Source organism: Fulverythrobacter ferritrahens (assembly GCF_020539485.1).
GTDB lineage: Bacteria > Pseudomonadota > Alphaproteobacteria > Sphingomonadales > Sphingomonadaceae > Andeanibacterium > Andeanibacterium ferritrahens.
Genome location: NZ_JACDXU010000003.1, coordinates 339169 through 395138, shown reverse-complemented (window position 1 = coordinate 395138; position 55970 = coordinate 339169). Strand labels below are relative to the sequence as shown.

The 55970-nt window shown below is 63.4% G+C and carries 60 protein-coding genes and 1 tRNA gene (2 of these 61 only partly in view); 30 read left to right on the top strand and 31 right to left on the bottom strand.

All coding sequences use genetic code 11. The annotated features are described in order from the left end of the window. Positions 1-1116 carry the 5' portion of a hypothetical protein gene (locus H0274_RS14060; RefSeq protein WP_226796117.1) on the bottom strand. 1032 nt of this gene lie to the left of the window's left edge, so only the first 1116 of its 2148 coding nucleotides appear in the window; its start codon is at positions 1114-1116; its stop codon lies beyond the left edge, outside the window. Positions 1117-1313: 197 nt separating this feature from the next. Here H0274_RS14060 and H0274_RS14055 point away from each other — a divergent pair, with 197 nt between their 5' ends. Both H0274_RS14055 and H0274_RS14050 read left to right on the top strand, forming a co-directional pair. Then, positions 1314-2552, top strand: coding sequence for a BtaA family protein (locus tag H0274_RS14055; protein ID WP_226796116.1), 1239 nt, complete (start codon positions 1314-1316; stop codon positions 2550-2552). Continuing rightward, a complete protein-coding gene (locus H0274_RS14050) occupies positions 2536-3210 on the top strand; it encodes a class I SAM-dependent methyltransferase (RefSeq protein ID WP_226796115.1) in 675 nt (224 codons plus the stop codon). Before H0274_RS14055 ends, H0274_RS14050 begins: the two co-directional genes overlap by 17 nt. 203 nt (positions 3211-3413) lie before the next feature. Here H0274_RS14050 and pnp read toward each other — a convergent pair whose 3' ends face one another. From pnp to rimP, 14 genes are all read right to left on the bottom strand, one after another. Continuing rightward, positions 3414-5726, bottom strand: coding sequence for a polyribonucleotide nucleotidyltransferase (gene pnp / locus H0274_RS14045; RefSeq protein ID WP_226796114.1), 2313 nt, complete (start codon positions 5724-5726; stop codon positions 3414-3416). 206 nt (positions 5727-5932) lie between these two features. After that, complete coding sequence (rpsO, locus tag H0274_RS14040) at positions 5933-6202, bottom strand: 30S ribosomal protein S15 (RefSeq protein ID WP_054532360.1); 270 nt, start codon at positions 6200-6202, stop codon at positions 5933-5935. A 21-nt stretch (positions 6203-6223) separates the two neighbouring features. Then, entirely contained in the window at positions 6224-7240 is a 1017-nt protein-coding gene (truB, locus tag H0274_RS14035; RefSeq protein ID WP_226796113.1) for a tRNA pseudouridine(55) synthase TruB, read from the bottom strand. Continuing rightward, complete coding sequence (locus tag H0274_RS14030) at positions 7237-7743, bottom strand: DUF2239 family protein (RefSeq protein WP_226796112.1); 507 nt, start codon at positions 7741-7743, stop codon at positions 7237-7239. The genes truB and H0274_RS14030 overlap by 4 nt, the downstream gene beginning before the upstream one ends. Positions 7744-7812: 69 nt before the next feature. Beyond that, positions 7813-8235, bottom strand: a complete 423-nt coding sequence (locus tag H0274_RS14025; RefSeq protein WP_226796111.1) for a hypothetical protein — start codon at positions 8233-8235, stop codon at positions 7813-7815. Positions 8236-8329: 94 nt separating this feature from the next. After that, entirely contained in the window at positions 8330-9016 is a 687-nt protein-coding gene (locus H0274_RS14020) for a site-2 protease family protein (protein ID WP_226796110.1), read from the bottom strand. A gap of 36 nt (positions 9017-9052) precedes the next feature. After that, on the bottom strand, positions 9053-9604 hold the full coding sequence (locus H0274_RS14015) for a GNAT family N-acetyltransferase (protein ID WP_226796109.1): 552 nt from the start codon (positions 9602-9604) through the stop codon (positions 9053-9055). Then, positions 9601-10179: a thymidine kinase gene (locus H0274_RS14010; RefSeq protein ID WP_226796108.1), complete on the bottom strand. Its 579-nt coding sequence runs from the start codon at positions 10177-10179 to the stop codon at positions 9601-9603. The genes H0274_RS14015 and H0274_RS14010 overlap by 4 nt, the downstream gene beginning before the upstream one ends. 69 nt (positions 10180-10248) lie before the next feature. Continuing rightward, positions 10249-10644: a 30S ribosome-binding factor RbfA gene (rbfA, locus tag H0274_RS14005; RefSeq protein WP_226796107.1), complete on the bottom strand. Its 396-nt coding sequence runs from the start codon at positions 10642-10644 to the stop codon at positions 10249-10251. Further along, a complete protein-coding gene (locus H0274_RS14000) occupies positions 10644-11183 on the bottom strand; it encodes a DUF1697 domain-containing protein (protein ID WP_226796106.1) in 540 nt (179 codons plus the stop codon). Before H0274_RS14000 ends, rbfA begins: the two co-directional genes overlap by 1 nt. Positions 11184-11310: 127 nt before the next feature. Continuing rightward, on the bottom strand, positions 11311-14016 hold the full coding sequence (gene infB, locus H0274_RS13995) for a translation initiation factor IF-2 (protein WP_226796105.1): 2706 nt from the start codon (positions 14014-14016) through the stop codon (positions 11311-11313). A 48-nt stretch (positions 14017-14064) separates the two neighbouring features. Continuing rightward, positions 14065-14826, bottom strand: coding sequence for a DUF448 domain-containing protein (locus tag H0274_RS13990; RefSeq protein ID WP_226796104.1), 762 nt, complete (start codon positions 14824-14826; stop codon positions 14065-14067). After that, positions 14807-16456: a transcription termination factor NusA gene (gene nusA / locus H0274_RS13985; RefSeq protein WP_226796103.1), complete on the bottom strand. Its 1650-nt coding sequence runs from the start codon at positions 16454-16456 to the stop codon at positions 14807-14809. The genes H0274_RS13990 and nusA overlap by 20 nt, the downstream gene beginning before the upstream one ends. A gap of 5 nt (positions 16457-16461) precedes the next feature. Next, positions 16462-17052, bottom strand: a complete 591-nt coding sequence (gene rimP, locus H0274_RS13980; RefSeq protein ID WP_226796102.1) for a ribosome maturation protein RimP — start codon at positions 17050-17052, stop codon at positions 16462-16464. A 263-nt stretch (positions 17053-17315) separates the two neighbouring features. Here rimP and H0274_RS13975 point away from each other — a divergent pair, with 263 nt between their 5' ends. Both H0274_RS13975 and rnk read left to right on the top strand, forming a co-directional pair. Further along, complete coding sequence (locus H0274_RS13975; RefSeq protein WP_226796101.1) at positions 17316-17969, top strand: FABP family protein; 654 nt, start codon at positions 17316-17318, stop codon at positions 17967-17969. A 367-nt stretch (positions 17970-18336) separates the two neighbouring features. Next, positions 18337-18756, top strand: coding sequence for a nucleoside diphosphate kinase regulator (gene rnk / locus H0274_RS13970; RefSeq protein ID WP_226796100.1), 420 nt, complete (start codon positions 18337-18339; stop codon positions 18754-18756). Between the two features lie 2 nt (positions 18757-18758). Here the strand turns inward: rnk and pspF are convergent, their stop codons facing one another. Further along, the gene (pspF, locus tag H0274_RS13965; RefSeq protein WP_226796099.1) at positions 18759-19778 is read right to left on the bottom strand and encodes a phage shock protein operon transcriptional activator; all 1020 of its coding nucleotides are present in this window, start codon (positions 19776-19778) and stop codon (positions 18759-18761) included. Between the two features lie 140 nt (positions 19779-19918). On the opposite strand from pspF, the gene H0274_RS13960 reads away from it, so the two are divergent. Genes H0274_RS13960 through H0274_RS13915 form a run of 10 tightly spaced genes read left to right on the top strand, consistent with a single transcriptional unit; the run spans position 19919 to position 23781 of the window. After that, positions 19919-20098, top strand: a complete 180-nt coding sequence (locus H0274_RS13960; protein ID WP_226796098.1) for a hypothetical protein — start codon at positions 19919-19921, stop codon at positions 20096-20098. A 56-nt stretch (positions 20099-20154) separates the two neighbouring features. Beyond that, a complete protein-coding gene (pspA, locus tag H0274_RS13955) occupies positions 20155-20991 on the top strand; it encodes a phage shock protein PspA (protein ID WP_413463483.1) in 837 nt (278 codons plus the stop codon). Between the two features lie 3 nt (positions 20992-20994). Further along, the gene (gene pspB / locus H0274_RS13950) at positions 20995-21288 is read left to right on the top strand and encodes an envelope stress response membrane protein PspB (protein WP_226796096.1); all 294 of its coding nucleotides are present in this window, start codon (positions 20995-20997) and stop codon (positions 21286-21288) included. Further along, a complete protein-coding gene (gene pspC / locus H0274_RS13945) occupies positions 21285-21665 on the top strand; it encodes an envelope stress response membrane protein PspC (protein WP_226796095.1) in 381 nt (126 codons plus the stop codon). The genes pspB and pspC overlap by 4 nt, the downstream gene beginning before the upstream one ends. A gap of 27 nt (positions 21666-21692) precedes the next feature. Beyond that, positions 21693-21992 (top strand): hypothetical protein, encoded by a 300-nt coding sequence (locus H0274_RS13940; RefSeq protein ID WP_226796094.1) that lies wholly within the window; start codon positions 21693-21695, stop codon positions 21990-21992. Between the two features lie 2 nt (positions 21993-21994). Continuing rightward, positions 21995-22342 (top strand): hypothetical protein, encoded by a 348-nt coding sequence (locus H0274_RS13935; protein WP_226796093.1) that lies wholly within the window; start codon positions 21995-21997, stop codon positions 22340-22342. A gap of 50 nt (positions 22343-22392) precedes the next feature. Beyond that, positions 22393-22746, top strand: coding sequence for a hypothetical protein (locus H0274_RS13930; protein ID WP_226796092.1), 354 nt, complete (start codon positions 22393-22395; stop codon positions 22744-22746). Further along, positions 22743-22994: a hypothetical protein gene (locus H0274_RS13925; RefSeq protein ID WP_226796091.1), complete on the top strand. Its 252-nt coding sequence runs from the start codon at positions 22743-22745 to the stop codon at positions 22992-22994. Before H0274_RS13930 ends, H0274_RS13925 begins: the two co-directional genes overlap by 4 nt. Before the next feature lie 24 nt (positions 22995-23018). Further along, positions 23019-23426 carry a SufE family protein gene (locus tag H0274_RS13920; protein WP_226796090.1) on the top strand — a complete coding sequence of 136 codons (408 nt, stop codon included), beginning with the start codon at positions 23019-23021 and terminating at the stop codon, positions 23424-23426. Between the two features lie 43 nt (positions 23427-23469). After that, positions 23470-23781 carry a DUF6481 family protein gene (locus H0274_RS13915; protein WP_226796089.1) on the top strand — a complete coding sequence of 104 codons (312 nt, stop codon included), beginning with the start codon at positions 23470-23472 and terminating at the stop codon, positions 23779-23781. Here H0274_RS13915 and H0274_RS13910 read toward each other — a convergent pair whose 3' ends face one another. Beyond that, entirely contained in the window at positions 23782-24300 is a 519-nt protein-coding gene (locus H0274_RS13910) for a sterol desaturase family protein (protein ID WP_226796088.1), read from the bottom strand. It abuts the gene before it with no gap. Positions 24301-24316: 16 nt separating this feature from the next. After that, entirely contained in the window at positions 24317-24718 is a 402-nt protein-coding gene (locus tag H0274_RS13905; RefSeq protein WP_226796087.1) for an acyl-CoA thioesterase, read from the bottom strand. Between the two features lie 186 nt (positions 24719-24904). Here H0274_RS13905 and H0274_RS13900 point away from each other — a divergent pair, with 186 nt between their 5' ends. The 7 genes from H0274_RS13900 to grxD all read left to right on the top strand — a co-directional run bounded on the left by H0274_RS13900 (position 24905) and on the right by grxD (position 28635). Further along, on the top strand, positions 24905-25270 hold the full coding sequence (locus H0274_RS13900; protein WP_226796086.1) for a hypothetical protein: 366 nt from the start codon (positions 24905-24907) through the stop codon (positions 25268-25270). Positions 25271-25368: 98 nt separating this feature from the next. Then, positions 25369-26802 carry a 3-isopropylmalate dehydratase large subunit gene (gene leuC, locus H0274_RS13895; RefSeq protein WP_226796085.1) on the top strand — a complete coding sequence of 478 codons (1434 nt, stop codon included), beginning with the start codon at positions 25369-25371 and terminating at the stop codon, positions 26800-26802. 31 nt (positions 26803-26833) lie between these two features. Beyond that, on the top strand, positions 26834-27055 hold the full coding sequence (locus tag H0274_RS13890; protein WP_319018278.1) for a hypothetical protein: 222 nt from the start codon (positions 26834-26836) through the stop codon (positions 27053-27055). Next, complete coding sequence (leuD, locus tag H0274_RS13885; RefSeq protein WP_226796084.1) at positions 27055-27657, top strand: 3-isopropylmalate dehydratase small subunit; 603 nt, start codon at positions 27055-27057, stop codon at positions 27655-27657. The genes H0274_RS13890 and leuD overlap by 1 nt, the downstream gene beginning before the upstream one ends. Before the next feature lie 49 nt (positions 27658-27706). Continuing rightward, positions 27707-28030, top strand: a complete 324-nt coding sequence (locus tag H0274_RS13880) for a DUF1476 domain-containing protein (protein ID WP_226796083.1) — start codon at positions 27707-27709, stop codon at positions 28028-28030. A 4-nt stretch (positions 28031-28034) separates the two neighbouring features. Next, positions 28035-28268 carry a BolA/IbaG family iron-sulfur metabolism protein gene (locus H0274_RS13875; protein ID WP_226796082.1) on the top strand — a complete coding sequence of 78 codons (234 nt, stop codon included), beginning with the start codon at positions 28035-28037 and terminating at the stop codon, positions 28266-28268. Positions 28269-28305: 37 nt separating this feature from the next. Further along, positions 28306-28635, top strand: coding sequence for a Grx4 family monothiol glutaredoxin (gene grxD / locus H0274_RS13870; protein ID WP_226796081.1), 330 nt, complete (start codon positions 28306-28308; stop codon positions 28633-28635). 41 nt (positions 28636-28676) lie between these two features. Here grxD and H0274_RS13865 read toward each other — a convergent pair whose 3' ends face one another. The 6 genes from H0274_RS13865 to H0274_RS13840 form a co-directional block, all read right to left on the bottom strand. Continuing rightward, entirely contained in the window at positions 28677-29048 is a 372-nt protein-coding gene (locus H0274_RS13865) for a TraR/DksA family transcriptional regulator (RefSeq protein WP_226796080.1), read from the bottom strand. A gap of 404 nt (positions 29049-29452) precedes the next feature. After that, positions 29453-30526: a choice-of-anchor A family protein gene (locus tag H0274_RS13860; protein ID WP_226796079.1), complete on the bottom strand. Its 1074-nt coding sequence runs from the start codon at positions 30524-30526 to the stop codon at positions 29453-29455. Positions 30527-30699: 173 nt separating this feature from the next. Next, entirely contained in the window at positions 30700-34056 is a 3357-nt protein-coding gene (locus H0274_RS13855; RefSeq protein WP_226796078.1) for an error-prone DNA polymerase, read from the bottom strand. Then, a complete protein-coding gene (locus H0274_RS13850) occupies positions 34053-35681 on the bottom strand; it encodes a Y-family DNA polymerase (RefSeq protein ID WP_226796077.1) in 1629 nt (542 codons plus the stop codon). The genes H0274_RS13855 and H0274_RS13850 overlap by 4 nt, the downstream gene beginning before the upstream one ends. Further along, positions 35581-36372: an ImuA family protein gene (locus tag H0274_RS13845; protein ID WP_226796076.1), complete on the bottom strand. Its 792-nt coding sequence runs from the start codon at positions 36370-36372 to the stop codon at positions 35581-35583. The genes H0274_RS13850 and H0274_RS13845 overlap by 101 nt, the downstream gene beginning before the upstream one ends. Positions 36373-36649: 277 nt before the next feature. Beyond that, positions 36650-36726 (bottom strand) — tRNA-Arg (locus H0274_RS13840). Between the two features lie 89 nt (positions 36727-36815). On the opposite strand from H0274_RS13840, the gene H0274_RS13835 reads away from it, so the two are divergent. Next, complete coding sequence (locus tag H0274_RS13835; RefSeq protein WP_226796075.1) at positions 36816-37553, top strand: queuosine precursor transporter; 738 nt, start codon at positions 36816-36818, stop codon at positions 37551-37553. A gap of 33 nt (positions 37554-37586) precedes the next feature. Here the strand turns inward: H0274_RS13835 and H0274_RS13830 are convergent, their stop codons facing one another. After that, complete coding sequence (locus tag H0274_RS13830) at positions 37587-37796, bottom strand: PspC domain-containing protein (RefSeq protein ID WP_226796074.1); 210 nt, start codon at positions 37794-37796, stop codon at positions 37587-37589. 364 nt (positions 37797-38160) lie between these two features. Here H0274_RS13830 and recF point away from each other — a divergent pair, with 364 nt between their 5' ends. Together recF and H0274_RS13820 are read left to right on the top strand one after the other, a co-directional pair. Further along, positions 38161-39246, top strand: a complete 1086-nt coding sequence (gene recF, locus H0274_RS13825; protein ID WP_226796073.1) for a DNA replication/repair protein RecF — start codon at positions 38161-38163, stop codon at positions 39244-39246. A 122-nt stretch (positions 39247-39368) separates the two neighbouring features. Further along, positions 39369-41231: an ABC-F family ATP-binding cassette domain-containing protein gene (locus H0274_RS13820; RefSeq protein ID WP_226796072.1), complete on the top strand. Its 1863-nt coding sequence runs from the start codon at positions 39369-39371 to the stop codon at positions 41229-41231. Positions 41232-41324: 93 nt separating this feature from the next. Here H0274_RS13820 and H0274_RS13815 read toward each other — a convergent pair whose 3' ends face one another. Both H0274_RS13815 and H0274_RS13810 read right to left on the bottom strand, forming a co-directional pair. Continuing rightward, positions 41325-42125, bottom strand: coding sequence for a hypothetical protein (locus H0274_RS13815; protein WP_226796071.1), 801 nt, complete (start codon positions 42123-42125; stop codon positions 41325-41327). A 131-nt stretch (positions 42126-42256) separates the two neighbouring features. Continuing rightward, positions 42257-42967, bottom strand: coding sequence for an arylesterase (locus tag H0274_RS13810; protein ID WP_226796070.1), 711 nt, complete (start codon positions 42965-42967; stop codon positions 42257-42259). 59 nt (positions 42968-43026) lie between these two features. Here H0274_RS13810 and H0274_RS13805 point away from each other — a divergent pair, with 59 nt between their 5' ends. Then, positions 43027-43728 (top strand): ABC transporter ATP-binding protein, encoded by a 702-nt coding sequence (locus tag H0274_RS13805; protein ID WP_226796069.1) that lies wholly within the window; start codon positions 43027-43029, stop codon positions 43726-43728. Continuing rightward, complete coding sequence (locus tag H0274_RS13800; RefSeq protein WP_226796068.1) at positions 43725-46259, top strand: ABC transporter permease; 2535 nt, start codon at positions 43725-43727, stop codon at positions 46257-46259. Before H0274_RS13805 ends, H0274_RS13800 begins: the two co-directional genes overlap by 4 nt. Here H0274_RS13800 and H0274_RS13795 read toward each other — a convergent pair. Both H0274_RS13795 and H0274_RS13790 read right to left on the bottom strand, forming a co-directional pair. Then, complete coding sequence (locus H0274_RS13795) at positions 46256-46663, bottom strand: DUF805 domain-containing protein (protein ID WP_319018286.1); 408 nt, start codon at positions 46661-46663, stop codon at positions 46256-46258. The two genes, H0274_RS13800 and H0274_RS13795, sit on opposite strands and share 4 nt — an antisense overlap. 129 nt (positions 46664-46792) lie before the next feature. Further along, complete coding sequence (locus H0274_RS13790) at positions 46793-49474, bottom strand: TonB-dependent receptor (protein WP_226796066.1); 2682 nt, start codon at positions 49472-49474, stop codon at positions 46793-46795. Positions 49475-49841: 367 nt separating this feature from the next. Here H0274_RS13790 and typA point away from each other — a divergent pair, with 367 nt between their 5' ends. Continuing rightward, complete coding sequence (typA, locus tag H0274_RS13785) at positions 49842-51671, top strand: translational GTPase TypA (RefSeq protein ID WP_226796065.1); 1830 nt, start codon at positions 49842-49844, stop codon at positions 51669-51671. A gap of 131 nt (positions 51672-51802) precedes the next feature. Next, complete coding sequence (locus H0274_RS13780; protein WP_226796064.1) at positions 51803-52957, top strand: glycosyltransferase family 4 protein; 1155 nt, start codon at positions 51803-51805, stop codon at positions 52955-52957. A 183-nt stretch (positions 52958-53140) separates the two neighbouring features. Here H0274_RS13780 and H0274_RS13775 read toward each other — a convergent pair whose 3' ends face one another. After that, positions 53141-53476 carry a DUF2218 domain-containing protein gene (locus H0274_RS13775; protein WP_226796063.1) on the bottom strand — a complete coding sequence of 112 codons (336 nt, stop codon included), beginning with the start codon at positions 53474-53476 and terminating at the stop codon, positions 53141-53143. 62 nt (positions 53477-53538) lie between these two features. Continuing rightward, positions 53539-54216, bottom strand: coding sequence for a PadR family transcriptional regulator (locus H0274_RS13770; RefSeq protein ID WP_226796062.1), 678 nt, complete (start codon positions 54214-54216; stop codon positions 53539-53541). Between the two features lie 105 nt (positions 54217-54321). Between H0274_RS13770 and H0274_RS13765 the strand changes: the two genes are divergently transcribed. Further along, entirely contained in the window at positions 54322-55641 is a 1320-nt protein-coding gene (locus tag H0274_RS13765) for a replication-associated recombination protein A (RefSeq protein WP_226796061.1), read from the top strand. Between the two features lie 8 nt (positions 55642-55649). After that, on the top strand, positions 55650-55970 hold the 5' end (the start) of the coding sequence (locus H0274_RS13760; RefSeq protein ID WP_264295652.1) for a hypothetical protein. The gene runs 543 nt beyond the window's last position; only the first 321 of its 864 coding nucleotides appear in the window; the start codon lies at positions 55650-55652; its stop codon lies off the right edge, out of view.

Genomic DNA, 55970 nt, shown 5'->3' with positions numbered 1-55970 from the left:
GTCGATAGGCTTCGCGCCATAGTCGAAGGCGACCTCCCCTTCGTCGCCCGAACTGCGCATCCGCATCAGATCATAGGTGGCAAGCAGCAGCGGCGTATCGATGGCGCTTTCCGCACCCGTGGCGAGGAGGAGCTTGTTGTCCACTTCCTCGATCAGCAACGCCTCGGCCGGACTGCCCGGCAGGGTTGCGCCGAGCAGCGCCTCATAGGCGTCTGACAGCCCCGCCAGATCGCCGCCCAGCCACAGCACACGGCGCTGCAACCCCTTGGCCGAAGCGGCATAGGCGCCCTTGGGATAGGCCTTGAGATAATCGACCAGCGCCTGCCCCGCGCGGCGGGCGGCATCCTGATCGGTCTTTTCCGTCCCGCCGAAGAAGCCCCATTCGTCAAAGGCCCGGGCCTGGGCTGCATTAAGCTCCACCCGCGCCTGCATATAGCGCGCCGTTTCCCGCACCCACGGGTCGCCTGCCTTGGCCAGCCCCGCAAAGCCACTGCGCGCCGCGTTCCAGTCCTCGCCATAGAATGCCGCCGAGGCCGCGAGATAAGCGGCGAAATCCATGCCCGGCTTGCTGGCCACATTCACCGGCCAGGCGGGCGTGGGCGCGCTGCGTTCCTTCCCGTCGCTCAACCAATAGGATGCGCCGAAGGCCATGCAGATGGGCGCCAGCTGAGCCCGCGCGGCCAGCAGGGCCTCCCGCTCCGCGCCGGGCAGTTTCGCATTGGCGGCAAGGGCTGCGGCAAAAGCGGTATCGCCGCCCTTCAGGCTGATGCAGCGCGACCCGTAATAATCATCGGCGTCCTGCTCCGGCCGTGCAGGATAGGATGCCTGGCTGAACAGATGCCAATCGAAGTAATTGCGCCCGAAGCCATAATCCCATTCCATCACGGGATAATTGCCCGGCCTGCTGGCCAGCCCGGCCCGGTCACGCAGCAACAGCGCCAGGTTCACCCGCGTATCGTTGCCGGGCCCCATCGCGGCCGAACTGCTGCAATCGAACCCGTTCCGGTCCAGCGTCCAGCCGGGCGAACAGCCGAAATCGCTGCTCGCCCCGGCGGGCCCGGCAGCCCATGCACCCAGCGCAAGGCCCAGCGCCCCAGCCAGCCGCCCCATCCGCATCACATCCATCCTTTATGCAAGCCTGCCAGCCTTCTCCCGCGCCCGCCTGAGTCTTGCAAGCCCGAAGCCCTGCCCGTGGCCTGTGGAAATCCGCGAAACTGTAACGCATCCGTCGCGGCGGCGTCATTCAACGCTCATATGGGCGTCATCCGAACCCCGGAAGCCGCACAGGGCTTCCGCAGGCAGGACATGACATCATGACTACCCAAGCCTCTCTCGATGCCCCGGCCGGCGGCAAGCTGATCCACGGGGCCGCCGTCAGCACCAAGGGGATCAATGGCACGGCTCTGCTGGAACGGGCCTTTGCCTTCGCCTTTCGCGGCCTCGTCTATCCGCAGATCTGGGAAGATCCCGTGGCGGATATGGCCGGGCTGGAACTGCGCGAGGGGCAGCGGATTGTCACCATCTCCAGCGGCGGCTGCAACGCGCTGAGCTATCTCACGGCCGATCCGGCGCAAGTGACGGCCGTCGATCTCAATTCCGCCCATGTCGCGCTGGGCAATCTCAAGCGTGCGGCGGCCACGCACCTGCCCGATTATGCCCATTTCCGACGCTTCTTTGGCGATGCCGATGCGAAGGACAATGTGGCGGCCTATCGCCAGTATATCGCGCCCCACCTCGACAAGCGCTCGCGCGCCTATTGGGAAGGGCGCGATCTGCTGGGCCGCAGGCGCATCTCCATCTTCGCGCGCGGCGCCTATCGCTATGGCCTGCTGGGCAATTTCATCGGCCTTGCCCACTTCCTCGCCCGGCTGCACGGCATGAACCCGCGCGACATATTGCAGGCGGGCGGCGTGGAGGCTCAGCGCGCCCATTTCGAGGCGCAGATGGTGCCCCTCTTCGACAAGCCGCTGATCAAGCTGCTGACCAACCACCCGGCCTCGCTTTTCGGCCTCGGCATTCCACCCGCGCAATATGACAAGCTGGCCGCCGGACGCAGCATGGCCGATGTCCTGCGCGAAAGGCTGGAAAAGCTCGCCTGCGACTTCCCCTTCGCGGAAAATTACTTCGCCTGGCAGGCCTTTGGCCGCGGCTATGAGAAATCGCCCGAGGCCAGCCTGCCACCCTATCTGCAGGAGAGGCATTACAACGCCTTGCGCGAGAGGATCGGGCGGCTGGAGGTGATTCAGGCAAACATGACCGATTATCTCCAGCAGCAGGAAGCACAGAGCGTGGACCGTTTCCTGCTGCTCGACGCGCAGGACTGGATGACCGACCGCCAGCTCAACGATCTGTGGAGCCAGATCAGCCGCACTGCCGCCCCCGGCGCACGGGTGCTGTTCCGCACGGCGGACGAGCCCTCCCTGCTACCCGGCAGGCTGGCGCAGAGCCTGCTCGACATGTGGGACTATCGCCAGGAACGCTCGGCCCAGCTGACCGCACAGGATCGCTCCAGCATCTATGGCGGGACGCATCTCTATGTCCGCCGCGACTGAGGCCGCCTCCTCCGCCCACCCCCATGCGGCGCGGATGGACGCAATCTATGCTTTCCAGCGGCACATCTACGATCTGACTCGCAAATATTACCTGCTGGGGCGGGATCGGTTGATCGCGGGGCTGGACGTGCCGAAGGGCGGACTGGTGCTGGAAGTGGGCTGCGGCACGGCGCGCAACATGGCGCTGGCCGCCCGGCGCTATCCCGAGGCGCGCTTTTACGGGATCGATATTTCGGCCGAGATGCTGAAATCGGCGGAGAAAACGCTGGCTCGCCGCCATTTGTCGGGCCGCTGCACTCTCGCGCAGGGCGATGCGGCGCATTTCGATGCCCTTGCCCTGCTGGCCCAGGCGCAGTTTGACCGCATCGTCTTTTCCTACACGCTCTCGATGATCCCGCCCTGGCAGGAAGCCTTGGCCCATGCCTGCACCCTGCTGGCGCCGGGCGGGCAGATCCATGTGGTCGATTTCGGCCAGCAGGAGGCGCTCCCACGCTGGTTCGCCCGCCTGCTCAAGGCCTGGCTTGCGCGCTTCCATGTGAGCCCGCGCGCAGATCTGTTCGGCTATTGCGAGAGGCTGGCGGCCGAGCATGGCCTGGCCTGCGAGACGAGTTCGCTCTATCGCGACTATGCCCGTGCCTTGGTGCTGAGCCGCAGCTGAGGGGCTCAGCAGCAGTTTCGCCTTACACCACTTTCGTCATTCCCGCGCAGGCGGGAACCCAGAAGCGACCGTCGATCTGGATTCCCGCCTGCGCGGGAATGACGAAGGTAAGGTGTTGCACCCACCAAAGAAAAAGGGCCGCGAGGTTGCCCCCGCGGCCCTGAATCTCATACCTCAAGCGAACTTGAGCTAAGGTATAGACCTTAGTCGTCCTTGAGGAAAGCCGGCATGTGGTCGGGGTTACCGCCACCTTCGCCGTCACGCTCGCGGCGCGGGCCACGGTCGCGGTCACGGCCGCCCCGTTCGCCGCCACGGCCACCATCGCGGCCACCGTCGCGGCGCGGGCCACGGCGGTCACCGCCACGATCGCCCCGGTCGCCACGCGGCTCGCGGGGTTCGCGCGGAGGACGGGTGTCTTCCAGTTCCGCGCCGGTTTCCTGATCGACGACGCGCATCGACAGGCGAACCTTGCCGCGCGGATCGATCTCGAGAACCTTGACGTAGACTTCCTGGCCTTCCGAAACGACGTCGGTCGGCTTTTCCACGCGCTCGTTCTTCATTTCGCTGACGTGGACGAGGCCGTCCTTGCCACCCATGAAGTTCACGAAGGCGCCGAAGTCGACGATGTTGACGACCTTGCCCTTGTAGATCTTGCCGACTTCCGCTTCCTCGACGATGCCGAGAATCCACTTCTTGGCGGCTTCGATCTGGTTGAGGTCCGAAGACGAGATCTTGATCAGGCCTTCATCGTCAATGTCCACCTTGGCGCCGGTTTCGGCCACGATCTCGCGGATCACCTTGCCGCCGGTGCCGATGACTTCGCGGATCTTCGACTTGTCGATCTGCATGGTCTCGATGCGCGGGGCATGGGCTGAAAGCTCGGTGCGGGCCGAACCAAGCGCACGGGTCATTTCACCCAGGATATGCGCGCGGCCTTCCTTCGCCTGAGCGAGGGCCTGCTTCATGATCTCTTCGGTGATGCCCGCGATCTTGATGTCCATCTGGAGCGAGGTGATGCCCGCTTCAGTGCCGGCCACCTTGAAGTCCATGTCGCCCAGGTGATCTTCGTCACCCAGGATGTCGGACAGCACGGCGAATTCGTCACCTTCCAGGATCAGGCCCATGGCGATGCCGGAAACCGGACGTTCGATGGGAACGCCGGCATCCATCATCGACAGACAGCCACCGCAGACAGTCGCCATGGAGGACGAACCGTTGGACTCGGTGATGTCCGACAGGACGCGGATCGTGTAGGGAAAGTCTTCCTTGGAAGGCAGCACGGGGTGCAGCGCACGCCATGCCAGCTTGCCATGGCCCACTTCGCGGCGGCCCGGCGCGCCGAAGCGGCCCACTTCACCGACCGAATAGGGCGGGAAGTTATAGTGCAGCATGAAGCTTTCGTAGGACAGGCCGCCAAGCCCGTCGATCATCTGCTCGCTGTCCTTGGTGCCCAGCGTGGTGGTGCAGATGGCCTGCGTTTCACCGCGCGTGAACAGCGCCGAACCATGGGTGCGCGGCAGGAAGCCTACCATGCTCTCGATCGGGCGGACCTGCGTGGTGGTGCGCCCGTCGATGCGCTGGCCATCCTTGAGGATGGCGGTACGCACGATTTCGGCTTCCAGCTTCTTCATGGTCTTGTTGGCGACCATCTGGGTCTGCGGGGTTTCATCCGCAAACGCAGCCTTCGCCTTGGCGCGGGCTTCGTTCAGGGCGTTGGAACGGGCAGACTTGTCGGTCAGCTTGTAGGCTGCGGCGATATCGGCGCCGATCAGATCCTTGAGCTTCGCCTTCATTTCGGAAGTATTGTCCGAAAGATCGACTTCCCAGGGTTCCTTCGCGGCCTTTTCGGCCAGGTCGATGATCGCCTTGATGACCTTCTGCGATTCGGCGTGGGCAAACATCACTGCGCCCAGCATTTCGTCTTCGGTCAATTCCTTGGCTTCGGATTCGACCATCATCACCGCGTCCTGCGTGCCGGCGACGACGAGATCGAGGCGACCTTCGGCAGCTTCCGACAGGGACGGGTTGAGCTGATACTCGCCATCCTTGAAACCGACGCGAGCCGCGCCGATCGGGCCCATGAAGGGCACGCCGGAGATCGTCAGGGCGGCAGAAGCGGCGATCATCGCAACGATGTCGGGCTCGCTTTCGCCGTCATAGGACATGACCTGGCAGATCACGTTGATTTCGTTGTAGAAACCTTCAGGGAACAGCGGACGCACGGGGCGGTCGATCAGGCGGGAAACCAGCGTTTCCTTTTCCGTCGCGCCACGTTCACGCTTGAAGAAGCCGCCCGGGATACGGCCGGCGGAAGAGAACTTTTCCTGATAGTGAACGGTAAGGGGGAAGAAGTCCTGCCCTTCCTTCACGCTCTTGGCGGCGGTCACGGCGCACAGCACCACGGTTTCGCCATAGGTGGCCAGAACGGCGCCATTGGCCTGGCGCGCAATGCGGCCGGTTTCCAGAGTGAGGGTCTTTCCGCCCCACTCCAGCGATACGGTTTTCACGTCGAACATGTATTTTCCTTATGTCCCGCGCGGCCCTATTGCGGCGCGGGGCCTCTGCTACCGGGTAAGCCGTCCCGGTCCGGTATGGGGCCTTTTCACTGCCCCAGGCCCCTTCGCCGAATTGCGAAGGAAACCTCATCCCTTGATGGGCCCCGCAAGGGCAGAACCCATATAAAGCGAAAGGGCGGCCCCGAGGAGCCGCCCTTGAGAAACTCTTACTTACGCAGACCCAGCTTCTGGATCAGCGAGTTATACCGCTCGACATCCTTCTTCTTGAGATAGGCGAGCAGGCTGCGGCGCTTGTTGACCATCATCAGCAGGCCGCGGCGCGAGTGGTTGTCCTTGTGGTGCGCCTTGAAGTGCTCGGTCAGGTTGCGGATACGCTCGGTGAGGATCGCGACCTGCACTTCGGGGGAACCGGTGTCGCCCTCGACGCGGGCATTGCCCTGGATGATCTCAGTCTTCTTTTCGGCAGTTACCGACATAACATTTGCTCCGCGACATCTCTAAAGGTTGAAACCCCTGACGACCTTCGCCGTCCCGGCTTCGAGTTCGACCAGAGCGACGGGACTTTCTCCCGCCCTTGCCCAGTACAACCCGTCACCTTGGGGCATTCCGGTGAGGACACGGCCCTGTCGGACCGCCACTGCCGCCTCCGGAGAGAGATCGAGGGCCGGGATGTCGTCCAGCCCCGCCTCAAGCGGCAGGATTACGTCTTCAAGGCGCGCGCCCTTGCCGATTTCGTTCAGTTTGTCCAGCGAAATCGCCTGATCTAACGTGAACGGCCCGGCCTTGACCCGGCGCAGCATGGTGACATGGCCGACCGTGCCGAGCGCCAATGATATATCACGCGCGAGGCTGCGAATATAGGTGCCCTTGGAGACATGGGCGGTCAGGGTGATTTCGGCCAGATCCTCCCCGGCACGGGGAGGGGGACCGTCCGAAGGACGGTGGAGGGGCACCTGCGACGGGGCTGAACCGGACAGCGAAGCACCATCCGGCACCTGCCCCTCCACCATGCTCTGCATGGTCCCCCTCCCCGTTTCGGGGAGGATCGAGAGGGCATAAACCGTCACCGCCCGCACCTTCAGTTCCACCTCTTCCCCCGCCCGGGCGAGGTCATATGCGCGCTTGCCGTCCACTTTTAGCGCCGAATAGGCCGGCGGCACCTGCTCGATCGGGCCAGTGAAGCGGGGCAACACCGCCTCCAGCTGGGCCAGGACGGGCCGCGCATCGCTCGTGGCGATCACTTGCCCTTCCGCATCCAGCGTGTCCGTCTGTTCCCCGAAGCGGATCGTGAAATCGTAGATCTTGCTGGCGTCCAGCATCCGCCCGCACAGCTTGGTCGCCTCGCCCAGCGCGATGGGCAGCACGCCTTCGGCCAGCGGATCGAGCGTGCCGCCATGGCCCACCTTCACCTTGCCATAGCCAGCCTCGCGCAGATTGCGCTTCACGGCCCCCACTGCCTGGGTCGAGCCAAGCCCGACCGGCTTGTCGAGAATGATCCAGCCATGGACGCTCATTGCGCGGCGCCTTCCTGGAAGGCCAGCGTGCGGCCATGGGCGCGGATTCCCTCAGGCCAACCATGCGTGAAATGATCGTATCCCACCGGATTGCCCGCATAGATCTCGCGCACGGCATCCTCGAATTTCGGCAGATCGCCCGCCATGGCGCTGAGGAAGCGATAGGCGGCATCGTGGCACTGCTCCGGCGTCTTGGCCTGGGCCCGCGCCGCGTCCACCAGCCGCCGCAAGGTAGCAGAGGCACCGCCGCGCTGGGCGCTCAGCCAATCCCAATGGCGCGGCAGCAGCGTGACTTCCCGCGCCTTCACCCCCAGCGAGGGGCGGCCGCGCGGGCGCTGGTCCGCCGAACGCAGATCGAGATCGATCTGGCGCCCGGTTTCATCGTCGAACGCCAGAAGGTCATTCGCCCGCTCCAGCGGTTCGATGCCCTTGAGGCGTTCAGCCATGTCTTCGGCAGGGCCACGGGCGATGGGCTCGCCCTTGAGAAAAACGGTCACGTCCATGCGGCGACTCCTATCGCCGCCACCTTTATTTACCCGGATTAAATTGTCAATATATTATCCGGGTAAATATCAATCGACCGCCGCCTTAGCCTCGGCTTCGGGCTTCTTGCCCTTCTTTGCCTTCTTGGGAGGCTGCCCGTCGATCTTGACGAAGGACTTCAACGGATAACGCTGTCCGGAGATATAAAGGTTGCTCCAGCGATCGAGCCTGTCCATCCCGCCAGTGTCGAGCCCGATGAAAAACGTATAGGGCAGTTCAGGAGAGGGGGCGAAAAGCTCGGCCTTGTACCATTGGCGATGGGCATCCTGAAAATAGACCACGTCGCGGCCATCGGCGCGCCAATCGCGCACCCCGCCATGATTGGCGAAGGCAATATAGGCCTCGGCAGGCTTTTCCGTGGATTGGGCTGCGCCGGGATTATCCTGAGCCAGCGCGGGCGAGGACGCCACGGCAAGCGCGGCAAGGGCCGGAAACACGAACGAAAGCTTCATCTCGACTTCCTTTCAATCTCCCTCTCGCCCTCAATGTCGGGAGCGCGACGAACGGTGTCAAGGATGCGAGGAATATGGCCTCATTCCTGCCCGGTCAGCCCCCCGCCGCCCAGGCGGCAATGCTGTAATAGAAATCCTGCGCGCGCATCACCACGGGAGTAAGGAAGCGCCCGATAAGGTCGAAACCCGGGATCAGGCTGGGCAGCACCAGCAACAGCAGGAATACCAGCGGCAGGCCCAGCGGGCGCAATTTGGCATAGGCCCGCGCAGCATCGCGCGGCAGCAGCCCCTCCACAATATGCGATCCGTCAAAGGGCGGGATCGGCAGCAGGTTGAACAGGGCCAGGAAGATGTTGATCAGGATGAAATAGTTGAGCCCCATCATCGCCAGAGCCAGCGCCCCTTCGGGCTGGGCCTGCAACCCGCGCCCGAGCAGGCCGAGCCCCACAGCGGCAATTGCGGCCAGCACCAGATTGCTGGCAGGCCCGGCCGCCGCCACGGCCATCATGCCATAGCGCGGATTGCGCAGCCGCCGGGCGTTCACCGGAACCGGCTTGGCCCAGCCGAATACCGGCGCACCCAGCAATGCCAGTGCGCCCGGCAGAATGACTGTGCCGAGGGGATCGACATGACGGATGGGATTGAGGCTGAGCCGGCGCATGTCCCGCGCGGTAGTGTCGCCCAGAGCGAGCGCGCTCCAGCCATGGGAGACTTCGTGAAAAACGATGGCGAAGATCAGCGCCGGGATCAGCACCAGCGCGGAAAGGAGAGTATCACTCATGCCGGGGAGATAGGGGGCCGCCGGGCAAAGGCCAAGCTATTGCCGGGAGCTTTCCGCCCATTCCTGCGCAAGGATCGAAAATACCGCCGTATCGCGCACATGGCCGGTCCAGGTGACCCGCTCCGCCCGCAACACGCCTTCCCTCTGCGCGCCCAGCTTGAGCACGGCCGCCTGCGAGCGGGCATTGCGAACGTCCACGCGAAATTCCACCCGACCGAGCCCTTGGGCAAAAGCGTGGCCCAGCATCAGCCGCTTGATGCTTGTATTGAGCCCCGTGCCGCGCAGCGCGGGCGCGATGAAGCTGTTGCCAATCTCCACCGCCCAGCCCGGCGCGCCCCGTTCGATCCATCCGGTCATCCCCGCGACCTGCCCGGCGACCGTGATCGCATAGACCCGGCGCTGCGGCGGCGCGGCCAGCAGGATGTCGAACTGCCGGTCGAATGCCTCGCCCGCATAATTGGTGGGGTAGATCGCCCAGATCTCGCTATCGGCCTGGGTCGCCGCGCGCAGCCCCTCGCGATGATGCTCTGCCAGCGGCTCAAGCCGCAAATCGCCTTCGCTCAGTGGAACGTAAAGCCCGTCGCTCATGACTGGATCGCCTCGGAGAAATGGCGGCGGCACAAGGCGACATAACGCTCGTTCCCGCCGATCTCGGTCTGTGCGCCGTCCGTCACCGCCCCGCCCGCTTCATCCACGCGCAGATTCATCGTCGCCTTGCGGCCACAGTGGCAGACGGCTTTCAGCTCGATCAGTGCATCGGCAATGCCCAGCAGCGCGGCAGAACCGGGAAACAGCTCGCCCCGGAAATCGGTGCGCAGGCCATAGCAAAGCACGGGAATATTTGCCTCATCAGCCAGCCGGGCGCATTGCCAGACCTGCTCTTTCGTCAGGAACTGCGCCTCGTCGATCAACACGCAGGCCAGATCGCGCGCCTCGGGCACGGCACTCACCTGCGTCCACAGATCGGTTTCCGCGTCGAACAGATGGGCAGCCGCTTCCAGCCCGATGCGGCTGGCGATCGGCTTGCCCTGCGGCCGCGTATCCAGTGCAGCGGTCCACAGCATGGTGGCCATGCCCCGCTCGCGATAATTGAATTCCGCCTGCAGCAGGGTGGAGGACTTCCCCGCATTCATGCTGGCGTAGTAGAAATAGAGCTTGGCCATGCCCGGCAGATAACCGCTCTGCCCCAGCCTGTCGAAGCCCTGACCGTCACTTCAGGTTGAAAACCGCGCTCAATCCTCGTCGAGATCGCGCGCCACGCGCGGATCGTTCAGCAGGCGCTCGATCCGGTCCGCCTCGTCAAAGCTCTCATCCCCGCGAAACTGCAGCTTCGCGGCGAATTTCAGGCCGAGGCGCTTGGCCACTTCGCGCTGGAAGAAGGCAGTGTTCTGGCGCAAGGCCTTGATCACTGCATCCTCATCCTCGCCCAGCAGCGGCTTCACATAGACCGTGGCGTTGCGCAGATCCGGCGTCATCCGCACTTCGGTGACCGAAACGGAATGGGCCGAAAGCGTATCGTCATGCACTTCCTGCCGGGTAAGCAGTTCCGACAGGATATGGCGCACGCGTTCGCCCACTTTCAGCAGGCGAACGGACTTCTCTTCACCGGTTGCAGCATTGCGGGCCATCAGCGTTCCATAATCTCGATTATCCGCCGGATCGAGCGGATGTTGCGCGCGGTGTGGCGGCAGCCGAGACGCCGGGCAATGAAATCCCCGCTCAGCTTCGTGACGCCCGCGCCATTGACGTAATCTACATGCAACGCCCGGTGGCCCGCAGCAATGCGTTCCGGCCCGCGCGTCGCATAGTCGGCGATCAGCCTGGCGACAGCTTCCGGCTCCGGTTGACGTTCGAGGAAATGGACATGAACCTGCTTGTCCTCACCCGTTTCCGCAAAGGGATTTTCCGCCAGCGTGGCCGCCAGTTCCGCCCGGTTCATCACCACGGCGAAAGTATCGATCTGGAAAGCATCGCGCACGACATAGGCCAGCTTTTCCGCCAGCCCTGCCGACGGGCGTTCCTCATGCGAAAACAGCACATTGCCGCTGGCAACCACCGTTTCCACATCCTCGAAATCTTCCCACTCCAGCGCCTTGCGCAGGTCTTCCATCGTCAGCCGGTCACCACCGACATGGATGTTCCCAAGCAAGGCGACGTAGCGGTTCATCAATTTCCAGCCACGATAAAAGAAACACCGGGACGTTCGGCAAAGCGCCGGAAGTGAGAGCCAGGCATGGACCGCACATCTCTATGCGTCTTGCCTGGCTCTTAGCTCACTTCCTGAACGCCGCGCGTCACAATACCCGTTCGCGTTCCTCGATTTCGAACACTTCGAGCATGTCGCCCGCCTTGATGTCGTTCGTGTCCTGCAACACCACACCGCATTCCAGGCCTGCGCGGACTTCGTCCACGTCTTCCTTGAAGCGCCGCAGCGAGGCGATGACCGTCTTGGAAACGATGACATCGTTGCGGGTAAGACGCGCGTGGAAGCCCTTGCGGATGATGCCTTCGAGCACGAGGAGGCCGGCGGCCTTGTCCTTCTTGCCCGCGGGGAACACCTGCTTGACCTCGGCGCGGCCCATGACGTTTTCGATCCGCAGCGGCCCCAGTTCGCCCGCCATCTCCTTCGCGATTTCCTCGGTCAGGTGATAGATGACGTCGTAATACATCATCCGGGTCTTGTTGCGGTCGATCAGTTCGCGCGCCTTGGCGTTCGGGCGGACGTTGAAGCCGATGATCGGCGCGCCGGAGGCCGAAGCCAGCGTCACGTCGCTCTCGGTGATCGCGCCCACGCCCGAATGCAGGATGCGGACCTTGATCTCGTCATTCGACAGATTGTGGAGCGCGTTGTTGATCGCTTCCACGCTGCCCTGCACGTCGGCCTTCACCACCAGCGGGAACTCGATCACATTCTCCTTGTCCTTCAGGGCGGAGAACATGGTGTCGAGGCTGGCAGGCGCGATGGCAGTGCGCTTCTCGGTCGCCTTTTCCTTGCGGTAGTTGGAAACTTCGCGGGCGCGCTGTTCGTTTTCGACCACGGTGAGCTTGTCGCCCGCCATCGGCACGCCAGCGAGGCCGAGGACCTCCACCGGCAGCGAAGGCGGCGCTTCCTTGATCTGGCGGCCCTTGTCGTCGATCATCGCGCGGACACGGCCGCTTTCGGTGCCGACCACGAAGACATCGCCGGTCTTCAGCGTGCCGCGATTGATCAGCACGGTGGCCACCGGGCCACGGCCCTTGTCCAGCTTGGCTTCGATCACGGTGGCTTCCGCTTCGCGATCCGGATTGGCCTTCAGTTCAAGCAGTTCAGCCTGGAGCATGATCTTCTCGATCAGATCGTCGAGGCCCATCTTGCTCTTGGCCGAAACTTCCACGTCCTGCACGTCGCCGCTCATCTCTTCCACGACGACTTCGTGTTCGAGCAGGCGTTCGCGGATGCGCTGCGGATTGGCTTCCGGCTTGTCGCACTTGTTGATCGCCACGATCATCGGCACGCCGGCGGCCTTGGTGTGATTGATGGCCTCGATCGTCTGCGGCATGATGCCGTCATCGGCGGCCACCACCAGCACCACAATATCGGTGACATTCGCACCGCGCGCGCGCATTTCCGTGAAGGCGGAGTGGCCCGGCGTATCGAGGAAGGTGATCTTGTCGCCTCCCTTGGTGGTGATCTGATAGGCGCCGATATGCTGGGTGATGCCACCGGCCTCGCCCCGCACCACATCGGTACCGCGCAGCGCATCGAGCAGGCTGGTCTTGCCGTGATCGACGTGGCCCATGATCGTGACCACCGGCGGACGCGGCTTCAGCGTGCCTTCGGCATCCACGTCTTCCGACGTATCGATATCGACATCGCTTTCCGAAACGCGCTGCAAATTGTGGCCGAATTCAGTGACGAGCAGTTCCGCCGTATCCTGGTCGATCGTCTGGTTGACGGTCACCATCATGCCCATCTTGAACAGGGCCTTCACCAGATCCGCACCCTTTTCGGCCATGCGGTTGGCGAGTTCCTGCACCGTGATGGCTTCCGGCACCACCACATCGCGGACCTGCTTGTCACGCTGCTGGGACTGGCCGGAGAAGTGGGCACGGCGTTCCTTCTCACGCGCACGCTTGAGCGCGGCGAGCGAGCGGGCGCGCGCGCCTTCATCCTCATTGAGTGCGCGATTGACGGTCAGCTTGCCGCCACGGCGCCGGTCGATCGCATTGGCGCCGCCACCACCGCTGCCGCCGCCACGATCGTCACGACCGCCGCCACGAGCGACGGGCTTCTTACTGTCCTCGCGCTTCTTCTCGGGCTTGTTGTCGGACTTCTCGGCGGGCTTTGCCTCGGTCTTGGGCGCGGCCGCGGGCTTTTCGGGGCGCTTGGGTTCAGGCCGGACAACCGGCGTAAACATGCGCGGAGCAGGTGCGGGCGCTGCCGTGCGGACAGCAGGAGCAGCCGGCGCGGCAGGAGCCTCGGCCGCAGGCGCAGCAGCCGGTGCTTCGGGCGCGGCGGGAGCTTCCTCCACCACGGGCTCGGATGCCTGGGGCGCGGGTTCCGGCGTCGGCGCCGGCTCTTCGGCGGCGCGGGCGGCTTCTTCCTCGGCCTTGCGGTTTTCCTCGGCGCGGCGCTTTTCTTCCTCGATCGCGCGCAAGCGTTCTTCCTGTTCGCGGCGATTGGCCTCTTCCAGCGCGGCCAGACGAGCTTCCTCGGCCTCGCGCAGCAGGCGTTCCTGCTGTTCCAGGCGAGTCTCGGTCGAGACGGCGGGGCGGGGCGGGGCGGGCGGCGGGGCCGCCTGGGCAACCGGCGCCGGTGCCGCTTCAGGCGCAGGAGCGGGCGCCGGGGCCGCAGCCTCCGGTGCCTGGCCGGGCTTCACGATCTTGCGACGCTTCACTTCCACGACCACCTTGTTGGTGCGGCCGTGGCTGAAGGTCTGCTTGACCTCGCCCGCTTCGACCGAACGCTTCAGCCCCAGCGGCTTACGGCCCAGCGTCGGTTTGTTGTCGGTATCGCTCATACGCCTCAATCTATCCTTCGTATTCTCTGTTCGTCGCCCGCGCAGGGCCTAGCCGACTGTAACGGCATCATGCGCGGCGCCGTCCGTCGCCCCTTCCGGGGAAATGTTCTCAGCCGCTGGATATGCCCCTGTGAAGCGCATCAGGCGCCGCAAGGGAATTGCGACCCTTTCGGCCGACCCATGGTCAGCCAGCGCCAGATGGACGACATTCTCGCGGCCCAATGCCACAGACAGAGCCGCGCGGTCCAGTGGCAAGCGTTCGCCAACCAGGCCCGACCCTTCCGCATCCATGCCTACACGGAAAGCCTGATCCAGCTTCCGGCAGCCATCATCGCTGGCATCGGCCGCATGGCCAAGCCAGGCGACAGCACCGCTCCGCGCCTGCTGCGCGATGCGGTCTGACCCCAATATAAGTTTTCCGGCCCGCATTTCGAGGCCGAGGCGCTGAAGAAATGCGCGTGTCAGCGCATCCTGCGCCAGCGCGCCGAGATTTTCCGGTATGGTCAGCTTCGCGCCCTTGAAGGCACGAGCCAGTGCGCCGCGCAGCTTGCCCGAGGCAATTGCCTCTTCCAGCTGGGCGCGACTCACCCCGATCCATGCCCCCCGCCCCGGCGCACGCGCCAGAGCATCGGGCAGGACGTCTCCGTCAGGCGAGATCGCCAGACGCAACAATTCCTCACGGGAACCGTTGCTCCCGGTGATCACGCACTTGCGCTCGGGAGACGCCTCCTCACTCCCGGCCGCGCGGTTGCGCGGCGGGCGAGGGGCGGAAATGTCGGACCCTAGCGGCTCATTGCGGGGTGTCCGCATCGGCGGCCTCCCCAGAATTGTCGGCCCCGGCAGCAGCTGCCGGTTCTTCATCTTCAAACCAATGGGCGCGGGCCGCCATGATGATTTCGTTGCCCTGCTCTTCGGTCAGGCCATATTCGCCGAGTACGCCCGCCTTGTCCTCGGTCCGGGCATTGCGGCGCGCCTGCGGGCCATCGCCACGACGACGCGGCTCGTTGCGCTTCTTGGCGATGAGTTCGTCCGTCGCGAGATCGGCCAGATCGTCCAGCGTCTTGATCCCTGCCTTGCCGAGCGTGACCAGCATCGCTTCGGTGAGGTTGGGAATCTCGGCCAGCGCATCTTCCACACCCAGGGCGCGGCGTTCCTGACGGGCAGCCTCTTCCTGGCGTTCGAGCGCTTCCTTGGCGCGGTTCTGGAGTTCTTCGGCCAGTTCCTCGTCGAAACCTTCGATGCTGGCCAGCTCGTCCACGCCGACATAGGCGACTTCTTCCAGCTCGGCGAAGCCTTCGGCCACCAGGAGCTGCGACAGGGTTTCGTCGACGTCGAGTTCTTCCTCGAACATCTTGGAGCGCTCGGCGAATTCCTTCTGGCGCTTCTCCGAAGCCTCGGCCTCGGTCATGATGTCGATCTGGCTGCCGGTCAGCTGGCTGGCGAGGCGCACGTTCTGGCCGCGGCGGCCGATCGCCAGCGAGAGCTGGTCATCGGGCACCACCACTTCGATGCGGCTTTCTTCCTCGTCGATCACCACGCGGCTGACGGTGGCGGGCTGGAGGGCGTTGACCACGAAAGTGGCGGTATCCTCGCTCCAGGGGATGATATCGATCTTCTCGCCCTGCAGTTCCTGCACCACGGCCTGAACGCGGCTGCCCTTCATGCCGACGCAGGCGCCGACCGGGTCGATGCTGCTGTCGCGGCTGATCACGCCGATCTTGGCGCGGCTGCCCGGATCGCGAGCAGCAGCCTTGATCTCGATGATGTTGTCGTAGATCTCGGGCACTTCCTGCGCGAAGAGCTTCTTCATGAACTCAGGATGCGCGCGGGACAGGAAAATCTGCGGACCGCGATTGTTGCGTTCCACCTTCAGGATCAGCGCGCGAACACGCTCGCCCACGCGGGCGGCTTCGCGCGGGATCTGCTGATCGCGGCGGATCACGCCTTCGGCGCGGCCGAGATTGACGATCACATGGCCGAATTCGACCGACTTGATCACGCCGGTGATGACTTCACCCGCGCGATCCTTGAACTCGTCGTACTGGCGCTCACGCTCGGCATCGCGGACCTTCTGGAAGATCACCTGCTTGGCGGACTGAGCGTCGATACGGCCAAGATCGACCGGCGGCAGCGGATCGACGATGAAGTCGCCCAGGCCGGCATTCTTGTCGAGCTTCTGGGCCTGCTTGAGATCGACCTGCTTGAAGTAGTCCTCCACTTCCTCGACCACTTCCACGACGCGCCACAGGCGCAGGTCGCCGGTCTTGGGATCGAGCTTCGCGCGGATATCGTTCTCGGCGCCGTAACGGGCACGGGCAGCCTTCTGGATCGCCTCTTCCATTGCCTCGATGACGATCGCCTTGTCGATCATCTTCTCGCTGGCAACGGAGTTCGCAATCGCGAGCAGCTCTGCCTTGTTGGCGGAAATCGCACTGGCCATTTGTCTCAGCCTTCCTCTTCTTCGAGAAATTCGTCTGCGCCTTCTTCCACTTCCTCTGCGCCGGAAGTGTCGAGCGGGCGGGTTGCGGCAATCAGCCTGTCGGTAAGGACAAGCTTTGCCGAATGAATGAGTTCCAGCGGGAATTGCACCCGGCCGACCTTGGCATCGTCCACCGTGACGATATCGCCTTCGATCCCGGCCAGATCGCCCTTCACCGTCTTGCGCGGCTTGCCGTCATCGCCATGGATCGCCTCGGCCAGGGCGATGCGCACTTCATGCCCGGCCCAATTGGCGAAATCCTTCGACCGGGTAAGCGGCCGGTCAATGCCGGGCGAGCTGACTTCCAGGCGATAGGCGCCCTCCACCAGCACTTCGCCTGCATCCTCCAGCTCGTCCATCCTGTCCGAAACGCGGCGGGAAAGTTCGGCGCATTGTTCGATCACCAGCTGCCCGGTGGCCGGGTCTTCCGCCATGATCTGCAGCGCGGGTTCCCCCTCGCCAGCTTCGGCGCCGATCATTTTCACGCGCACGAGATCAAACCCCAGGGCATTCGCCTCGGGCTCGATCACTTCAATAAGGCGCGCAATATCGGCCATGAGTACTCCGGAATTACGGACAATGCGAAACGCGTTTCGGGCCGGCCCCGAGTGGCGCCAGCATCCAAACCTTGAATCACAATGTCGGGATGCAGTTCAGATAGGCCCCTGCACAGCACAATGCAAGGGAACATTATGTAGCTCTGCGCCGTGACATCGCCATGACACGAGGGCGGAACAGCGGCGGGGATGCGCGCTCCCGCTTGACGCTGGCGTCCGGGACTGCTTGCAAAAGACACAAGGCCCGCGTGCTATTGGAGCGAATGATGCAGATTCCCGAGGATATTTTCACCGAACAGGAAGATGTCGATCCCGATACGCTGGCCAATCTGGGCCCGCTGCGCCGTTTCGCCGGCATCTGGGAAGGCAAGCGCGGCACCGACATCGCCCCCAAGGCCGAAGGGCCGGACGAAAGCGAATATTCTGAACGCATCGTGATGCAACCGATCGATCCGCAATCCAACGGGCCGCAACTGCTCTATGGCCTGCGCTATCACGTCCACATCAACACGCCGGACGAGGACATCACCTTCCATGACCAGATCGGCTATTGGCTGTGGGAACCGGCTACCGGCCTGATCATGCAGACCCTGGCGATCCCGCGCGGACAGGTGGCGCTGGCCGCTGGCCATGCCGCGCCGGGCGACAATCGGCTGGTGCTGGAGGCAAAACGCGGCACCACCGAATATGGCATCGCCTCCACCACTTTCCTCGAACAGGCCTTCCGCACCGATTCCTACCGGATCGAAGTGGAATTCCACGAGGATGGCAGCTGGAGCTATGTACAGGACACCGTGATGATGGTGCGTGGGCAGACCGAACCCTTCCACCACCGCGACAATAATCGCCTCATCAAGGTGGGCGAAGTGGACATCAACCCCTGGCTGAAGATCGTGCGCGGGCAGGCGGCGGAGTAAGCCCTCGCCCTTCCCTCCGCTCGTCCTGAGCCCGTCGAAGGACGCGGGAAGCCATCAGCCCCATATCCCTTTCTTAGGCCAGCATCGACGCCTGTCCTTCGGCAGGCTCAGGACGAGCGGGTTTGGTGATCGGGATTGGGGTTGTGCCCGCTCATCTTCGTCATTCCCCCAGCAAAGATTGACTTGCTGCCCCGCCGGTGACAGCCTGCGCGCATGAACCGGCACTTCTTCCGACATCTGGGTGGTCAACTTCTCGCGGGCATGTAGCCCCGGGTCCGGTGCGCACACGCCCCGCGCCCGGGGCGAACTCCAAAGACCGAATACGGCGCGACAGCCGCCTTTCTCTCTATCCGGAGGTGCCAGCACCATGACCGATACGCTTATGACCAAGACCAAGGCCAGCCGCAGGCCACCCATCCATATGATCGACAATGAGGCCGAAAGCCTCGCCAATCTCGCCATCGGCAATAGCGAGCGTTTCCCCGAAGCGAGCGACCTGCTGCTGCGCGAGATCGACCGCGCGCGCATCCATGCCGCCGGGAAAATTCCCGCCGGGATCGTCACCATGAATTCCACGGTGGAATTTGCCGACGATGCACATGAAGACGGCCACACCGTCCAGCTCGTCTATCCCGGACAGGCCGATATTGCGGCGGGCAAGCTCTCCATCCTCACCCCGGTGGGCGCGGGGCTGATCGGGCTGGCGGAAGGACAGTCGATCATCTGGCCGGGTCGCAATGGCAGCGAACGCGTTCTCACCATCCGCAAGGTGGTGCAGCCGGCCTGATCCTATTGCACGAGCCCGTGCTTGCGGATGCAGTGGCGCAGCTGGTCGTAAGTGAGCCCCAGTGCCTTGGCCGTCTGCCGCTGGTTCCAGCGGTAGCGGCCAAGGGCATGTTCGAGAATCGCCCGCTCATGCGCATCAACCGCAGCGCGCAGGTCACTCACCTGATCATGATCGGGGATGCCGATCACACGAGGGGGCGCGTCGTCCGCTCTCTCGGCGCCTTTATGCGCTGGCTCGCCCGCCGGTTTCCAGGGGCTGTCAAACGGGTCGAACTGGACGTGGCCGATCGGCTCTTCCCAATCGTCCCAGCGATAGACCGCCCTTTCCACTACGTTTCTCAGCTCGCGGACATTGCCGGGCCAGGCATAGTCCTCCAACTGGCGCTGGACATGGGGCGCATAGCCCGGCCAAGCCTCCCACCCCAGCTCGGCGGCCATGCGGCGGCCAAAATAGTCCGCTAAAACAGAAATATCGCCTTCCCGCACACGCAGGGGCGGCAGGGTGATCACCTCGAAACTCAGCCGGTCGAGCAGGTCCGGCCGAAACCGCCCTTCCCGCGCCATGCGCGGCAGATCCTCATTGGTGGCGGCCACGATCCGCACATCCACCCGGATCGGCCGGGAAGAGCCGATGCGGGTAACTTCGCCATATTCCACGGCGCGAAGCAGCCGCTCCTGCGCGCCCATGGAAAGCGTTGCCAGTTCATCCAGGAACAGCGTTCCCCGGTCCGCTTCCTCGAAGCGCCCTTCGCGCGCGCGCGTCGCGCCAGTGAAAGCGCCCGCCTCATGCCCGAACAACTCCGCCTCGATCAGCGTTTCGGGCAAGGCGGCGCAATTCATGGTGACCAGCGGTTCTTCCCAGCGGTTGGAAAGGCGATGGAGGCGTTCCGCGATCAGCTCCTTGCCGGTGCCACGCTCCCCGATGACCAGAACGGGGCGACGCATCGGCGCAGCGCGACTGGCCCGCTCAACCGCGTCCAGAAAGGCGCCTGATTGCCCGATGAACTGATTGCCCCGATCCATCCACCAGCTTGTAGCGGATTTTCCCAAGACATGGCAATAATCACCAACACCTGCGCGCCGCCCTGCGCAAAAACTAACGAATTTCCGCCCTCCCCTCCAATTGGCACGCCCTTTGCTATTGTCCTGGCATGTGTCCTGGCATGAATTCTGGAGGGAACCGCACCATGTATGACAGCCGCTTTTTCCATACCAAGCTGGGTAAGGCAGCCGTCGTCAGCATCGCCGCGATGCTGGCTTTCAACATGCTGGCGCTGAGCCAGCAGCTCCAGGCCGCGCCCACTCCGCTGGCCCTGGCGACACACACAGTGGAGCTTGCGTGAACACGGCAGACAAAAATCCGCTCAGCCCGATCGGGCAGGAGCATCGGGCACCCCGGATGGACGGAACACAATCACCCCTTTCCGGCGTCCGCCCCACGGTTCAGACCGGAAGCGAGACGCGCCGCGCCCGCCTCGATTCAGAGGTTGACCGGGCGCGACGCAACCCCGAACCGAACCGCAATGCAACCTTTGGAGGAGTTCCCTGGATGGGCATTTTCTCGCGTACCCGCGACATCATCGCCGCCAATTTCAACGATCTGCTCGATCATGCCGAAGATCCGGCCAAGATGATCCGCATGATCATCCTCGAAATGGAGGAAACCCTGGTGGAAGTGCGCGCCAGCGCAGCCCGCACGATCGCGGATCAGAAGGAAATGCATCGCCACACGGTGAAGCTGGAACGGCTTCAGGCGGATTGGGGTGAAAAGGCCCAGCTGGCCCTGTCCAAAGACAGGGAAGATCTGGCCCGCGCCGCGCTGGTGGAAAAGCGCAAGGCCGGTGACATGGCCGAACAACTGCAGGCCGAGATTGCGGTGCTGGACGATTCCCTGCGCGCTTATGAAGCGGACATTCAGAAGCTGCAGAATCGCCTGCGCGAAGCCCGCAGCCGCCAGACCCAGATCGCGGCGCGACTGGAAAGCGCAGAGAACCGCGTGAAACTGCGCACCCTGCTCGCCACCGAACGGGTGGACGAGGCCATGGCCCGCTTCGACCAGCTGGAACGCCGGGTGGACTACGCCGAAGGCCGGGCCGACGCGCTGCGCATCGCCGAGGGCGGCCAGCCGAGCCTTGCCGACGAGATCAACGCCCTCGCCGGTTCGGACAAGATCGATGAGGAACTGGAAGAGATGAAGCGCGCGCTCGGCATGGGCGGCGAGAGCAAGGGGGAATAAGACATGGAGGGGTTCGTTGCGATCGTGGCGATCTTCATCGCCCTGCCGTGGATCATTTTTCACTACATCACCAAGTGGAAGACCGCAGCCACGATAACCACGGATGACGAGGCGCTGCTGGAGGAACTCTATCAGCTCGCCCGCAGGCTGGACGAGCGGATGGACACGGTGGAGCGCCTTGTGGCTGCGGATAATCCCGATTTCCGCCCTGCCCGCATCCTGCCCGACCTTGATGCCGACAATCAGAAGCTGCGCGACCTGGAACGCATGCTTGCCGAAAAGGAACTGAAGAAATGAATAGCCCCCGCACCACGCTTTACCGCGATACGCAGAACGGGAAGGTCTTCGGGGTCTGCGCAGGAATTGCGGATTACACCGGGATCGACGTCCTGTGGGTTCGCATCGGCCTGATCGTATCGTTCTTCACGCCGATGTCCGGCTTTACCGTGCCCGGCTACATTATCGCCGGCTTCCTGCTGAAGAAGAAGCCGCAGAACCTGTATGTCGACAAGGACGAGCAGCAATATTGGCAGGGCGTGCGCCAGTCGCCCAAGCGCACCGCGCGCGAAATCCGCGCCCGCTTCCGCGACATCGACCGGCGCCTGGCCGAGGTAGAGAGCTATTACGTCTCCAGCAATCCGCGCCTTTCGGCTGAGATCGAGCGGCTGCGCTGAGGCGCGACACACTTAAGGGGAAATGGGATGGACGCGGGAAACCTTGCACTGCTGATACCGATCCTGGGCATGTCGATCCCGATCATCGCCATCTGGACCCGTCATCGGCAAAAAATCGCTGAAATGGAAATTCACGCCACGGCCGAACTGAGCGCCGAAAAGGCCGCGCAATATGCCAGCCATGTGAAGGAGCTGGAACAGCGCGTGCGGGTGCTCGAACGCATCGTGACCGACAAGGGATATGACGTGGCCAGCCAGATCGAAGCCCTGCGCGACACGCGCGCGGTGGAGATGGCGAACGGCGACCGCGAGAAGCAGGGAATTTGAGTATGGGCGACGGATTTCAGAGCTTCCTGCCCTATATGGGCTGGATCGTGGGTGGCGCCTTCGTGGTCAGCATCGCCGGCATCATGGGCTGGATTCACACCACCAAGCTGCGCATCCAGCATGGTTATCCGCTTGAGGGAATGTGGGGCCAGTCGCTCAAGCCGGACCTCAATTCCGAAGGAATGCAGCGCGTGCGCCTGCTGACCCAGGAAAATGCCGCGCTGCGGGCTGAACTGGCATCGGTGAAGGATCGCCTGGCCGTGGTGGAACGGATCGTGACGGACAGGGGTTTCGATGTGGCCAGCCAGATCGAAAGCCTGCGAGAGCCCGAAAGTGCCGCGGCCCGATAAGGGATGCGCGAATGCCGTGAACTGACGGCACGAGGAGGAGAGTTCCTGCAATGCAATATGGCGCAGAATTCGTACTTGCGATCATCGCCATGGCCATGATCGCCCGGGTGATCAAATCCGCCATTCGTGCCCGGCATGGCTTGCCGGACCATGACGGGCCCTTCGGCCATCATGCCGGTCGCGGCCCTGGCCGACGCGATTCGCAGAACAGCGAAGTCGAAACGCTCAAGGCCGAGAATGCCCGGTTGCTCGACCGTCTTGAAGCCTCGGAAGATCGCCTCGCCGTACTCGAACGCATCGTGACCGATCGCAGCTATAATCTCGCGAACGAAATCGAGGCCCTGCGCGATCAGGATGCCAAGGTCGTGCGGGACCAGCGCGAGAAGCAAGGAGACGCCCGATGATGAGCCAGATCCTGAGTGACGATTTGCTGATCGCCTGCATCGCTTTGCTTGGCCTCCTGATCCTGTCGAGCGCAGCCTTGCGCGGCTGGCAGAGCTGGCTGGCGCTGAAAGGCAAGGAACTGGAAGCCCACCGCCCCCGTCCCGAAATCGAGGGCCGGGCCAGCGAAGGGGCGGCCCGGATCGAACTGGCGGATCTCAAGGAACGCATCCGCAAGCTGGAAGCCATCGCTTCAGGGGTGGACCTGTAGGCCAGTATTGCTAGAGGCGCGGCTATGCGCAGCCTCGACGACATCCGCGAAGAATACGAGTTCCTTGAAGGGGACGAACGCTATCGCCTGCTGATCGAACTCGGTCGCGAGCTTGAGGATATGCCCGATGCCCTCAAGACCGATGCCACGCTGGTACGCGGCTGCTCGGCCAAGGTTTGGGTCTATCCCACGCAGGCAAGCGACAGGTTGCACTTTCTGGCGGACAGCAACGCGGCCATCACCAAGGGCATCGTTGCCCTGGTATTGAGCGCGGTGCAGGACAAGCCCGCAGCGGAAATCGCCACGATGGACATCACCGCCGCACTGGAACCGTTCGACCTCAGGAAGCAGCTCAGTTCCAACCGCACTCAGGGCGTACCCAACATGATCGCGCTGGTGAAAGAGCACGCAGCAAGACTTGCCGATCTGTGATACAGCTCGGTCCATATACCCGATCCCACATAGGAATATTTCAATGAAGGGTTTCAAGAACCCCAGTTTTCAGGACCGTGCATCTGCCTCGGCCCTCGCAAAAGCCCGCGCCCTCGAAAAGATGAAGGCCGCCCCGAAGCCTACTGCGGAAGAAATCGCAGAACTCAACGCCCGCAGGCTGGAACAGGAAGCCCGGCAGGAAGCCAAGCGCGCTGCTGCTCGGGCCGCAAAGGAAGAACAGGCGCAGAAGGAAGAAGCGGAACGGCTTGCCAAACTGGCCGCCATTCCGACTGAAGCGGAACGCAAGGCTGCACGCGATGCGCGTTACGCGGCCCGCAAGAAACGCAAATCCTGATCAGGCGCCTTCCGCCTCGCGGACCACGGCAATCCCCGCTTCCCGCTGGCGCTTCAGCTCTGCCTTGAGTGCCGCCGGGTCGCGGGCGATCACAAAGCCGAAACTGACCCCGCCTTCCTTGCCGATGGTCGCATGGTGCAGATTATGCGCCTGCACCAGCCGCTTGAGATAACCGCTGCGTGGTACGTAGCGGAAATAGCGCTGGTGGACGAGGCCATCATGCACCAGCGTATAGATGATGCCGTAAACCAGAATACCCAGCCCGATCCAGGTGCCGGGCCACCAGGCATTCGCGCCCATCACCCAGGGGCTGCCTACGGCGAACATGGAAATGCTCAGCGCCGCGCCGACAATGGCATAGAGATCGTTCTTCTCCAGCAGATTGTCATGCGGTTCGTGATGGTCCCGGTGCCAGCCCCAGCCCCAGCCATGCATGATATATTTATGGCTGCCCCATGCGACGCCTTCCATGGCGGCGGCAGTGGCGATCACGATCAGAAATGGGAAAAGCGCGTTCATCGCGCCAGCTTATAGTTCAATCCCTCGGCGGGAAAAAGAACCGACGGATCTCTTCCCCGATCCGGGCCGGACGCAGCGTTTCCGCATCGACGCAGCACCAGCAGGATTGCACTTCTGCCAGCACTTCCTCCCCGCGCTCGATCACTGTGCGGTAAAAGGCGCGCGCGCCGTGAACCTGTTCCAGCACGGTCCGGGCAATTACTTCGTCTTCGAGGAAGGCAGGTTTGCGATAGGTAATCTCGTGCTTCAGCGCGACCCACAGGCGCGAGGCAGCGGTTTCAGCCGGGGCAAGCTTCTTCCAGTGAGAGAGCACGGCATCCTGCACCCAGCTGAGATAGCGGGCATTGTTCACATGCCCCATGAAATCGATATCGCTGGGCAGGATCGTGATCGGAAACTTGTAGGGAGCTGCTGACATAGCTGTAAGTTACGCAGCCATTTGCGGCGTTTCAATGACTCTCGGCCTTCAGCGCGAAGAAAGACACTTTGTTACAATTCGCCGCAATGCTGCGACCGTCCGTATCTCCACCGTTCATCTAATCAGCCCTATTTCTGAACGCACGGAATGACCCGTCAGGTTTTGAAGTAGCGAAGGATGAATGCCATGAACCGTTTCACCAAGCTGATCGCCCCTGCAATCGCAGCTTCGCTGGTGCTGGGCGCGGCTGTTCCCGCCTCTGCCGCGCCGTGGCATGGCCGCGACAACTACCGTCAGGAAATTGCCCAGCTCGATCGCCAGATCGACCGCGCACAGGAACGTCGCCTGATCTCGCACCGCGAGGCCGAGCGTCTGGAGCGCAAGGTCGACCAGGTGCAGAAGCTCCACGCGGCCTATGCCCGCAACGGCTTCACCAAGTCCGAACTGCGCATCCTCGATCAGCGGATCGACAGTGTGAAGCGCCAGATCGCGGCGGAGATCGCAGATCGGGACCGCGCGCCCCACGGCCGCCCGGGTGACCATCGCCGGTAACGGCGCCGGCAACCACCCACACCTATCAAGGCCGGGCTTGAGCCCGGCCAATTTTTCCTCCCTTGTCTTGCGGGGCTGGCGGGCTTACGTCGCGCCCCATGGCTAGCCGACCCCGCACCCTTTACGAAAAGATCTGGGACGCTCACGAAGTGGAGCGCCGTGAAGACGGCACCAGCATCCTGTTCATTGACCGCCACCTCGTTCACGAGGTGACCAGCCCGCAGGCATTCGAGGCGCTTCGCCTCAGCGGCCGCAAGGTCCGCCGTCCTGAACTGACGCTGGCGGTTCCCGACCACAATCTGCCCACCACCGCGCGTATCGACGCTGCCGGCAAGCGCATTCCCATCGCCGATGTGGAAAGCGCGCAGCAGCTCGCCGCGCTGGAGAGGAACGCACCCGAATTCGGCGTGCGCTATATCGGGCCGACCGACATCAATCAGGGCATCGTGCATGTGGTGGGGCCGGAAACCGGCTTTTCCCTGCCCGGCGCCACTATCGTCTGCGGCGATAGCCACACGTCCTGCCATGGCGGTGTGGGTGCGCTGGCCTTCGGCATCGGCACCAGCGAGGTTGAGCACGTTCTCGCCACGCAGACGTTGCTGCTCAAGCAATCCAAGACGATGGAAATCCGCGTCGAGGGCGAATTGCTGCCCGGCGTCACCGCCAAGGATCTGATCCTGCACATCATCGGCGTGATCGGCACGGCCGGCGGCACCGGCCACGTGATCGAATATCGCGGCAAGGTGTTCGAGGACATGTCGATCGAAAGCCGCCTGACGGTGTGCAACATGTCGATCGAAGGCGGCGCGCGCGCCGGCCTCGTCGCTCCGGACGAAAAGACCTTCGCCTATCTGAAGGGCCGTGAATACGCTCCCAGGGGCGAAGATTGGGAGCGGGCCGTTGCGTGGTGGTCCAGCCTGCGCACCGATGAAGGGGCCACTTTCGACAAGAGCGTGGTGATCAACGCAGCCGATGTGCAGCCTACGGTCACCTGGGGCACCAGCCCGGAAGACACCGTCGCCATTGGCGGGGTGGTTCCGGCGCCGGAAAGCTTCGCCGATCCTTCCAAGCAGAAGGCCGCGCAGGCCAGCCTGGACTATATGGGCCTCACGCCCGGCCAGAAGATGACGGACATCGAAGTCCAGAACATCTTCATCGGTTCGTGCACCAACAGCCGGATCGAGGACCTGCGCGCCGCCGCCAAGGTGCTGAAGGGCCGCAAGAAGGCCGACAACGTCAAATGGGCGATCGTCGTGCCCGGCTCGGGCCTGGTGAAGCATCAGGCCGAGGAAGAAGGTCTGGACAAGATTTTCATCGAGGCCGGCCTGGAATGGCGCGAACCCGGCTGTTCGGCCTGTCTGGGCATGAATCCCGACAAGGTGCCTGCGGGGGAGCGGTGCGCCAGCACCAGCAACCGCAATTTCGTCGGCCGGCAGGGCCCGGGTGCGCGTACGCATCTCGTCAGCCCGGCCATGGCCGCCGCTGCCGCTGTCACCGGCCGCCTTACCGACGTAAGAGAGCTGGTGGATTGACCGCTGCCGCGGCCTACCCCATCTTCGTGCCATGAGCGAAAAGACACCGAAAAGCGAAACGCCCAAGGCGAAGTCCGGCAAGTCGGGCGCGAATATGGGCATGGGCACTAAGGCTGCCATCGCCGGCGCGGCAATCGGCATAGGCTCTGCCGCCGTGGCGGCCGCCCTGCTGTTCGCCAACCGCCGCAAGCAGAAGAACGAACCTGAACAATTGCCGCCCATTCCCTCGGGCGAACCTCCGGAGACCGATTGATGGAACCCGTGCGCCAGGTTGAAGGCCGCGCCTATCCTTTCGGGATGAAGAATGTCGATACGGACATCATCATTCCCGCCCACTGGCTCAAGACGATCAGCCGCGACGGCCTTGGTCGCGGCGCCTTCGAAGCGCTGCGCAAGGATCCCGCCAATGTCTTCGACCGTGACGATGTGAAGGGTGCCCCGATCATCGTGGCGGGCGATAATTTCGGTTGCGGTTCGAGCCGCGAACATGCCGCCTGGGCCCTGCTCGACATGGGCGTGAAGGCTGTAATCGCGCCGAGCTTTTCGGATATCTTTTCCGGCAATGCCTTCAAGAACGGCATCCTCACCGTCGTGCTTCCCCAGGAAGCGATCGACCGGCTGATGGAAGTGGCGGAGACCGATCCCATCACGATCGATCTCGAAAGCCAGACCGTAACTACGCCTTTTCAGGATCGTTTCACCTTCGAGATCGATTCCTTCCGCAAGCACTGCCTGCTGGAAGGGCTCGACGAAGTGGGTCTCACGCTCGCTCGGGGCGATGCGATTTCCGCCTATGAAGCGCGCCAGGCAAAGGACATGCCCTGGTTCGCAAAGGGCACAGCCCTTGCGGCGTGAACGCGCGCCGATTTATCTGATTTCAGCTTTCTTTCGAGGGATTGTCTAGATGACCGACTTTCAGGACCGTGAGCGCGCTGAAGAGCGCAAATATGCCATGGACGAAGAAACCACCTTCCGCATTGCCGCGCGCAGCAACAAGCTGCTCGGCCTGTGGGCAGCCAGCAAGATGGGGCTGACCCCGGAAGAGACCGAAGCCTACGCCAAGTCCGTGATCCAGGCCGATTTCGAGGAAGCCGGCAATGAAGACGTGATCCGCAAGGTGCTGGGCGATCTGGTCGGCGCGGGGATCGACATTGACGAAGCCGCCGTGCGCACCGCGCTTGAGGAAAAGACGGTCGAGGCCCGCCGCCAGTTGATGGGCGAAGTCTGATCCGATGGCGATGGCGGCTGACGATATTGCGGCGCTGATCAAGGCGGCCCTGCCCGACGCGACGGTGGAGATCACCGATCTGGCGGGGGATGGCGATCATTATTCCGCCCGTGTCGTTTCGGCCACCTTCGCGGGCAAGAGCCGCGTCCAGCAGCACAAGCTGGTATACGAGGCCTTGGGTGGCCGCATGGGCGGCGCGCTCCACGCCTTGCAACTGACCACTGCCGTTCCCAACTGACGGTCAGACAAAACACAATTTTTTCGGGATTTGACCAATGTCCGACGCCAACGCACGTATTTCCGACATCGTTAATTCAAACGACGTCGTCCTGTTCATGAAGGGCACGCCGCTCTTCCCGCAATGCGGTTTTTCCAGCCGCGCGGTGGCTATCCTCGACCATCTGGGCGTCGCTTATGACAGCGTGGACGTATTGCAGGACATGGAAATCCGCCAGGGGATCAAGAGCTTCTCGGACTGGCCGACCATTCCCCAGCTCTATGTGAAGGGCGAATTCGTCGGCGGCAGCGACATCATGATGGAAATGTTCGAGGCTGGCGAATTGCAGCAGTTGATGCAGGATGCACAGGTCGCCAAGGCGGAATAAAGCGGCGGCCCCGGCCGCAATCGTCCGGGGCTTCCTTCACCTCATGCACAATTGATACAAAGCACTGCGGTCGGCAGCGCTTTCAGGCGCATTTCGCTGATATCGGCGCCACATTTGGCGCAAATCCCGTAGGTGCCCGCGTCGATCCGGCGCAAGGCATTGCGGATATCCATAATCTCAGTCCGCAAGACATCGTCCACGCCGGCCAGCGCTTCGTCATCGGCCAAGTCGATGGCCTGCTCCTCCGAATCCGCTTCGAGAGGATGGCGCAAATCCGCTTCGATTCCCTCAGCGCGCTGCTCCAGCTCCGCCAGACGCGCCGTAAGCAACGCTTTCACATCACCAAATTCATTCATTTGCCTCATCCCTTTCTGCCGGGCCTTGTTATAGGCGGGTTCTGCGTTGATTTTCACGGCACGACATTGCGCGCAATCAAACTGCGATTGAATAAGGCGTCAAGATTTCGACGTCCTTTCAGGCCAGCCTGGCGAAATGTGTCGGCCTACCTTACAACCCTTGTTCGGTTATCCAGTTGGAAACCATTATAAATGGCCCAGATTAGGGATTGTCAGAAACTGGCACGGGGATTGCTATATAAGTAGCGTACCATCTCCTGGTACCTACAGTCTTCGAGAAGAGGTGGGGCCGTTTCCTGTCCCCACAACTGGTTAGATGGCCCCGCCTCTCTCTTGAACATTCCCCCACCCACTGCCGATCCGTTCCCACTGCAGCTAAGCACATGGGGTCATGCAGAAGGCATCGGTGGCGGCGCCCGGGCCCGTTCCGGGCATCGCCAGCCGATCAGCGAGTAGGGAACTCAGCCTGCCTTCAAGCGGCGGCGGCGCCAGAAAAACAGCGCAGCCAGCCCTGCTCCGAACAGGCCGACCATGCCCGGTTCCGGCACAGCCGTTCCACCCGAGGAAGATCCACCCGAAGAGGAACCACCCGAGGTGCTGGATGAAGGCGGTTCATAATGATAGCCGCCATTATACGTCCCGACATGCATCTCGCCATCCTGGACGAGGTTGCCGAAAACCGCCGATCCCTGAATGTAATTATAGGTATGCGCGTCGGCCTTGGGGGCAAGCACCGACCCGCCGAAGGCCGTGGTCAGTGTCAGCTTCTCGGCATCCGGGAAGTTCCAGATCACGCTTTCGCCCAGATTGCTGGTGCCACCCAGGAAATTGTCATTCAGCGTGATGCTGGTGCCAGAGACATTCACGATCGCCGTATCGGCCCCGTTGAGATTGAACTGGATTTCCCCGATCGCATCCAGATCCGCAGCCGAAATGTTGAACACTGCAACACCATTGGCGTCAGGCTGGGCAGTGAAGACGCCCTTGTTTCCCTGGATCGAGAAATCGCTGTTCTTGGAAAGCGTGCTCAGATCATAGGACAGGTTGTTCATGCTGGTGGTGATCAGGCTCTTGTCCTGCTGCAGCCCCTGCGCAAACGCCGGATCGGAGGAGGAGAGCCCCGAAGTCACCGTATTCTGGTTGACGTTCGTATTGCTGATCGTGCCGCCCACCTGAACGGTCTGGGTCGCGCCGTTCAGGTTGAAGCCGCTATTGACGTTACCGCCGACAATCGCGCCCGATCCGTTGTTGAGGTTCTTCGTGCCGCCGTTCACATCGCCGACAACCGTCAGCCCCGGCGTGCCGTTGGACGAAGGGGGAATGGTCGAAATATTGTAGTTCGAGGAATTGCCCGACAGATCCCCGCCCACGAAAGTCCGCCCCTCGACTTCCGAGGAGGAAACGAGATCGCCCAGCACCACAAGGTTCCATTCCCGCAGAATATCCGTGCCGGTAGGCGTGGACGCGAAGGCGGGAACTGCGATGGCACATGTCGCCAAGGCAACGGCGAGGGTCAGTCTGGACTTGTTTGTCACGGGGGATTCTCGAAACATTTCAAAGGGGGATCTGGCCCATATCGCGATATGCCGCGTTTTATGTGATCGATTAAACACCGTTCCAAATCGGCACAGATGGCGCTGGAAAAAGTTAACGCCCGTGACGGGATCCGATTGAAGGCGAAGCAACGCTCACCCCTCCGCTGAAAATCTCAATGAAAATCGCGGGATTTGGGGATGATCCTCACATTGCGCGGGTGGCGCGCTTGAGACTGCTCCGAGGGAGACGGAATGCCCGCTGAGGCAGTATCCTGTTCCCCAAGGCGATTGAGCAATTCGGTGCGATCCACGATGCGATCGGCCATCAAGTGAAGAACGCCTTCCTCGCTCTTCTGCACCTGGCCATGCACCTCCATCAGGCGCGAGGCCATGAGCAGGCGGCGATAGCGTTCGAACATCCGCGCCCATAGCAGGATGTTCACGACCCCGGTCTCATCTTCCAGCGTGGCGAAAATGGCATTTCCCTTGCCGGGCCGCTGGCGCACCAGCACTACCCCCGCCACTTTCGCTCTGCGGCCATCGGGCACCGCAAGCAATTCCTCACTCGACAGGATCCCCTCCCCACGCAGCGTTTCGCGCAGGAAGTGCATCGGATGCTGTTTAAGCGAGAGCCGCGTGGTCTGATAATCCGCCGCCACCTCTTCCGACAGGGGCATCGCGGATAGAGATGAATCCGGCTCCGGGGCAAGTTCACGAGCGCGGGCGGCAGCGAAAAGAGGCAATTCGCCACCCCCCGGCATCCGCCGCACTTCCCATGCCGCCGGCCGGCGTTCGAGGCCAATAGAGCGGCAGGCATCGGCATCCGCCAGCAGCCGCAGCGCCCGTGCCGGGAGCCGGGAATGGCGCTCCCCAGCCCCTTTATCGCCTTCCTCTCCCTGCGATACACGCACCCGGCGGGCCAGTTCCTCAATGCTGGCAAAGGGACCATTCGCGCGACGTTCGGCTACGATAGCATCTCCCCAATCCTCCCGGAATCCGTCGATCTGGCGGAAACCCAGGCGCAGTGCGTGGCCCTTGTCGAGCCGACTGGCCGCTACATCCCAATCCCAGCGTTCATGCACCGCACCGTCGGTGGCGCCGGTTTCCAGACTATTGTTCCACTCGCTGTGATTGAGGTCCACCGCGCGCACATCCACGCCGTGCTCGCGCGCATCCCGCACGATCTGCGCGGGGGCATAGAAACCCATTGGCTGGGAATTGAGCAGCGCGGCAGCGAACACTGCCGGGTGCCTGCATTTGAGCCAGGCGGAAACATAGACCAGCAAGGCGAAGGAAATGGCGTGGCTTTCCGGGAAGCCATAACTGCCAAAGCCCCGGATCTGATTATAGCAACGCTGCGCGAAATCCCGCTGATAGCCGCGCGCGACCATTCCCCCGATCATCTTGGGCTCGAAATTATCGATCGTGCCGACGTTGCGGAAAGTCGCCATCGCGCGGCGAAGCTGGTTCGCCTCGTCAGGCGTGAAACCGGCAGCGGTAATGGCCAGCTTCATCGCCTGCTCCTGAAACAGGGGCACGCCAAAGGTATCGCCCAGAACATCATGTAATTCGTTAGGGTCATGCGGCGGAGCGGGAGAGGGAAACTCTACGGCCTCCTTGTTGGAGCGTCGCTTGAGATAGGGATGGACCATGTCCCCCTCGATCGGACCCGGTCGGACGATCGCTACCTGCACGGCAAGATCGTAGAATTTCCGCGGCTTCAGGCGTGGCAGCATATTGATCTGGGCGCGGCTCTCCACTTGGAAGACGCCGATGCTGTCGCCCTTGCAAAGCATGTCGTAAACCGGTTCTTCTTCCTGCGGCACGGTCGCGAGGGTGAGGTCACCCAGCCCGTGCTCGCGCATCATCTTGAACGCCTTGCGGATGCAGCTCAACATGCCGAGCGCCAGCACATCCACCTTCATCAGGCCCAAAGTATCGATATCGTCCTTGTCCCATTCAATGAAGGTGCGGTCCTCCATCGCGGCATTATGGATCGGCACCAGTTCATCCAGGCGGCCCTGTGTCAGCACAAAACCGCCGACATGCTGAGAAAGATGACGCGGAGCATTGAGCAATTGCTCGACGATCCAGTGCAGACGCGCGAGTTCAGGCGCGTTGGGATCGAACCCGGCATTGGCGATGCGCTGCGCCTCCATACTGCCGGCGTAGCTACCCCAGACGGTGCTGGTCAGACGCGCGGTTATGTCTTCGGAAAGGCCGAGCACCTTGCCCACCTCCCGCACCGCGCTTTTCGGGCGATAATGGATGACCGTGGCTGCGATGCCCGCACGGCTGCGGCCATAGTGTTCGTAAATGTGCTGGATCACCTCCTCGCGACGCTCATGCTCGAAATCTACGTCGATGTCGGGCGGCTCGTTACGCTCGGCCGAAACGAAGCGGGAGAACAGCAGATTGAACTTGCCCGGATCGACCGAGGTAATGCCCAGGAAATAGCAGACCGCCGAATTGGCGGCCGAGCCCCGCCCCTGACACAGGATCGGCGGATCGAGCGAGCGGGCGAACTTCACCAGTTCATAGACGGTGAGGAAATAATAGGCGTAGCGCCGCTTGCGGATCAGCCGGAATTCGGTGCGAAGCGTATTGCGGATCTTGCGCGGAATACCCTCCGGATATTTTTTCTCCGCCGCCTGCATGGTAATGTGCTTGAGCCAGGGCATAGGCTTCCATCCCTTCGGCACGGGCTCATGCGGATATTCGTAGCGTAGTTCGTCCAGCGTGAAACCGATGCGGGAAAGTATCTCGGCAGATGCCGCCACGGCCTGCGGTGCGCCCTTGAACAACCGCGCCATTTCAGCCGGTGATTTCAGGTGGCGTTCGGCATTGGCGAGCAGGCGCGTGCCGGCTTGCGCGAGCGTGACGCCTTCACGGATGCAGGTGATGACATCATGGAGCGGGCGTTGCTCGGGCGTCGCATAAAGCACATCGCAAGTGGCAAGCAAGGGAATGCCCGTGCGTGCCGACAGCCCCTGAAGGCGGGCAAGGCGGCGCTGATCGTCGCCCTGCCGCGCCATAGTGACCGCGATCCACAGCGGAGTGCGTGCGGCGAGGCGGCGCAACAGCAATTCATGGGTTTCATCGGCGATGGCTATCAGCAGCAAGTGGTCTGCATGTTCAATGAGATCGGCAAAGTAGAGCGTACAATCGCCCTTGCCCGCACGGCGATTGCCCAGCGTGAGCAATCGGGTCAGCCTCCCCCACCCCGCTCGGTTCATCGGATAAGCAACGATGTCCGGCGTGTCGTCCGTGAAGACAAGCCGCGCGCCCACGACGAGCCGGAAATCGAACGCGGCAAGCGCCTCCGGCCCAAGCTCGGCGCGAAAATCCCGTAACGCGGCATAGGCCCGCACTACGCCGGCCACTGTGTTGCGGTCAGCAATGCCGATACCCTTGTGCCCAAGCGCGATGGCCTTTGTGACCATATCGGCTGGATGCGAAGCGCCGCGCAAAAAGGAATAATTGGTCGCCGCGATCAGTTCGGCAAATGGCGGTTCGGGTTGAGCATTCATGCGAACAGCCCATGGATGTACCAGGCCGGAGTGCCCGCCTCACGCTCGTAAAGGCCATGGCGGAACAGCCAGAACCGACGGCCTCGTGCGTCTTCCACCCGGAAATAATCGCGCGTGAGCAGCGGATGCGAGGGGCGCGAGGGAAGAATGCGATCTTCCTCCTCATCGCGGCGTTTGCTCAACACGCTGGGCTCAGGGTCAGGCAGACGTTCGAGCGGCGCCCGCCACCATTCCCCCGCGATACGTTCCGGACCTTCAAAGCGCTTCACTTCATGCAGCGTGCGCCGCCAGCGAAACCGCCGGGGAGGCCCGTCAGGCACTTCCGCCAGAACTTCGACCCGCTGGGGCGGATCGAACAGATGGAGCGGCCTCAAGGGTGGCTCCCCCTGGGGCGGGATCGGCCATGGGAGAGGGTCGCCGCCTTCAGCTGCGGGCAAGGTCAAAGCCTGTTGTTCAGGAATATGCGTGTCCCGCCGGGCGAAGCGGCGGACGCGGTCGCGCCCCAAACGGGCGCTCAGCCGATCCACCAGCGCGGCTATTGCCTCCTCGCTCATCCGTCCGCCTTCAAGCGTGAACTGCGACAGGCCCAGCGGTTCGGTGGTCGGCACTGCCAATCGCACAAGATCGAAGCCGAAGCCGGGATCGAGCGGATCGGCGAGCATATCGATCCGCTCGCGAAACAGGCGCCGGGCAACCTCCGGATCGCGCGTGGGCAGCCCGGTTTCGACCATTATCTCGCGCACTGCGCCATCGCTGCGATAAAGACGCCCGACGAACCGCCGCCCGCCCTCGCGCCGTTCTTCCAGAACGCCTGCGGCTTCGCGGACGAGTTCGTCCAGCACGGTCAGAGCATCTTCAGTGCGCGCGATGGGCTCGGCAAAACATCGTTCGAAGATCAAGGCAGGAAGTGCCCGGCGCGGAGAAATGCGGCTGTCGGCATGACCGAGCAATCGGTCGAGCATCGCCACCAGTTCCGCTCCGAACCTCGCGGCGAGCGGGGCGGAAGGCCGAGCGGCGAGATCACCCAAGGTCTTCAACCCTGCGCGGCGCAGCGCAATTTCCGCCTCCTCGTCCAGTCGCAATGCGGCGATGGAAAGGCGGCGGATGGCCTGATGCTCATCGGCGGCGGGCACGGTCTGGAAACGGGCCAGCGCCTGCGCTGCTTCCGGCGTTCCGGCAAGAGCATGCCGCAAGGAACTGCCGGCAGCGATGAAGCCTTGCTCGACCTGCCGCACCAACGCCGCCTCACCGCCGGTCAGATGTGCGCAGCCCGTGATATCGAGCGTCACCCCGTCGGGCGGATCGAGTTCGACCAGAGGCGTCCAGCGGTCACAGCCATCGGCGATGCGCTCCAGCCAGAGCCGGTCGGCATGGGGATCATGCTCGATCGCGGCAAGCTCGGGGACGCGCGCCCGCCCATCGGCCAGCGTAAGGCCGGGAGCGAGGCCCAGCCGCAACGCCTGCGCATCAAGCGCCACAATGCGGATCGCGCCACCTTGCTTCTCGACAAAGGCGAGCGGCGCGTCAGCCCGCGCGGCGCCATTCGCCTTGTGCCAGCGATCCGCCGGCAGCAGGGGGAACCATAGCGCCAGATAGCGGCGCGGCGTCAAAGCAGGCCCGGTCACGATCCCATTCCAGATGCCAGCATCCGCCATCGGGACGGCCGCGCTGGCGCAGCAATTCGGCCGTGAAGGCTGGCTTGCCGGGCGCTCCGGCCTCCAGCGCCACGGAAGGGGCCGCGCTGACGCTCCAGCGGGTCTGTGCAGCACTGGGTCCGGGTTCCGCCTCTATCCGCAGCAGCAGCGGAGTGACGCCCGAAGTCTCCGCCGCCAGTGCCAGCCTTCGGCTTGCCGTCAGATCGAGCGCGCGCGGGCGGCGCCATAATTCGATCACGGCTGCTCCCACGGCGGCACAGCGCACCACGTCGACCGCCGCCCGCAACAGCGCCACCGGATCGGGCAGCACGACCAGAACCATCCGCGCCGGATCGACGCCGATCTCGTTCAATCCCGGCGCATGCAGAAAACCCTGTCGCCCCGCCGCCTCCTCGCGCAACCAGAACAAGGGCGCGTTCCCGGAACTGACCAGGCAAGCCAGCATGGCCACGAAGCCCGCCGCGCTGGCATTTTCGCCCGCTTCCGCCGCGAATACCTCGTGCAATCGCCCTCGCGCCAGCCCGCCGCCAAGCGCCGCATCGAGCCCGGCATATCCAAGAGGCACCGGAACGGAATCCTCCCTGTGCGTCCCGATCCCGGCGATTTTCCTTTGCAACGCGCATAGCGCACTCACCGATTCGACTGGATGAATGTTCTTCATATGTTCTAATCCAGCATCTGGCGAGAGAAAGTCAAGCAGCTCCCAAGCAGCTCCATGGTGGGGGCATGGTATGCCGAGGCTCTGCGACTGCCCGCGCCAGCCTGTTCTTCGGCTTCCAATTCGACATGGGCGATATTGGCAGGCGTGGTGAGCACCATGGCGGATCGCGCCGGGATAAGGATGAACTACTCCCGTGCGCCTGCCTGCCGGCGACAGGCCTTCTGGCAATTTTCCTTCCCGACCCACAAGGGCGGAAGGCTGAGAGCTCGGGAAAAGATGGCGCGCCCGGCAGGACTCGAACCTGCAACTCCAAGCTTAGAAGGCTCGTGCTCTATCCAGTTGAACTACGGGCGCGTGGAGGTGCCCATAGAACATGCGGCGCGCCGGTGGGAGTACCTTTTCAGTATCTATGCCCGGCGAACTTTTCGGGTTAGCACTTGCGCATGAACGGACAGACCAGACGCATCGACGGACAGGCAGGCGGGCGCCGGCATTTCCGCTATCTCGATTATGTGATGGCGGCCTTCGTCGCGATCCTGCTGCTGTCGAATATCATCGGCGCGTCGAAGCCCAGCTTCATCACATTGCCTGGTGGCACCGAATGGTCGTTCGGCGCCGGGGTTCTGTTTTTCCCGGTAAGTTACATCATCGGCGACGTGCTGACCGAAGTATATGGCTATGCCAACGCCCGCCGGGTGATCTGGACCGGTTTTGCCGCACTGATCTTCATGGCCTTCATGGCTGCCGTCGTCGTCGCCCTGCCTCCGGCAAGCGGCTGGCCGGGGCAGGAAGCCTATGAATTCGTATTCGGCAATAGCTGGCGAATCGTTGTCGCTTCGATGCTGGCTTTCTGGGCAGGCGAATTCGCCAACAGCTTCGTTCTTGCCAAGATGAAGCTGATCACCGGCGGCCGCTTCCTGTGGATGCGGACGATCGGTTCCACCATTGTCGGCCAGGGGCTGGACAGCCTTATCTTCTACCCGCTCGCATTCTACGGCCTTGCCGGCTGGCCGCCGGAGCAACTGATGCAGGTCGTGGTTTCGCAATGGCTGATCAAGACCTGCTGGGAAGCCGCGCTGACGCCCGTCACCTATGCGGTGGTCGGCTTCCTCAAGCGGCGCGAAGGGGTGGATGTGTATGACACGGATACGGACTTCTCGCCCTTCGCGAAGAACACGTAAGGCGCAGGGCCGCGGGGGGCGGCAAGCCCCCCGTCAGTCCGCGATGAGGCCGATGGCCAGGTAGATCACCACCGGCGCACCGAAGCCCAGCAGTGTGGTTGCGACGAAACCGATACGAACCAGCGTCGGATCGATTCCGGCAAACTCGCCGATCCCCCCGCACACGCCCATCAGCTTGGCATTCGTGCGGTCAAGGCGGAATGGGCGGACAGAAGTGCCTTCGTTACGCTCGAACGCGCTCATGCCACAATCCCCGGAACAAAGGCGCCCTGCGGCACGAAGCTGACGGCGATCAGAAGCACCGAAAGAGCGAAAGCGGACACGCCTGCGGCGATCCGGTTGGTGGTGGTGGTTTGCATGATGAACTGTTCCCTCAATCAATCCGGCGGACCATTCCGCCGATGCTCCAACCATTGCAGGAGGCGTGCCAGTTTATAAAAAGGGCGGATTTTTACGGGTTTCTTGAGGAATCACCCAGCCATTCAGCGAATTGCGCCACAGCATGATCCCATGATTTGGGAAAATTCGCCAATATTCAGCGAGGCGATTTCCGGCACTCGCATTTTCCATTGGCCTGCCTGCCCGCGCCGGTCTATCGCCGCAGCCGATGGCGCTCGACCGGATCACCCTTGCCGCCTTCCGCAACCACCGGGCCAGCACGATTGACGGCACCGGGCAGTTCAACCTGCTCGTGGGCGAAAATGGCGCGGGCAAGACGAATGTGCTGGAGGCCATCTCGCTCTTTGCCCCCGGGCGCGGCCTGAGGCGCGCCGCACTGACCGACATGGCGGCGAGCAACGGCCCCGGCGGCTTTACCGTCAGTGCCCGCCTGACCCAGCCGGATGGGGCGGAACCCGTGGCGCTGGGCACCGGCACCGAGCCTGCCCAGCCCGGCCGCCGCCTCGTCCAGATCAATGGCGCACCCGCCAGCGCGGTCAGCCTTGGTGAATGGCTGGCGCTGACCTGGCTGACACCGGCGATGGACCGCCTGTTCGCCGACAGCGCAGGCGCAAGGCGCCGCTACATAGACCGGCTGGCGCTGGCCCTCGACCCCGGCCATGCTCGCGCCGCCGCCAGGCACGAGGCCGCCCTGCGTGAACGCAATCGCCTGCTTTCCGGCCCACACGATCCCGATCCGCGCTGGCTGGACGCTGTAGAGGCGCAACTGGCGCAGGCCGGGGCCGCCCTCGCCCAGGGCCGCGCCCGCCTTGTCACCCGCCTCAGCGCCGAACTTGCCGCCCTGCCCGAAGAACCTTTCGCCCGCCCGCTCTTGGCCTATGCGCCCGGCGGCCCGCTGGAGGAAGACGCGCTGGCCGAGGCGCTGGCTGCAGGCCGCCGCCGCGACCGTGCCGCCCAGCGCACGCTGACCGGTCCCCAGCGCGACGAGCTGGAAGTGACCATGGCAGGCAAGGGCCAACCCGCTGCCCTGTGCTCCACAGGCGAACAGAAGGCGATGCTGATCGCGATCACATTGGCCCACGCCGCTCTGGCAGCGGGCGAGCGCCCCGGCCTTTTGCTGCTGGACGAAGTGGCCGCCCATCTCGACCCCCGGCGGCGCGGCGCCCTGTTCGAGCGCCTGCGCAGCGGCAAGGCCCAGATCTGGCTGACCGGCACTGAACTGGCCCCCTTCGCCGAAATCCGCGAGGAAGCCGCCTGCTGGCGCGTTACAGCAGGGGAAGTGGAGCGGGTTTAGGGCCGGGCAGAAACGCGCCCTTCTTCAGGTGCGCAGCGGATTTGCCGATCATTTTGACCGCATCATCTGCCCCCCGATCATCCTGCCTTGGGCTATGCCGCCAGTCCTGCTAGGGCGCGCCCATGCTCACAATCAATGGCATCACCGTGCGCCTCGGCGGCCGCACCATTCTCGATCGCGCCAGCGCGGCGATTCCTCCCGGTGGGCGCGTTGGCCTGATCGGACGCAATGGCGCTGGCAAATCCACCCTGATGAAAGTGATGATCGGCGCGCTGGAGGCCGATGAGGGCTCGATCGAAATGCCCCGCCGCACGCGGCTGGGTTATATCGCGCAGGAAGCTCCGGCAGGCGAGATCACGCCTGAGCAGGCCGTGCTGGCCGCCGATGTGGAGCGGGCGCAGCTGCTGGAGGAATCGGAACATTGCACCGACCCTGACCGGTTGGGCGATATCCATGACCGGCTTCTGGCCATCGATGCCTATAGCGCCCCTTCCCGTGCGGCGCGCATTCTTACCGGCCTTGGCTTCGACGAGGAGATGCAGGGCCGCCCACTGGACAGTTTTTCGGGTGGGTGGAAGATGCGCGTGGCGCTGGCCGCGCTGCTGTTCTCCCAGCCCGACGTGCTGCTGCTGGACGAGCCTTCCAACCACCTGGATCTGGAAGCGACGCTGTGGCTGGAGAATTTCCTCAAATCCTACCCCGCAACGCTGGTGGTGATCAGCCATGAGCGCGATTTGCTGAACAATGTGGTGGACCACATCCTGCACCTGCAGGGCGGCAAGATCACGCTCTATCCCGGCGGCTATGACAGTTTCGAACGGCAGCGGGCCGAACGGGCCGCGCAGTTGGCCGCAGCCAAGGCCGCCCAGGATGCGCAGCGGGCGCGGCTTCAGGATTACGTCGCACGCAACAGCGCCCGCGCCTCCACCGCCAAGCAGGCCCAGTCCCGCGCAAAGATGCTGGCCAAGATGCAGCCCATCGCCGCGCTGATGGAAGACCCCTCGCTCACCTTCGATTTCCCCGATCCCACCGAATTGCGCCCGCCGCTGATTTCGCTGGACCTCGCCTCGGTCGGTTATTCGGAGGAAAAGCCCGTGTTGCGGCGTCTCAACCTGCGGATCGACCCGGATGACCGGATCGCGCTGCTGGGCCGCAACGGCAACGGCAAGACCACGCTGGCCCGCCTGCTGGCCGCGCAGCTCGCCCCGATGGAAGGCTCCATGCACGCCTCGGGCAAGATGAAGGTCGGCTATTTCACGCAATATCAGGTGGAGGAACTGGCGACCGACGCCACGCCGCTAGAGCATATGACTCGCGCGATGGAGGGCCAGTCCCCCGGCGCGGTGCGCGCGCAGCTGGGCCGTTTCGGCTTTTCCGGCAATCGCGCCACCACTCAGGTAGGGCAATTGTCGGGCGGGGAACGCGCCCGGCTGGCTTTGGCGCTGATCACACGCGATGCCCCGCATCTGCTGATCCTGGACGAGCCGACCAACCACCTCGACGTCGATGCACGCGAGGCGCTGGTGCAGGCGCTGAACGATTATTCCGGCGCGGTGATCCTGATCAGCCACGATCGCCATATGGTAGAGCTGACGGCGGACCGGCTGGTGCTGGTGGATGGCGGCTTGGCGAAGGATTATTCCGGCAGCATGGAGGATTACATCGACTTCGTGCTGGGCCGGAACCAGCCGAAGAAGGACAGCGCCACCAAGCCGGGGAAATCCGGGGCCAAGCCATCCGGCAAATCGCAGGCGCAGGCGCGCTATTTCAAGTCGGAGCTTGGCCGGGTGGAGAAATCCATCGCGAAGCTGCAGGCGCAATGCACCGAGATCGACCGGGCAATGTATGAACCTGCCAATGCCTCCGCCCAACTGGCGAGCAAGCCCATGGGCGAGTTGCTCTCCCAAAGGGCGAAAGTGGCGGCTGAGCTGGAAATGCTGGAAGCGGAATGGCTCGCGCTGGGTGAAAAGCTGGAGAACGCCTAGCCGCCCGGAACAAAAAGGGCCCCGCCGCGAGTACATAGGTAAGCGGCGAGGCCCTTCAACCGGCCCAAGGGGATCAGGCCGGCAGAGGAAAGATCAGAAAGCGAATTTGGCCCTTACGCGCACCGGCACGGACAGGCGTGAACCGTAATCGTTGATCGACGACAGGCCGAGCCCGCCCAGTGCGCTATCATCGCCACCCGCGCCATCGGTGTAATGCAGGCCCACTTCGGGCTGCAGGAAGAAGCCTTCGCTCATCTTGATCGAAAGGCCCAGATCCGCACCTGCCGAAAATGCCCAGGAGGATTTGGAAAAGGGCGTGTCGGTAAGGGTGATGCCCGCATCGGGCACAGTGAAAGTGGAGGAAATCTCTGACACACGTGTCGCACCGACCCGGCCCGCCAGATAGGGCGAAATGCTGCTTTCAGGCATCAGATATTGCCGGAAACCGAGTTCCAGCGACAGCGCCTTGTAGTCCGAAAAATCGCCGAACACCGGCAGGCTGGCATTCACGGGCGCGCCGGCCACGGCCTGGCCGACATTGATCTTGTTGCCCTTCGCTTCGAGATAGCGGACTGATCCGAACAGTTCCGAACTGTTGCTCAGGCCATAGGCCAGTTCCGCACCGATGCCCCAGGCATCGTCATAGACATCCTGCTGGCTACGCTCCCCGATCTGGAGCTGCGCGGGGATTCCATTGAGCGCCGGGTTGAGAATGCCGAGATCGGCGATGGAAACGTTCTCGCCCCCATGCATCGTGCCATCCACGGCGAAATCCATCCCGCCATCAATCCCGAGCGAGAACTGGCCCGAGCTGGTATGAGCCATCGCAGGCGATGCGGTCGCCACTGCTGCAGCACCGGCAACCGCGGCAAGCGAATATTTAAGCAAAGCCATGATCTTTCTCTCTCTTTTCGACTTGTTGCAAAAAGCTAGTGAAAGATAGACTGGCAGCCCGGCCGTTCGACCTGTCCTTTGGGACATCCCTCTGCCCTTTGGTGCAGGAATACTCCCCCGGAAGGAGAGTATCATTCAGGCGGAACGGCGAGGCCTCCTTTTTCGGGCGGCAGTGCCTTCACTACTGCGGAGGAAGTGGCGGCCACCAGTTCCTCGATCCCGCGCGCCGTGGGGTGGATCTTGTCGTCCTGCAGCAGGTCGGGCTTGTCATACACCGCCTCCAGAAAGAACGGCACCAGAGCAGCCCCATATTCTTTCGCCAAGGCGGGATAGATGGCATCGAAATCCCGCTGGAAATCTGCGCCCAGATTGGGCGGCGCGCGCATGCCCATCAGCAGGACGGGAATCTTGCGTGCTTTCAGCTCCTTCAGGATCGCCGCGATGTTGGCGCGGGTTTCCTCAGGGTTCAACCCGCGCAACAGATCGTTGCCGCCCAGTTCCACGATCACGAGTTGCGGCGGCACCGGCTGGTTGTCCAGCGTGAAGACGAAACGCTGCGCGGCCGCCGCACTGGTATCCCCGGAAACGCCGGCATTGGCCACTTTTGCATTGATCCCCTGCGCGCGCAGGGCCAGTTCCAGCTTCTGGGGATAGGCCTCCGCCTGTTCCACATTGTAGCCCGCGAACAGGCTGTCCCCAAAGGCGAGGATCGGGCGTTCGGGGCCCATAACCGGCACATCGTCACGCACTTCGGCTTCCTGTGTCGGCGCGGGCGAAGGCGCCTCATTGCCGCAGGCGGCCAGCGTAAAGGCCAGGGCAATCGACAAACACCATTGGCGCATCGGCCAAACTCCCTTTGGTCCACTTGCTCAGGGTGCGATCCCTATGCCATCGATACGCAGTGACAAGCCCCGATCAGACCCAGCCCGCAATCGCCGCCCACAATCTGACCCTCACCCTGGGTGAGGGAGAGGCCGCGGTGCAGATCCTCAAGGGGATCGACCTTACCGTGAATGTCGGGGAAACGGTGGCCCTGCTCGGCCCCTCCGGCTCGGGCAAAAGCTCGCTGATGGCAGTCCTTTCCGGGCTGGAACGCGCAGGCGGCGGCAGCCTGTTTGTCGCCGGTCAGGATTTCGCCGCGATGGACGAGGATGCGCTGGCCGCCGCGCGCCGGGGGCGGATCGGCATCGTGCTCCAGGCCTTCCATCTGCTCCCCACCATGACGGCGCAGGAAAATGTCGCCACGCCGATGGAACTAGCCGGAGAAGCCGACGCCTGGCCGCGTGCCGCCACGGAGCTTGAAGCCGTGGGCCTTGGCCACCGGCTGACCCACTACCCCGCCCAGCTTTCCGGCGGCGAACAGCAACGCGTGGCCATCGCCCGCGCCACTGCTCCGCGCCCCACCCTGATCTTCGCGGACGAGCCGACCGGCAATCTGGACGGCGCGACCGGCAAGGACATCGTGGAATTGCTCTTAGCCCGCCGCGCCGAAACCGGGGCGACTCTGGTGATCATCACCCATGACCCCGCCCTTGCCGAACGATGCGACCGGGTGGTCACCCTGGGCGACGGCCGGATCGTGAACGACACGGCCGCCGGATGACCCGCCCCGCCTCCACTGCCCTGCCCTGGGCCGCCGCCTGGGGCATCGCCCGGCGCGATCTGCACCGCAGGTTCCGCGGCTTGCGCCTGTTGCTCGTCTGCCTGTTCCTGGGCGTCGGCGCGCTGGCGGCGATTGGATCGCTGACCGGCGCTATCGAGGGCGAACTGCGGAGCCGGGGCAAGGAAATCCTCGGCGGCGATCTGGAAATCGGCCTGTGGCAGCGCGCGCCCACGCTCAACGAGCTGATGGTGATGAACGGCTATGGCGTCGTTTCCGGCGGCCTCAGGATGCAGGCGACCGCCAGCGCGGGCGATCTTGCTGCGCCAATCGAACTGAAGGCCGTCGATATCGAATGGCCGATGTTCGGCACCTTCACCCTGAACGACGGGACGAAGGTCGGCGCACCACCCGAAGGGCAGGCCTGGTTGGCGGAAGGCGCGGCGGAACGGCTGGGGATCAAGCGCGGCGACAGTTTCCGGCTGGGCACGCTGACGCTGAAAGTGGGCGGCATCATTGGAGAAGAACCTGACCGGCTGAGCGAAGGCTTCGCCCTTGGCCCCACGGTGATCGTGGCGCTGGACGTGCCTGCAAGAGCCGGGCTGATAGCTCCCGGAGCGATGTATCAGGGCAAATATCGCATTGCCTTCGATCGCGCTTACGATCCTGAAAGCGTGTCGAAGAAAATCGAGGAACTGTTCCCTTCGGCCGGTTTCGAATTCCGCACATCCGACAATGCCTCTCCCGGCGCGGACCGCTTCGTCTCCCGCATGGGCCAGTTCCTGGTGCTGGTGGGCCTTGCCGCGCTGGTAATTGCCGGTATCGGCATTGGCGGCGGCGTTTCCTCCTATTTGCAGGCCCGGCGGACCAGCATCGCCACGCTCAAGATCCTCGGTGCGACCAGCCGGGACATTGCCCGTATCTATACGCTGCAACTGGGTGCCTCCGCGCTGGCCGGGGCCGCAGCCGGGCTGGTGGCGGGCATTGCCATTACTCCATTGCTCAGCTGGGCGCTCGGATCGCTCCTGCCGGTGCGGACCGGGCTGGTGCTCGATCCGGCTGCCTTGGCGCGGGCGGCGGGCTTTGGCCTGCTGGTGGCGCTGATCTTCGCCGCACCGCCCCTGGACAAGGCCCGGCGCTTCCCGGCCATGGCGCTGATGCGGGAGCGCGTGGCCCCGCTTTCCCGCCAGTGGCGCGGGCTCCTGATGCCCGTGGGCGGTGGCCTTGCCGCAATTATCGCCCTCGCCCTTGTCGGCACGCCGCAGCCTTCGCTCAGCGCCATGTTCATGGGCGGAGCAGCGGTGCTGCTCGCCATCCTCGCTCTGCTGGGCTGGGCAATCCGCCGTGCGGCCGAGCGGGCACCGCGCCCACGCAATCCGCTGCTGCGCAACGCGCTCGCCAATCTCCACCGCCCCGGCGCGCAGACGGGCGCGCTAGTGACAGCACTGGGCTTCGGCCTGTCCGCCTTTGTGCTGCTGGCGGGCGTGCAGACCAGCCTGGATGCCAATATCCAGCGCAGCGTGCCGCAAATGGCGCCGGACTATTTCGTGCTCGACATTCCGCGCGATCGGATCGCGGAATTCGAGGCACTGGTGCGCAAGGAAAGCCCCAAGGCGGAAATCCGCAGCGTCCCCACCCTGCGCGGCAAGATCCTGGCCTATGGCTCGAAGGACAAGATGATCCGCGTAGCCGATCTGGAGGAAATCCCCGAAGGAGCCTGGCCCCTGCGCGGCGAACGTGGCCTCACCTATTCCGACGGTGTGCCCGATGGCAACACGGTGACCAAGGGCATATGGTGGCCCGGGAATTATGCAGGCGAGCCGCTGGTCTCCATCGATGAAGAGCTGGCAACCGCGCTGGACCTGAAAATCGGCGATTCCATAACCGTCGGCCTGCTGGGGGTAGAGCGCAGTGCGCGCATTGCCAGCTTCCGCCGGATCGACTGGGATTCGCTGGGGTTCAACTATGTGCTGGTTTTCAGCCCCAACGCCATTGCCGATGCCCCACATAATCTCGCAGCCACCATCGACCTTCCCGATGGCAGCGCCACGGGCCCACTGCTGCGCCAGATGGTGCGCGCCTTCCCCTCCAGCTCGGTGATCGAAGTGGGGCAAGTGCTGAGCGAGGCTCGCGCAATTCTCAGCCAGGTGGGCGCGGCGATCCTTGCGGCGGCCTCCGTGGCGGTGCTGGCGGGCCTTGCCGTGTTGCTGGGCGCGATTGCCGCCGCGCGGGCCAGCCGGATGTATGACAACGTGATCCTGCGTGTGCTGGGCGCCAGCCGCCGCCAGTTGCTGCTGCTCCAGCTTGCCGAATATGGCCTGCTGGCGCTGGTGCTGGCCGGGGTGGCGCTGGTGCTGGGCAGCGGGTTGGCCTGGCTGGTGATCGTCCAGCTGTTCGAATTCGACTGGCTACCCGACTGGCCGCGTGTTCTGGCCGTGCTGGGCGCCGGGCTGGCGCTGGTCCTTGGCTTCGCGCTGGGCGGGTCGCTGCCGCTGTTGCGGGCACGCCCCGCCCAGGCGCTGAGAGAGCTTTAGGAAAAGACGCTGATGTCTTCCCGGCCCTTTGGATCGGGGCCGAAGCGGTTGGGGCCGCGCGTCCCGTCAAGGCACATCAGCACCAGCAAAGCGAACCAGCCCAGGATCGGGATGAATAGCAGCAGCAGCAACCAGCCGCTGCGATCCTGATCGTGCAGCCGCCGGATCGCCACGGCGATGCCGGGAATGAGGCTTACCAGGCTGAAGATGTTCTGCAGAATTCCGCCCGTCCCGGTCACTTCGCTGTAGAAACCGGCAGAGAAGGGCGTGCTTGCAGTCTGGTTGGTGCCGAAAATCAGCCCGATGGCAAGGGATACCAGGATGTTGAACAGAGTGAACATCCAGTATTCCAGCCGCCGCGAGCGGCCGCTGAATTCAAAATATCTGCGATAAGGCAGCAACATCCAATGCATGATCGTATCCCCGTTCCAATCCCCACGATTCGATCTGCATAGCGGACCACAGGGCACGGGCGCAGGCAAGAAAAAGGGGGCGCGTGGCCCCCTTCTCCATTCTGGCTCAGACCGTGGTGCTTACCACTTGAAGCGCACCGTACCGCCCCAGGTGAGCGGCTGGTTGGGATAGCCCGAGATCGAGAGCGGCTGCGCCACTGAATCGAAGATCGACAGAATATAGCGATCGTCGAGCAGGTTGCGGCCCCACAGCGAGAATTCCAGGCCGGAATCCATCGCATAGGTAACCGAGGCGGAAAGATCGTCCACCGTGCGTGTGTAAGGCGCAGCGGCGGCAAGGGCGGCAGCCTGACCGCCGGAGAGATAGCCCGGCAGGCCTTCCACGATCTGCACTTCGGATTCGTGGTGATAGGAAGCGTTCAGGAACACCTTGTCGCCATTGCCCAGATCGACTTCATACTGGCCGCCGACCACGATGGTCCATTCGGGAATGCCCGCCGGACGCGTGCCGGTGAGATCGCCCACGGCCGAGAATTTGAAATCGTCATATTTGGGATCGAGATAGGTGACGCCCAGGTTGAAGGTCAGCCCGTTGGTCGGCTCCACCATGCCTTCGAATTCCACGCCGAAAGTGGACTGCTTGCCCGCATTGGCGAGCGCGAAGCCGGTACCGGTGAAGATGTTGGACTGGAAGCCCTCGATCTCCTGCTTGAACACGGCGATGTTGGTGGAGGCTACGCCCCAGTTCCCCTTCAGGCCGAATTCGTAGACCTTGGACTTTTCCGGATCGGCATAGCGCGTACCGAAGGTCTGGTTAACCTTCAGCAGGCCCGCCGAACCCAGCGCCGCCGCATCGGCTGCGAAGGGGCGGCTATCGCGCGAGAGGTTGACCGAGGCCGCCTTGAAGCCGGTCGCATAGCTCGCATAGATATTCACTTCCGGGGTCACGTCATAAGCAAGACGGATGGTGTAAGTGAAATCGTCGTCCGAGACGTGGCCATCCTCCACCGAGTTCGGCACCGGCAGGAACTGCGGCAAATATTGCAGCGCCTTCAGCGGATTGAGCGGATTGACCGCCGCATTGTTCGCATTGGCCGCCGCATAGGCGCCCACGGCCGTATCGATCTGCCCATAGGCCACCGGCTCGGCCATCGCGAAATTCGCGATTTCCTGCGCCGTGGCGCTGCGGCCAAGGCTCATTGCCGCACCCACCTGCTGCGCCAGTCCGCCCTGATAGAGCAGGGTCTGGCGGAAGCCAGCATAGGCCGGATTGTTGAAATCGACCTGCGAGAAGATGTCGCTGCCCACGATCGAGGCCGAATAGTCCTTCACATCCTTGGTATAGTTGCCCCCCAGGGTGAGAGTGAGGCCGGGCACGACCTCGTAATCGACCTGGCCGAAGATGGAGAGCGCCTCGCTATCGAGCCCGAAGGTCTCGTCATTGCCGGTCGTCGCCTTGAAGAATTGGCCGGCATATTTCGCCGGATTGCCTTCATAGCTGCCGAACGCTGTTTCCAGCGCCGGAATGCTCAGCGCGCCACCCGAAAGGCTTTGCACCAGCGCATTGGCATAGGGACGTGCCTGGGTGCCCCACTTCAGTTCGCCCGTCTGGTTCACCTTCTCGTTGATGTAGAAGGCGCCCAGCAGGATGCTGGCCTTGTCCGCGATTTCGGCGGTCAGGCGCAGTTCCTGGGTGAAGGTATCGAGATCGACATCGGCCCCGATGGGATAGATCAGATCCGCGCTGGAGAAGTCCGGATCCTGAGCGGTGACCGCGGTGCTTTTGCGATAGGCGGTAATCGAGGTGAGAGTGAGCGGGCCCACATTGTAATCGAGCTGGGCGGAAAGGCCCCAGTTCTTGATGTCATTGGTCGAATCGAAATTGCTGTAAACCACGTTTTCGTAGGGATGCGCCGCATCGGTCACCTTGCCGCCCAGCCCCTCGATCACCGAAGTCGCGGCGGAACGCTTGAGGTTCACCACGCCGCAGCAGATTTCGTCGATGCTGTCGTAATCGGCGATCAGGCGAGCCTTGAAGTCGGTCGAAGGCTCGATCAGCAACTGGCCGCGCACGAACCAGCGGTTGCGCTCATTCGTGCGGTTTCCAGTACCCAGATCCTTGTTGTAGCCATCCCGGCCGGACCAGCCGCCTGCGATGCTGGCCGCGATATTTTCCGAAAGCGGGCCAGTGACATAGCCCTTCAGGGCTATGGCGTTGTAATTGCCGTAACTGGCTTCCACCGAACCGCCGAGATCGAATTGCGGCTCTTCCGTCACGATCGAGATGACGCCTGCCGAGGCGTTCTTGCCGAACAGGGTCGATTGCGGGCCGCGCAGCACTTCGATCCGCGAGACATTGGGCAGATCGTTCACCTGGGCGGCGGTGCGGCTGCGATAGACACCATCGACGAACACGCCGACAGAGGGTTCGATACCGGCATTGTTCGCACCGTTGCCGAAGCCGCGAATGATGAAGTTGGTGTTGGCCGAGCTTTGCAGCTGGGTGACGCGCAGCGATGGCACGATGGTCTGCAGATCCTTCAGATCGCGGATTTCGGCACGCTGGATCGCTTCACCGGTGGTTACCGAGACGGCGACCGGAACATCCTGCAAGGTCTGTTCCCGCTTGGTTGCGGTAACGAGGATCTCATTGCCCGAACCCGCCCTGTCATCGGCAGGCTGCGCAAGCTCTTCTTCTTGCTGAGCAAAGGCCACAGAGGGGGCCGCAACGGCTATACCGGCAGCGCCAACCAGAAAAGCCGCACGAAGCACATGCGCACGACCGGAAGCAGAAGTTTTCATGTAAGGCTCCATCTCTCCATCCCCAGACCCTGCCGCAGTGCCTTCTTTTCGAGGATTGCCGACCAAAGCCCGGATTCCTCTAGCGATCATACGGTTACCGGTAGGTTCACACAATCGACAATAAGTTATCAGGTTTCACCCGTAACCTTGCGTTGCCCACAAGTAACACAGGCCCGCACGGCCGTTACGGAAAGCTGGGTTCGCCGGGCCGCCACGACGACAATAAATTCTGCCCCCGCATGTGACAGCCTGGCGCTTTTCCACCGTTTATACTTGCCGCAATGCAGCATTGCGTATAGGGGCGCGGCGCCCGGGCGAATTGTGTCCGAAGCTTTCAGACAAACCGCTATCTAGAAGAGCCTGACCGATGCCCGGCCAAGAAGCCCTGCGCAATATTGCGATCATTGCCCACGTTGACCATGGTAAGACCACTCTGGTTGACCAGTTGTTCCGCCAATCCGGCACCTTCCGCGACAATCAGCGCGTGGAAGAACGTGCCATGGATTCCAACGATCTGGAAAAGGAACGCGGGATCACCATCCTTGCGAAGCCGACCTCGATCGAGTGGAACGGCCATCGTATCAACATCGTCGACACCCCCGGCCACGCCGACTTCGGCGCCGAGGTGGAACGCATCCTCTCCATGGTGGACGGCGTGATCCTGCTGGTGGACAGCTCGGAAGGCGCCATGCCGCAGACCAAGTTCGTCACCGGCAAGGCGCTCGGCCTCGGCCTCAAGCCGATCGTTGTCGTCAACAAGATCGACCGTCCCGACGGCCGCCACGCCGAAGTGCTGGACGAAGTGTTCGACCTTTTCGTCAGCCTCGATGCCAATGACGAGCAGCTCGACTTCCCCGTCCTCTACGCTTCGGGCCGCAACGGCTACGCCAGCTACGATCCCGATGCACGCGACGGTACGCTGACCCCGCTGTTCGAGAAGATTGTCGAGCACGTTCCCTCGCCGAACCTCGACGTCAATGCGCCGTTCTCGTTCCTTGCCACTTTGCTCGACCGCGACAACTTCATGGGCCGCGTGCTGACCGGTCGCGTCCAGTCGGGCACGCTCAAGGTCAACGATCCGATCCGCGCCATCGACATGGACGGCAACGTGATCGAGACCGGTCGCGCCAGCAAGGTGCTCACCTTCCGCGGCCTCGAACGCGTGCCGGTGGACGAAGCTCGCGCCGGTGACATTATCGCCCTGGCCGGCCTGGAGAAGGCGACCGTCGCCAATACCATCGCCGACCCGCAGGTTTCGGAACCGATTCAGGCCCAGCCGATCGACCCGCCGACGTTGGCGATGCGCTTCTCGGTCAACGACAGCCCGCTGGCCGGTCGCGAAGGCGACAAGGTAACCAGCCGCATGATCCGCGACCGCCTGATGCGCGAAGCCGAAACCAACGTGGCTATCCGCGTCACCGAATCGGCAGACAAGGACAGCTTCGAGGTTGCCGGTCGCGGCGAACTTCAGCTGGGCGTCGTCATCGAAACCATGCGCCGCGAAGGCTTCGAACTGGGCATTTCCCGCCCGCGCGTGATCTTCAGCGAAGACGAGGCGGGCAACCGCACCGAACCTTATGAAACCGTTGTGATCGACGTGGACGATGAATTCTCCGGCACGGTCGTGGAAAAGATGCAGCGCCGCAAGGCGGAGCTTACCGACATGCGCCCTTCGGGCCTCGGCAAGACGCGCATCACCTTCTCCGCCCCGTCGCGCGGCCTCATCGGCTATCACGGCGAGTTCCTTTCGGACACACGCGGCACAGGCATCATGAACCGCCTGTTCGAGAAGTATGGCCCCTACAAGGGCAAGATCGAAGGCCGCCAGAATGGCGTGCTGATCTCCAACTGCACCGGCGAGGCCGTGGGCTATGCCCTCAACAGCCTCGAAGATCGCGGCATCCTGTTCGTGAGCCCGCAGGAAAAGATCTATGAAGGCATGCTGATCGGCGAGAACGCCAAGCCGGACGACCTCGAGGTCAATCCGATGAAGTCGAAGCAGCTGACCAACTTCCGTTCGACCGGCAAGGACGACGCGATCCGCCTCACCCCGCCGCGGGTGATGACGCTGGAACAGGCCATCGCCTATATCGACGATGATGAAATGGTGGAAGTGACGCCCAAGTCCATCCGCCTGCGCAAGGCGATCCTCGATCCGAATGAGCGTAAGAAGGCCAAGCGCAAGGAAGCCGCCTGACCCCTATCCGAAGCGATCGGAAGACCGCTTCTCTGATTATCTGACAAGGCCGCCCGCTTTCCCCGGCGAGGGGTGCGGGCGGCCTTTGTTCATTGCAGCACAAGCTCCCGGACCTTAAAGCGCCTTCCGGCATGGACACTTCCCAGCTTCGCATTGCGCTGTTCAGCGGCAACTACAACATGGTGCGCGACGGTGCGAACCAGGCGCTGAACCGGCTTGTCGGCTATCTGTTGCGGCAAGGGGCAGCGGTGCGGATCTATTCCCCCGTGGTGGACAAACCCGATTTCCCGCCCACGGGCGATCTGGTGGGCGTCAATTCCTTCGCCATTCCCGGCCGTAGCGAATATCGCGTTGCAGTGGGTCTTTCCCGGCAGAACCGGGAAGACCTGGCCCGTTTCGCCCCCAATGTCGTCCATATCTCGGCCCCGGATTTCGCCTGCCGCCAAGCCGCGAAATGGGCACGGGACCGCGCCATTCCCGTTCTCGCCTCGGTCCATACGCGGTTCGAGACCTACCCCCGCTATTACAAGCTCGGCTTTCTCGAACCCACAGTCGAGAACTGGCTGCGCAAGCTCTATCGCCGCTGCGATGCGCTGGTTGCGCCTTCGCAAAGCATGGTGGACGTTCTGCACGAGCAGGGAATGAACCCCGATATCGGCATATGGTCACGCGGGGTGGACCGCACCATCTTCAATCCCGCTGCGCGCAGCCTTGAATGGCGCCGCTCGCTCGGCATTGCGGATAGCGATGTGGCCGTGGGCTTCCTTGGCCGTCTGGTGATGGAAAAGGGGCTGGATGTCTTCGCTGACACGATTGGCGAGTTGGAACGGCGCGGCGTGAAGCACAAGGTGCTGGTGGTAGGCGAAGGCCCCGCCCGCGCCTGGTTTGCCGAAAAAGTGCCCGATGCCTGCTTCGCGGGCTTTCAGGCAGGTGCCGATCTGGGCCGGGCAGTGGCCAGCATGGATATGCTGTTCAACCCTTCGATCACCGAGACTTTCGGCAATGTCACGCTTGAGGCCATGGCCTGCCGCCTGCCTGTAGTGGCCGCGCGGGCCACCGGCAGCGACGTTCTGGTTGCCGATGGAGTATCGGGCAGGCTCGTCACTCCGGGGGACATCTCGGGGTTTGCCGATGCGGTGCAGGCCTATGCCCAGAATCCCGCGCTAAATGCCGAACACGGCGCCGCAGGCGAGGCTCGCAGCCTCCAGTTCGACTGGGACCGGATCAATCAGGCCGTAGCCGATACCTATATCCGGCTGATCGGGCAGCGGGCGGCGGGGAAGTAAGCTGCCCCCACGCCACCTCCGTTCGTCCTGAGCCTGTCGAAGGACGCGGGTGATGGGTGGTTCCGGGCGCACTGAAACTCCCGCTTGAACGGGAAGCTTGGCAAAACTGCGTGCTGGGCAAAGGTCAGCGCGCGTCCTTCGACAGGCTCAGGACGGACGGATGTGGGTAATAGGAGGTGGGACTCACCCATCCTGCCACTCAAACGGCAGAGGCGCCTCGCGGTGGGCGAAGCGGTCCAGATGGCGGGCGACCACTCCCTTCATGATATCGCGCTGTTCAGCCACGCTGGCATCGATGCGCACTTCCAGCGAGATGTCATGGGCGTCCATCGTCACCAGCGCATCGCCGGGGAATGTCCCGGCGCGGCCTTCCGCCGGGAAACGGATCGTGCCGTGCTCCGGCGTGAATTCCACCTCCAGACTGTGGGACCAGTGCTTGCAGAGCTGCTGAAGATAGCGGCTGGCACTGGCGGTCGGTACTGTTGCCACAGTGGTAACGCTGGCTGGGGCAGTGCTCATCGTGTTCTCCATGGCTTGCACCGGCGCCAGAATATGGCGCCGGTGCAGCATTTCCAGTCAGATCAAATGCGCTCGATCCGCTTTGCGGCCTCGTCGATGATATCGACAATCGCCTGCATGGTCTCCTTGTCGGGCTTGCCCGCAAAGACGCGGTGCTTCAGCACGCCGCCGAAATTCATCAACGCGCGCATCAGTTCGGGCGAGTGCTGGCGTTCGCTGGTATCGCCCAGTTCGGCGAGTCGATTCATCAGCGCCTCCAATTCATCAGCCCGTTCGACCAGTTCGGCCCGGCCGGCATCGGTAGCGGCAAAGGCCTTGCGGTTGCCGTCCCCGTCTGCGCTTTCCGCGATCATGCCCTCATCCGAGAGCAGCGACAAAGTGGGATAGAGCGTGCCCGGGCTGGGCGAGTAATTGCCGCCGGTCAGCTCTTCCAGCGCCTTCATCAGCTCATAGCCATGGCGCGGTTCATCCGCGATCAGCTTCAGCAGCACGAGACGAAGCTCGCCCCCGGCAAAAAGCCGCCCGCGCCGCGCCTTGCGGCCGCCGCCAAAGCCCCCGCCGGATTCGTCCCAGCCGAAGCCGCTGCCCCAGCCGCCAAATCCGCTGCCGAAGCCGCCACGCCCCATGGTCGCCAGCTTTTCCATCTTCCCCCGCAAATGCCCACCGGGCCCGCCGCACATTCCGCGAAAGTGACCGTGGCGCTCGAAACGATCGCCGCAGCGATCCGTATGATTGTGCATGTGCGACTCCTTACTCTGCATATCTTGATGCCTTTAAGATATATCTTAGATAGAGCTTTGCAAGAGCCGATGCAAAATTCCTTCGCGCCGCCTATGGTGGGGCAAATGTCTGACCTGTTTGCCGAAGACCTGCCCCCTTCCAGCGCGCCTGACGCGCCGCGCGAGGACGCCCCCCTTGCGGACCGGCTGCGTCCCTCCAGCCTTGCCGAAGTGATCGGGCAGGAACATCTCACCGGGCCGGAGGGCGCGATCGGTCGCATGGTGGCCGCCGGGCGGCTTTCCAGCATGATCCTGTGGGGCCCACCCGGCACCGGCAAGACCAGCATCGCCCGCCTGCTGGCCGATGCAGTGGGCATGCGCTTTGCCGCGGTGAGCGCGGTGTTCTCCGGCGTGGCGGACCTTAAGAAGGCCTTTGCCGAAGCTGAAGTGGCCGCCAAGGCCGGGCAGCGCACCCTGCTGTTTGTGGACGAGATCCACCGCTTCAACCGCGCCCAGCAGGATGGCTTCCTGCCCTTTGTGGAGCGCGGTACGGTGACACTGGTGGGCGCCACCACCGAAAACCCCAGCTTCGCCCTCAACGCAGCCCTGCTCAGCCGGGCGCAGGTGCTTATCCTTCACCGGCTGGACGCGGCGGCCCTTTCCGTCCTGCTCGGTCGCGCGGAAGAACTGGAGGGGCCCCTGCCCCTTACCCCCGAAGCGCGCGAGGCACTGGTGGCCAGCGCCGATGGCGACGGGCGGTTCCTGCTCAATCAGGCTGAAACCCTCTATGCAGCGAAAATACCCGAGCCGCTGAATCCCGCCGGGCTTGGCAAGTTCCTGCAGCGCCGCGTCGCCGTCTACGACAAGGATCGGGACGGGCATTACAACCTGATCTCAGCCCTGCATAAATCCCTGCGCGGATCGGACCCGCAGGCCGCGCTCTATTACATGGCGCGCATGCTCACCGCCGGGGAAGAGCCGCTTTACGTGCTGCGCCGCCTTGTCCGCTTCGCCAGCGAGGATATCGGCCTGGCCGATCCGCAGGCGCTGACCCAATGCCTGGCGGCTAAGCAGGCCTATGAGTTCCTTGGTAGCCCGGAAGGCGAAGTGGCCATCGTGCAGGCCTGCCTCTATCTCGCCACCGCGCCCAAATCGAATGCCGCCTATAAGGCGCAGAAAGCCGCCTGGAAAAGCGCCAAGGAAACCGGATCGCTCGCCCCGCCCGCCAATATCCTCAACGCGCCGACCAAGCTGATGAAGGATATCGGCTATGGCACGGGCTACACTTACGACCATGACACGGCGGAAGGCTTTTCGGGCGACGATTACTGGCCGGAAGGCATGGAGCCGCAGACCTATTACGAACCGGTGGAGCGCGGATTCGAACGGCAGGTGATCGAGCGAATCGCCTATTGGAACAAGCTGCGCGCCCAGCGGCGCGGCTGATCGGCCACATGCGTTTCACCCATTTCGCGGCGATCGACTGGTCCGGCGCCGCCGGGGAGCGGCATCGCGGCATCGCCGTGGCGCTCTGCACGGCAGGTAGCGACGCCCCGCAACTGGTGCGGCCCGGCCATCGCTGGTCCCGGGTCGAAGTGCTGGCCTGGCTCGCCGCCGAAATGCCGCCCGGCACTCTCGCCGGGCTCGATCTGGGCATGTCGTTGCCCTTCATGGACCGGGGCGCCTTCTTCCCCGGCTGGGAGGAAAGCCCTGGCACGGCGCGCGAATTATGGGCGCTGGTGGAACGGATCTGCACGCCGGACGATCACCTCGCC

Coding starts and splice junctions, on each gene's coding strand:
- H0274_RS13890 (WP_319018278.1), top strand. CDS start 26,834: ATGAGCGAAAAGACACCGAAAAGCGAAACGCCCAAGGCGAAGTCCGGC.
- H0274_RS14025 (WP_226796111.1), bottom strand. CDS start 8,235: ATGAAGCTTTCGTTCGTGTTTCCGGCCCTTGCCGCGCTTGCCGTGGCG.
- H0274_RS14015 (WP_226796109.1), bottom strand. CDS start 9,604: ATGAGCGACGGGCTTTACGTTCCACTGAGCGAAGGCGATTTGCGGCTT.
- leuC (WP_226796085.1), top strand. CDS start 25,369: ATGGCTAGCCGACCCCGCACCCTTTACGAAAAGATCTGGGACGCTCAC.
- pspB (WP_226796096.1), top strand. CDS start 20,995: ATGGAGGGGTTCGTTGCGATCGTGGCGATCTTCATCGCCCTGCCGTGG.
- H0274_RS14055 (WP_226796116.1), top strand. CDS start 1,314: ATGACTACCCAAGCCTCTCTCGATGCCCCGGCCGGCGGCAAGCTGATC.
- H0274_RS13875 (WP_226796082.1), top strand. CDS start 28,035: ATGGCGATGGCGGCTGACGATATTGCGGCGCTGATCAAGGCGGCCCTG.
- H0274_RS13960 (WP_226796098.1), top strand. CDS start 19,919: ATGAATTCTGGAGGGAACCGCACCATGTATGACAGCCGCTTTTTCCAT.
- H0274_RS13795 (WP_319018286.1), bottom strand. CDS start 46,663: ATGTTGCTGCCTTATCGCAGATATTTTGAATTCAGCGGCCGCTCGCGG.
- leuD (WP_226796084.1), top strand. CDS start 27,055: ATGGAACCCGTGCGCCAGGTTGAAGGCCGCGCCTATCCTTTCGGGATG.
- H0274_RS13770 (WP_226796062.1), bottom strand. CDS start 54,216: ATGCACAATCATACGGATCGCTGCGGCGATCGTTTCGAGCGCCACGGT.
- recF (WP_226796073.1), top strand. CDS start 38,161: ATGGCGCTCGACCGGATCACCCTTGCCGCCTTCCGCAACCACCGGGCC.
- H0274_RS13940 (WP_226796094.1), top strand. CDS start 21,693: ATGGACGCGGGAAACCTTGCACTGCTGATACCGATCCTGGGCATGTCG.
- H0274_RS13775 (WP_226796063.1), bottom strand. CDS start 53,476: ATGAGCACTGCCCCAGCCAGCGTTACCACTGTGGCAACAGTACCGACC.
- rnk (WP_226796100.1), top strand. CDS start 18,337: ATGACCGATACGCTTATGACCAAGACCAAGGCCAGCCGCAGGCCACCC.
- typA (WP_226796065.1), top strand. CDS start 49,842: ATGCCCGGCCAAGAAGCCCTGCGCAATATTGCGATCATTGCCCACGTT.
- H0274_RS14050 (WP_226796115.1), top strand. CDS start 2,536: ATGTCCGCCGCGACTGAGGCCGCCTCCTCCGCCCACCCCCATGCGGCG.
- H0274_RS13880 (WP_226796083.1), top strand. CDS start 27,707: ATGACCGACTTTCAGGACCGTGAGCGCGCTGAAGAGCGCAAATATGCC.
- infB (WP_226796105.1), bottom strand. CDS start 14,016: ATGAGCGATACCGACAACAAACCGACGCTGGGCCGTAAGCCGCTGGGG.
- H0274_RS13900 (WP_226796086.1), top strand. CDS start 24,905: ATGAACCGTTTCACCAAGCTGATCGCCCCTGCAATCGCAGCTTCGCTG.
- H0274_RS14030 (WP_226796112.1), bottom strand. CDS start 7,743: ATGGACGTGACCGTTTTTCTCAAGGGCGAGCCCATCGCCCGTGGCCCT.
- nusA (WP_226796103.1), bottom strand. CDS start 16,456: ATGGCCAGTGCGATTTCCGCCAACAAGGCAGAGCTGCTCGCGATTGCG.
- H0274_RS13930 (WP_226796092.1), top strand. CDS start 22,393: ATGCAATATGGCGCAGAATTCGTACTTGCGATCATCGCCATGGCCATG.
- H0274_RS13845 (WP_226796076.1), bottom strand. CDS start 36,372: ATGAAGAACATTCATCCAGTCGAATCGGTGAGTGCGCTATGCGCGTTG.
- truB (WP_226796113.1), bottom strand. CDS start 7,240: ATGAGCGTCCATGGCTGGATCATTCTCGACAAGCCGGTCGGGCTTGGC.
- H0274_RS13810 (WP_226796070.1), bottom strand. CDS start 42,967: ATGCGCCAATGGTGTTTGTCGATTGCCCTGGCCTTTACGCTGGCCGCC.
- pspF (WP_226796099.1), bottom strand. CDS start 19,778: ATGGATCGGGGCAATCAGTTCATCGGGCAATCAGGCGCCTTTCTGGAC.
- rpsO (WP_054532360.1), bottom strand. CDS start 6,202: ATGTCGGTAACTGCCGAAAAGAAGACTGAGATCATCCAGGGCAATGCC.
- H0274_RS13800 (WP_226796068.1), top strand. CDS start 43,725: ATGACCCGCCCCGCCTCCACTGCCCTGCCCTGGGCCGCCGCCTGGGGC.
- pnp (WP_226796114.1), bottom strand. CDS start 5,726: ATGTTCGACGTGAAAACCGTATCGCTGGAGTGGGGCGGAAAGACCCTC.
- H0274_RS13765 (WP_226796061.1), top strand. CDS start 54,322: ATGTCTGACCTGTTTGCCGAAGACCTGCCCCCTTCCAGCGCGCCTGAC.
- H0274_RS13910 (WP_226796088.1), bottom strand. CDS start 24,300: ATGAACGCGCTTTTCCCATTTCTGATCGTGATCGCCACTGCCGCCGCC.
- H0274_RS13905 (WP_226796087.1), bottom strand. CDS start 24,718: ATGTCAGCAGCTCCCTACAAGTTTCCGATCACGATCCTGCCCAGCGAT.
- pspC (WP_226796095.1), top strand. CDS start 21,285: ATGAATAGCCCCCGCACCACGCTTTACCGCGATACGCAGAACGGGAAG.
- H0274_RS13920 (WP_226796090.1), top strand. CDS start 23,019: ATGCGCAGCCTCGACGACATCCGCGAAGAATACGAGTTCCTTGAAGGG.
- H0274_RS14020 (WP_226796110.1), bottom strand. CDS start 9,016: ATGAGTGATACTCTCCTTTCCGCGCTGGTGCTGATCCCGGCGCTGATC.
- H0274_RS14010 (WP_226796108.1), bottom strand. CDS start 10,179: ATGGCCAAGCTCTATTTCTACTACGCCAGCATGAATGCGGGGAAGTCC.
- grxD (WP_226796081.1), top strand. CDS start 28,306: ATGTCCGACGCCAACGCACGTATTTCCGACATCGTTAATTCAAACGAC.
- H0274_RS13975 (WP_226796101.1), top strand. CDS start 17,316: ATGATGCAGATTCCCGAGGATATTTTCACCGAACAGGAAGATGTCGAT.
- H0274_RS13915 (WP_226796089.1), top strand. CDS start 23,470: ATGAAGGGTTTCAAGAACCCCAGTTTTCAGGACCGTGCATCTGCCTCG.
- H0274_RS13830 (WP_226796074.1), bottom strand. CDS start 37,796: ATGAGCGCGTTCGAGCGTAACGAAGGCACTTCTGTCCGCCCATTCCGC.
- H0274_RS13820 (WP_226796072.1), top strand. CDS start 39,369: ATGCTCACAATCAATGGCATCACCGTGCGCCTCGGCGGCCGCACCATT.
- rimP (WP_226796102.1), bottom strand. CDS start 17,052: ATGGCCGATATTGCGCGCCTTATTGAAGTGATCGAGCCCGAGGCGAAT.
- H0274_RS13935 (WP_226796093.1), top strand. CDS start 21,995: ATGGGCGACGGATTTCAGAGCTTCCTGCCCTATATGGGCTGGATCGTG.
- H0274_RS14000 (WP_226796106.1), bottom strand. CDS start 11,183: ATGAACCGCTACGTCGCCTTGCTTGGGAACATCCATGTCGGTGGTGAC.
- pspA (WP_413463483.1), top strand. CDS start 20,155: ATGGACGGAACACAATCACCCCTTTCCGGCGTCCGCCCCACGGTTCAG.
- H0274_RS13835 (WP_226796075.1), top strand. CDS start 36,816: ATGAACGGACAGACCAGACGCATCGACGGACAGGCAGGCGGGCGCCGG.
- H0274_RS13815 (WP_226796071.1), bottom strand. CDS start 42,125: ATGGCTTTGCTTAAATATTCGCTTGCCGCGGTTGCCGGTGCTGCAGCA.
- H0274_RS13990 (WP_226796104.1), bottom strand. CDS start 14,826: ATGCGGACACCCCGCAATGAGCCGCTAGGGTCCGACATTTCCGCCCCT.
- H0274_RS13790 (WP_226796066.1), bottom strand. CDS start 49,474: ATGAAAACTTCTGCTTCCGGTCGTGCGCATGTGCTTCGTGCGGCTTTT.
- rbfA (WP_226796107.1), bottom strand. CDS start 10,644: ATGGCCCGCAATGCTGCAACCGGTGAAGAGAAGTCCGTTCGCCTGCTG.
- H0274_RS13855 (WP_226796078.1), bottom strand. CDS start 34,056: ATGAATGCTCAACCCGAACCGCCATTTGCCGAACTGATCGCGGCGACC.
- H0274_RS13780 (WP_226796064.1), top strand. CDS start 51,803: ATGGACACTTCCCAGCTTCGCATTGCGCTGTTCAGCGGCAACTACAAC.
- H0274_RS13925 (WP_226796091.1), top strand. CDS start 22,743: ATGATGAGCCAGATCCTGAGTGACGATTTGCTGATCGCCTGCATCGCT.